Below are 57,671 nucleotides of genomic sequence, written 5' to 3' on the forward strand. Positions count from 1 at the left end.
CTACTCACTAACGCTTTCATTCTCTTTGTCTTAAACTCCTTTCGAAGTCCGTCCCGTTCGGGGTTGCAAAGGTAAAAACCTTTTTCTTATTTCCAAAAAATATTTTCTTTTATTTTTTGGTGGTTTTCAGCAGCGCTTTCTTTTCTCTTTCTCCTTGCTTTCCAGCCGCCTTCCAAACCTTTTTAAGAACATCCGCTTCCTTTTTGAAGCGGCTGCAAAGGTGCGAATTTCTTTTCATTTCCACAAAAGATTCTGAATCTTTTTTCTTCCCGCTTATCGCCCTTTTCTAAACCTTTAATGAACTATCCAGCTTCCTCGTTTCCTCGTTTGCGGGCTGCAAAGGTACACGCTTTTTCCTTCCCTCCAAATTATTCTTAACCTTTTCCCTTAACATCCACTTAACATCCTATTTATCAATAAGAAAAATTTAGCCAGACTTCGTTCAGTCACTCTTTTCCCGCAGTAACTACATGCTTCCCTATCCAAAACAATCATTCAACAGTTATGGATAACCTTTAAGAACGAAGCCATCCGCCATTTGCTACACTATTATTATACAAGCAACCATCACGCATACCGTGCCCCTCCTATTATATATATATTGTAAATTTTTCACCTGCAATGCACACCAAACCAATATATACGTTGGCAACTATACCATTTACATAACTATATATAGCCTTTGAACAGCTGGGATACAGTTATTTAAGGAAAGGACATTACTTATAGATGGCTCCAGCGTTAGGGATAGTAGCGTGAGCCAACAGCGAGGTAGGGATTGCGGGCAGGCAAAGCGAGGACTTGCAGCGGATATGAGTGCAGGCCGAAGGCAACACCCATATTTCTGAACTCGAATTAAAGAATTTATTGAATTTCCTCAGAAGCTGTTTAAATTTGATTTGCCAAAAATGTAATGAATGATTTTAGCAGTTAAATAAGCGAAATTCCGCAGCTTTTGTTGCATAAAAAGCATATTACAGAGCTTAAAATTCCGTCAAATACCATCATAACACTTTCAAATTACCGTTTTTAAACAGCTTCTTAGCATTCTGTTAATTCCTTAATTCTATAAATTCAGGTTCAGACAACCTCTGATCTCTCAAAAGTAACTTTAACAAAATACTGTTTATTACACCTTTAATAATCCTTAACTTTGCCCACCATAAAATACACACTACTATGCAATATGATGTTATAGTTATCGGTTCGGGCCCCGGTGGTTATGTAGCCGCTATCCGCTGCGCCCAGCTGGGTTTAAAAACCGCAATTGTTGAAAAGTATAATACCCTTGGCGGCACCTGCCTCAATGTAGGCTGTATCCCGTCAAAGGCACTGCTTGATTCGTCTGAACATTACCATAATGCTGCCCATGCTTTTAAAACACATGGCATCAACCTTAAAGATCTTTCGATAGATTTTGGGCAGATGATTAAACGCAAGCAGGAAGTTGTTGATGCCAATACCAGCGGCATCAGCTACCTGATGAAGAAAAACAAGATCGATACCCACTTTGGTGTAGGATCATTTAAAGATAAAAACACCATCACCGTTAAAAAGAGCGATGGTACAGTTACTGAGATCACCGGTAAAAACGTGATCATTGCCACCGGTTCAAAACCATCGGCATTGCCGTTTTTGCCTATCGATAAAAAACGCATCATTACTTCAACCGAGGCTTTAACACTGAGCGAAGTGCCTAAACATTTGGTACTGATTGGCGGCGGCGTAATTGGTTTGGAGCTTGGTTCGGTTTATGCCCGTTTAGGCGCCAAAGTATCGGTAATTGAATTTATGGATGGTATTATCCCAACCATGGATAAAGGCTTAGGTCGTGAACTACAAAAAGTATTAACCAAACTGGGTATGGAATTTTACCTGGGCCATAAAGTTACCGGCGCTGCTGTAAAAGGCAACGAAGTAACCGTTAGCTTCGATACTCCTAAAGGTGAAAAGAAAGAGCTTAAAGGCGATTACTGCCTGGTAGCTGTTGGCCGTATAGCTTATACCGATGGCTTAGGTTTGGAAAATATCGGTATCACCGTTGAAGAGCGCGGCCGTAAAATTACAGTTGATGAGCACCTGGAAACTAAAGTAAAAGGTGTTTACGCCATTGGCGATGTGATTAAAGGTGCTATGCTTGCCCACAAAGCCGAAGATGAAGGTACGCTGGTTGCTGAGATTATTGCAGGTCAAAAACCGCATATCGATTATAACCTGATCCCGGGTGTGGTTTATACCTGGCCTGAGGTTGCCGCTGTTGGTCAAACAGAAGAGCAATTGAAAGCAGCCGGTGTTAAATACAAAACAGGTTCGTTCCCATTCAAAGCCAGCGGCCGTGCCCGTGCCAGCGGTGACCTTGATGGTTTTGTAAAAGTACTGGCCGATGCCACTACCGACGAAATTTTAGGTGTACACATGATTGGTCCGCGTGCTGCCGATATGATAGCCGAGGCTGTTGTTGCTATGGAGTACCGCGCAAGCGCCGAAGATATTTCGCGCATGAGCCATGCCCACCCAACTTATACCGAAGCCATGCGTGAAGCATGTTTGGCCGCTACTGAAAACAGGGCAATACATATTTAATTTTGGAATGGGAGTTTCGATTTTGAAATTCTAATTAGAAATATTTAAAAGCGGTTATCATTTGATAGCCGCTTTTTTAATTTTATGTTAGCAGTAAATACTTCTGATATGAAAGTAATGACCTATTCCTTATTCGCATTTTTAATTTTACTTGGCTGTACAGTTCACGCGCAAACCAAAAAAATTACGTCGGTACCTGATATTGACGTTTATGACATCAACGGAAAACATACAACCCTAAAGCAATTGGGCCAAAATAAAGTGTTGTTCATTGATTGCTGGTTTGTGCCTTGCCCTCCCTGTTTTCGTGAAATGGGTATGCTGCATAAGCTTTACGCAAAGTATAAAGACAATAAAAATTTTCGTTTCATAACCATATGCCAAACCGATAGCGGGATAGTTAAGCGTTTTATTGCACAGGATAAATCGATAGCCAATTTTGTTCAGATGTATAAGAATTTTAGCGGTCGACAGGATTTTAAGCTGCCGGTGTATTTTATACCTGGTTGCAATGAAAAGATCTATACCGGCAAAGTATTAGCGAAATACACGCCCGATGATAAAACCAAATGCCCTGATAGGCAGTTTGGTTTTAGGGGATATCCAACGGTTATTATCTTCAATAAGAAGGGAAAGTTGATTTTTAAGAAGACCGGCTATGGTGATCACGAAGATGAAAATAGCCTAAAGATGGAAAACCTGATAGCCCGGAACATAACAGCTAAGTGATATGGAAATATTTGTAGAGGTCGGGATTGTTTTATCTACCATTGCTTTAATGGAACTCATCTCCTGGGCTATGCATAAATATCTTTTCCACGGGCCTTTGTGGTTTATCCATAAAACCCACCACCAGCAGAGGCATGGCTGGTTTGAACTGAACGACCTGTTCAGTATTGGCTTTGCGACTTTTGCTTTATGGCTGATGTGGATTGGACATTTGAGTTTGGACTATCGCTTTTGGATAGGTACAGGTATCAGTATTTACGGTATTATCTATTTTATTTTTCACGATTGGTTTATCCACAACCGCTTTAAAGCTTTTAAGAGTGATAACCGTTACCTGGCCGGGATCCGCAGGGCGCATAAAATTCACCATAAATCAACGGAGAAATATCCATCGGAAGAGTTTGGGTTACTGGTAGCAAGCAGGAAATGGTTTAGGAAATAATTACGGCTTATTCAGCTCGGCTATTTTTTTATCGGCCTGCGCTTTTGCTTCATCGTCGCCATATTGTTTTACCAGCTGATAGTATTTGAGGGCATCAGGTTTGTTCCCTTGTAACTGGTAACAATAGGCAATGTTGTTTAAAACTATGTAGTCATGCGATGCCAGTTTTTCGGCTTTCAACAATGCTTCCAGTGCGTGAGCATAGTCCTTTTTTGCAAGATAACTAATGGATAAATCTGAGAGGCTGACAACATTATCAGGTTTGTATTTTAATATGGCAAGGGAAATATCACGGATATAGTCCATGTTTTGATCTCCTGCATTAAATAATTGCACAACATAAGTTTGGATGTTGCTAAGCATAAAGTCCTCCGGATCTTCAAGTGGTTTACCTTCGCTCCAAATCCATTTGAAACCAATAGTTTGTCCGTAGTTAACGGCCTTGATAATTTCTTCAGTAAACGATTTATAGTTTTCTATTCTGCCCAGCAGGTAAGTTTTGCCGAAACGCATATCCAACCGTGCCGGAAATTTGGCAATACCTGCATCAATATATTTAAAGCCTTTATTCAAATAAGTTAAATTATAGGAAGGTTGACCACCGCCAAGGTAACCGGCAACTTTGCCAGTGCTATCCTTGAGTTGAAGACTTTGACCCTCCGGCTGTTCTTTTTGAAGACTCAGAACTTCCGTTAGCCCCTTTTTTGCATAATAGTTATAGCTGGCTATGTAAAAATCAGGATCGTTTGTACCGGCTTTTTGCCAGCCCTGTAATAGTTTGAATGCCGCGGCTGTATCATTTTTGGCTACAAGGGCCTTAAAATCGGCCATGTAGTTTTGTGCAAAAACTGGCTGAGCAAAGCAGGCAATGGCCATCAGTAAAAAGGTTAACTTAAGTTTCATTGTGACAGGAATGGATTTTAGAGTGAATATACTAATCTCTTAAAACTATTTAATGCATTTTGCCAAACAGTAAAATGAATAGGCGAATTATTGATTTTGCTCCTAAATCTTTTGTATTTAGTATGTTTATTTTCAGTGCCTCCGTATAACAGATATATCTATCAAAGTATTCAATTAATCGGTGCTAAGTTTATCCAGTCGCCGTTATCAAAGCCCACAGATACAAATATTGATTTTTGATGCTTCAGAAAGTAGTTCTTGTTAACTCTTCCCTTAATAATGTCAGTTATGGCTAAAGCGCAATATGCCAAAGGCAATATGTAATCAAGGAAGGCATAGTTTTCCAGGTCGTTCTTGATTATCTCATCGGTTAAATTCAATACGTCAGGAATGATGTATCTGTTTTCGGGATCATAGATCGGATTTACTGCCCAGTCGGCATCTTCAGAATCGTATTTGTCAGATCCGGTGAGGTAAATGGCATAAACTTCTTTATCTATTCCGTTATCATCACAATCTAAGATCTTAACTATCCCTATCCAAATGGCTATTATATCCCTGGGTAAAGGAGATTCGGTTACTAATCGTTCCATCCATGCAGTAAGATCAGCCTGGTCGACACCAACATTAATTTGTTTGAGGGTATTCCAATAATCTGCGGGGAGTAAATCCGAATAGAAATCGATGATTTTACCCCATGATTCCTCAAGGGGTAAGTTCGAGTTTATGACCGATTGTAAATTCCCCAATGCAGTATCATAGCTTATAGACATATTGTTATGATAAGGTTTTAAAATTTTGCTGCACCAATATAAATAATATGGGGCAGTCAGTTTAGAAATTTAAATATAATTCTGTACCGTCTCTAATATTATCTTTGCCCCAACATCTATGAACATCCTCATCGTAAACAATACCCCAATCCCGGCAACTAAATATGGTGGCACCGAGCGCATTATCTGGTGGCTTGGCCGCGAGCTGAACAGGCTTGGTCATCAGGTTACCTATCTGGTAGGAGCGGGTTCCACCTGTCCTTTTGCAAAAGTACTGATCTATGATCCGGCTGTTGATATCAATGCGCAGGTGCCCGATGATATTGATGTGGTGCATTTCCAGTTCCAGGTACAGGGGTTTACAAAAAAGCCTTATATCATTACCGTGCATAATAATCCGGGAGGTGCTCAACTGGATCTTAATTCGGTATTTGTATCGGCCAATCACGCGCAAAGACATGGTTCTTCGGTTTTTGTGCATAATGCAATTGATACAGCCGATTACCAGGTTCCTGATTTGAATAAAAAAGGTACCCACACCCACTTCCTTGCTAAAGCAGCCTGGCGGGTAAAAAATGTAAAAGGAGCTATTGATGTGGCTACCAAGAGTGGTAATAAGTTGGTAGTACTCGGCGGTACACGGCTTAACCTAAAAATGGGTTTGCGTTTTACGCCTAATTTAAACGTACGTTTTAAAGGGATGGTAGGGGATGAAGCAAAATCGGTAGTGATGAATAGCTCAAAGGCCTTGCTTTTCCCTGTATTGTGGCATGAACCTTTCGGGATAGCCATTATTGAAAGCCTTTATTTTGGCTGCCCGGTTTTTGGTACCCCTTACGGCTCGCTGCCCGAACTGGTACCTGCAGAGGTTGGATTGCTCTCGGCAAGTAAAACTGAATTAGCCGCCGGACTTAAAAACGTTGAAAGTTTTAGCAAACAATATTGCCACCAGTACGCAGCCGATAATTTTAATATAGTTAAAATGGCTGCCGGGTACCTGGCATTGTATGAGCGGGTTTTGAATGGGCAAACCCTAAATTCGGCTAAGCCTGAGCTGACCAATCATGATCAGCCCAAATACCTGCCCTGGAATAATTAAAATTCAGCTATTTTTGAGCATAAATATTTTTAGTGGATAGTTCAGCAGCTTCAATTTTTTCATCACAAAAACGGCCTTATTTCATAGTGCTGCTATTGGCTATCGTGCTCAACGTGGCAGGCATCGGCATCAAATTTTTTACCGATGACCCGGCGCTGTACTCGGCCCTGTCCCGGAGTATGGCGCAAAGCAATAATTTTACCGATCTTGTATATCACGGTAACGATTGGCTGGATAAGCCTCATTTCCCTTTTTGGGCCATTGCTATCAGCTTTAAGATTTTTGGTGTAAATACTATTGCCTATAAACTGCCTGCATTGTTGTTCTTTTTTATGGCGGTGATTTACACCTATAAACTGGCCAAAAAGTTTTATGGCGATGAAACAGCCATTATTGCTATCCTGATCCTGCTTACCGCCCAGCACAGCGTAATGTCAAACACCGATGTACGTGCCGAACCTTATATCATGGGCTTGCTCATGGCTGCTGTTTATCATTTTTATAAAGTAAAAGAGCGGTTTAGCATTGCTGATGTCCTGCTGGCCTCCCTGTTTACAGCCTGCGCGGTCATGACCAAAGGCATCTATTTGCTTATCCCGATAGGGGCTGCAATTATTGGCGATTATTTATTTAAAGGAAACATCAAAGGAGTATTCCACTGGAAATGGCTGTTCGCGTTCATATTGGTGGTGGTTTTTACTTTACCCGAGATCTATTCGGTATACACTCAATTTGATCTTCACCCCGAAAAAGTTGTTTTTGGCCGCACCGGAATTTCCGGGATTCATTGGTTTTTGTGGGATAGCCAGTTCGGGCGGTTCAACAATAACGGCTACATTACCAATACCCACGGCGATAAGCTGTTTTTTGTTCACACCCTGCTTTGGGCTTTTGCGCCATGGGCTATCATTTTGTTCTACGCGCTTTATGCCACCATCAGGAAAATGGTTAAACGTATAGCCCAGCCCGAATATCTGTGCATTTCGGGTGGTGTATTGCTGCTGCTGATATTTTCGCTCTCTAAGTTCCAGCTGCCGTTTTATACCAACATCCTGTTCCCGTTTTTTGCTATTATAACTGCTGTTTTCATCCGTTCATTGAAAATTGGTGCGGAATTTAGATTTTTTAAAATCGCACAATACATCATCACATCTCTTTTGCTGCTGGCTGTTATCGCACTTAACTTCATTTTTGCACCTGGGTGCTGGCCGTTGTTTGTTGTGCTTGTTGCGGGATTTACAGGTTTGAGTATCTACATTTATAAAAAGCCGACACAAATTTACCAACCCATATTTTTGTTTACCTGCGCTGTATCGATATTAGTGAATACTTACCTGGTAACGGTAGCTTATCCTACTATTGTTGCTTACCGGGGAGATCTTGCAGCTGCCGAATACCTTAACGATAACTATCCGCAGCAAAAGGTGAGCGCCGCGGTTTTATCAAACACTTTCGATTTTTATTACAAAGGCCAGGTAACCTATACCAATATTGATGCTATCCTGAAAACAGATACGCTGAAGAGCCGGATTATAGTTGCTGATGAAAAAGCAGTAACTGAGTTAAAAGAAAAAAAGATCAGCTATACTACAGTAAAAGCTTTTGAGGATTTCCCTCATGAAAACCTAAGTCTGCCTTTTATTATCAAAAAGAAGAGAGCTGCGACTTTGGATCATTTTTATTTGATCAAATTAGCAAGATGATGAATGCTTAAAGCTTTAACATTGCTAAAATATCGTTGACAAATGCAAACGCAAAAAGTATTACTATAGCTATCCACGAAGCTTTTACTATCAATCTCATTGGGTTTAAAAACTCGTTGGTTAAAGCAGCTTGATCAGTTGGATCGTTAATCTTCTTTATTTGTTTAGATACGTAATAATTATTTGTGAAGAAGAAAGTAAGCAGCGAATAAAATAGAAGCAATGCTATTATAGTTTGGTAGGCATTAAGTGCTACTAAGGATACCGGACCTGATTGAGGCCTCCCCAATTTCGGATAATTAGGTTTGGTAATAGATTGATAAACGCCGCAAATAAACCAGTAGCCCGTATATATAACAGGAATTAAAGCGTTTACCTTGAAGAACGTAAGCTTCTTTACAACTGTGTCATTAAATCGGATTAAAAGATAGCTTTGGAGTCCGATGAGCAATAGAAAATTAAATGCGGACAGATTATCGGATATGTAATAAGTTTTTATAAACGTTTGTAACTCGGAATACTGTATTCGGCCAAGGATGCAGGTAATAATGAACGGAGCAAAAAGAAGCACTGTTCTTAATGGCGTGAGACGAATTGGCATGATGATAAGGTATAGGATTACTAATTATAAAATTCGATAACGATTGATTGTCTGGTTATTATTTCTGCAGTGTTTGATATTTATTACCATTAGCGGGGTCGAGCTGTAAAAACAGGTTCATGGCAGTTAGCCGCTCCTGGTTATCGGCCTTGCTGTAAATGGAAACCAGCTCATCGCTTTTTGCGGTATAAAATATAAGCGGGAGCATAGCACCTACACGTTGGCGGTCAATTTGCTGTAGCAAAGGTAACAGCGCGTCAATAGCTTTACGGCCCTTGCTCACATTATCAGCCATTAAATCGAGTCCGTTACGGTGATAATCATACAAAAAGCTACGCAGTGGATTGTATAGCTTATTATTAAGATTTTCGGATAGCCAATAACGGTTTACATTGCCATCAAAAGCTTTCCAGCCGCTGTATGATGATGTTTGTGCATTGGTTACAATGGTTTGTGCGGCTAAAAAATAGGGTGTACCGCCAAATTTGGAAAAAGTATCATAATCGAGCCCTACAATAATGTTGGCATAAAAAGCCATGATGGAGCTTAGGTTACCCTGGAAATTTTGATCGGTATAATCAATCGTTTGACCTTCAGTGTAGCTAAAGCTGATGTCTTTATCATTAAGGTTTAACAGGGTAGAAGTGTAGGATGTACCAAAAATCGGCCGGGAAGATTGCACCTGCAGCTCACCGGTGAAATTGCTGCTGCCATCCCAGTTGGTAATGTTCAGCACAAAATTGCAATCAATCCTTTCCTGCGGTAAAATTGGATCAGCACTCCACTTGCGGCCGTTCAGAAAATCCTTCATGGCTGTTTCCAGGGTTTGAAAAACGCGTTTATTGCTTACCTGTATCTTGGGTGATACTACCTGTACACGGGCATTCAGGTCCTGGGCTATAGCCCGGCAGCAAAGGAACATCAGCACAGTGTAGAGCAGCAGTTTTTTCATCCGTTTATCAGTTGGGCAACTTTATTACAAATATCGCCGGCCACAGCGTCCTTACTTTTCAGCCCGAAAGTGGTTTTGTTGAGCTCACGATCAATAATGGTTATTTTATTGGTATCGCCCGCAAAACCGGCACCTACGTCATTGAGCGAATTTAGTACAATAAAGTCAAGGTTTTTCTTTTGCAGCTTGGTTATTGCGTTCATTTCCTCATCGTTGGTTTCCAGCGCAAAACCAACCAGTATTTGTCCTTCGCGCTTAGCCTCGCCAAGGGTTTTTAATATATCGGTGGTTTTCTTCAGTTCGATGGTAAGGCCGCCATCCTGTTTCTTGATTTTTTTGGTGGCTACATCAGTCGGGGTGTAATCGGCCACGGCAGCGCTCATAATACTGGCTTTTACATGGGGATAAACAGCCAAACAGGCCTCAAGCATCTGCGCTGCCGAAGTAACATTTACCCTTTTTATATTTTGTTGCTTGCTGATCTGCGCAGTAGGCCCGGTTATTAGTGTAACATCGGCGCCCATCGAAGCCAGCTCATCCGCGATAGCGAAACCCATTTTACCCGACGAATGGTTGCCGATAAACCTTACCGGGTCGATAGCTTCATAGGTTGGGCCGGCGGTAACCAGTATTTTGTGATCAGCTAAAAGGAGTTTTTTTTTTGATTCGGCTTCCAAAAAAGCGACAATCTCTTCGGGTTCAGCCATCCGGCCTTCACCGTGCAGGCCGCTGGCCAGTTCGCCGTTTCCGGGCGGGATCATGGTATTGCCAAACGACTGAAGCCTGCTTACGTTTTGGCGGGTAGCCGGGTGCAGCCACATATCCAAATCCATAGCCGGGGCAAAATAAACAGGGCATTTGGCCGAGAGGTATACGGCGCTAAGCAGGTTATCACAAAGGCCGTTAGCCATTTTTGCAAGAGTGTTGGCGGTTGCAGGGGCAATTACCATCATATCGGCCCAAAGGCCAAGCTCAACGTGGTTGTTCCATTCACCGGTATCAGCTTTGAAATAATTAACCAGTGCCGGGTTTTTTGACAGGGTTGATAAAGTAAGCGGGGTAATAAAGTGGCTTGCATCCGCAGTCATCACCACTTTAACATGTGCCCCGGCTTTCACCAATAGCCTAACCAGCAGTGCCGATTTGTAAGCCGCAATGCTGCCGCACACTCCCAAAACAATGTTTTTATCTTTAAGCATAAGCCCCCTAACCCCCTGAAGGGGGAATGATTATAAAAGTTAAAAATAACAAAAAACTCCCTATAGGGAGTTCTTATACTGTATAAATTCTTTGGCTCCCCCTTCAGGGGGTCGGGGGGCGTTGCTTATACTTCTTTAGCAGGGTTACGGTAGTAAACTTTACCGTCTAAAAATTCCTGAACGGCAACTAATGACGGTTTAGGTAATTTTTCGTAGTATTTTGAAATTTCAATTTGCTCACGGTTTTCAAACACTTCTTCAAGGTTATCGTTTGATGATGCAAATTCAGAAAGTTTCTGGTGAAGCTCTTCTTTAATGTTGTTCGAAATCTGGTTTGCCCTTTTTGACATAATCACAAGCGACTCATAGATGTTCTCTGTTTTGGTATCCAGCTCGCGTAAATCGCGGGTTACAGTGCTGCTTGCTGCTGCTGGTTTATTGCTGTTGTTAGCTGTCATATCTTATTTAACTTGTTAATATATCTTAATTAATATGGTATTTTTTGCGGCTGATTTTTTTCAGACGGCGATGTAGTTGTAACAGTATCTTTAGTTGCCAGTTTTTTAGCAAGCTTTGAATTGCTCATTGCTTCGGCAATAAGGCGCTGGGCTTGTTTAATACCTTGCTGGCTTTCTTTAATATAAGTTTGGGTTTCATGCAGGTATTTGCTGTTCGGATATTTTTCGGCAAACTGGTCGGCGTAAGCTATAGCCTGGTTAAAACGCTCTTCCTGTTTGGTTTCAAAGCTCTTGTAAGCATACTGGTATTGCGCTTTAACAATAAGGTATTCCATTTCCTCGCCGTATTTGGTATCAGGATAATCACGCAGCGCGTTGTTGAACGCTATCACTGCCGATTGATAATCGCTGATAGTTAAATAAAGCTTAGCATTGGCATAAGCTTTAGTTTCCAGTTTATCGCGCAGGTTCTGGATCAGCTTGCTGGCCTCGGCTACACGGTCGCTTTTTGGATAAAGGTTAATAAACAACTGCAAAGCGTCGATAGCTTTTAACGTATTATCCTGGTCAAGCGAAAATATCGGCGAATCAAGGTAGTAGCAATAAGCCGAAAAGAAACGGCACTCCTCAGCCCTTGGGCTTGAAGGATAGGTATCGGCAAAGGTTTTGAAGTGGTACCTGGCCGATGTATAGTCTTTTTGTTTGTAATACGTAAACGCGTAATAGTAAAAAAGATCTTCAGCACCTTCACGTCCACGATAACGTTCCACCAGTACCTCAAATAACCCCAAAGCTTTGTTATAGTCCTTTTTGTTATAGTACTTAATAGCTTCCTGGTATTTTTTAGCGTAATCGTTACTGGCTTTTAACTTTTCGTATTTGCTTTTACAACTGCCAAGCGTAATTATTACGATAGCTAAAACACTGGCTAATAACGTTAGTTGCTTTTTAAACATTCTGCAAAGATAGATTAATAATGTAAATCAGTCAATTATTTATTTAGCTGCTAATATATAACGAGGCATTGGCCCGGCACCTATATATATAGTGTATTTAACATCTTTTAACTATTGGTGGTTTGGGTATGCCGGGCTTGTTAAACTAATAATGTTAAAACGTTTGTTTCTTATATAATGTATGTCGGTTTTTGAGGACTTATTGATTGGAAAGCTATATGATTGAATGGAGTCATCGCAGGCCATTTGTGTTTTGCAGTATATATGTATGTAAGCGCGCTATTTTAAGTACGATTAAGGTAGGCTGATATCGGCATGGATATAGCAACTTCGTCACCTATTAACCTTGCGTTTTAATACGGCGTTGACTGATGGCACATACAATAAGCTCAGGGATTGAGGGGGACTACACACCAGAGGTGCAAAAGGTTTGTAGAAATAAAATAAGTGATTTTTTTGTGTCAGAGGTACACAACTCCGGTGTTCTTTACATCATTTGCCGGGAATCGTAAGTTAATCTTCGCTTTAAATAGGATTAGGGCGTTGCCTGCGGCCGGGCTATCCGATCTGCATGCCCCGTCCCGATACCCATCGGGAAGCCTTAGCCGCTTGGCCGGTATCCGCTACTATCCTTAACAGCGTAACGGCCGTGTTAAAACACCTATTTGTAACAGAATCATTGATAAATCGGTTTATCGTTAACTCTTTATTAAATTTAGCCCAGTTAACTTGACTGATCTCATGAAGAAAATCAACCTATTTTTTGCGCTGGTATTATTATGCACCGGCGTTAATGCTCAAAGCACCTATGTAAAGGAGCATTTTACCAAAAAGGATGTGTACATCACCATGCGCGATGGTGTAAAACTGTTCACCTCCATTTACACCCCAAAGGATGCTTCGCCGCAAAACAAGTATCCGATGATGATGCAGCGTACCTGCTACAGTATTGCCCCATACGGCGAGGATAAATATCCTGCAAGACTTGGCCCATCTGAAATTATGATGAAAGAAGGCTACATTTTTGTTTACCAGGACGTACGCGGCCGCTACAAAAGCGAAGGCACCTGGACCAACATGACCCCGGTAATCGACAACAAGAAAAACAAAAAAGATGTTGACGAAGGTTCTGATACCTATGACACTATCGACTGGCTGGTTAAAAACGTAGCCAACAATAACGGCAAAGTTGGCCAGTACGGTATTTCGTACCCCGGCTTCTATACAGCAGCAGGGATCCTGTCAAACCACCCGGCTTTGAAGGCTTCATCCCCGCAGGCACCAATCTCCGATTTCTTTTTTGACGATTTCCACCACAATGGAGCTTTTATTGAGGGCTACTTTTTCACCTTCCCGGTATTTGGTGTTCAAAAAACCGATACAACCAGCAAAGCCTGGTATACCATGCTTAAACCCGATAGCAAAGATGGGTATCAATACCTGTTAGATCTTGGCCCGCTTAAAAATGCCGATAAGTATTACAAGGATAACTTCTTTTGGCAGGAAACCATCAACCATCCTAACTATGATGAATTTTGGCAAAAACGCGGTCTGCTGAAACATTATGGTAAAGTAAAACCAGCGGTGATGCTGGTAGGCGGCTGGTTTGATGCCGAAGATTTAACCGGTCCGCTGGCTATTTATAAAACCATCAACAAAAGCGATCCGAACGCTTATAATACCATTGTGATGGGGCCATTCGGTCATGGCCGCTGGTCGCGCGAAACCGGGCATACCATGCACAGCAATGTTTACTTTGGAGATAGCATTGCTACCTTCTACCAAAAAAATATTGAAGCTAAATTCTTTAACCACTTTTTGAAAGGCAATGGCGACAAAAATTCCGGCCTGCCGAATGCCTACATGTTTAACACCGGCAAAAAAGAATGGGCAACATTTGATAAATGGCCAGCCCCAAATGCCGTACACCAAAAAATGTTTTTAGGCGCCGATGGCAAGCTATCCACAACGCAAGCTGCATCTGCCGGTTCAGTTTCGTTTGTAAGCGATCCGCTTAAACCGGTTCCTTACACCGAGGATAATACCACTACCATGGGCTTTACCCCGCATAACTACATGAGCGAAGACCAGCGTTTTGCAGGCCGCCGCCCGGATGTTTTGGTTTACCAAAGTGAGGTATTAAATGATGATGTAACCCTTGGCGGCGAGATCATGGCGCACCTTAAAATTGCCACTACAGGCACCGATGCCGACTTCGTTGTAAAACTGATTGACGTTTATCCTCCAGATGAAGCCAACAACCCTTACATGCCAAACAAAAACATCATCCTGAGCAATTACTGGCAAATGGTACGTTCGGAAGTAATGCCTGCACGTTTCCGCAACAGCTTTGAAAAGCCGGAAGCATTGGTAGCTAATCAAAAAACAGATGTGAACTTCCGTCTGCAGGATGTGCTGCATACCTTTAAAAAAGGTCACCGCATCATGATCCAGGTACAAAGCACCTGGTTCCCTATTGTGGCACGCAACCCACAAAAATATGTGGAGAACCCATATAAAGCTGATGAAAGCGATTATATCAAAGCTACCGAAACGGTTTATAACGATAGTTTTATTGATGTGGAGGTTTTGAAATAGATGGTAGTGATTAGAGGTTGGAGATAAGAGATTAGGTTTCTACTTCGTTTGTCCTTAAACAGTTGGCCAGGTTATTAAACACTGGCCAATTGTTTTCGTAACTTGTTAACATATGGACCCAAAATCACTTATTATACTGTTAAGCATCTGTGGTATTAATTTAAGGGCAATTGCACAAACCTGCAGGCATTCAAATTTGTCAAAGACCTATGATTATATGATAGTTTCGAAAAGATATCCATTAAGTGATAGCGTATTTTACGGGGCTAACATGAGTCTTCAAATTTTTCGCAAAAACAAGCCGCATGTCTGGCAAAGCATCAGGTATAAAGCAAGCGTATTATATGAAGATGCATTTAAAAACTGTAACGCAACACGCTCTTATATAACCGGATACAGAAAAAATGCGGAGGTACCTGACTATGATTTTGGCGACCTGGTTATAGCCGACCTTAATTTCGACAAACTTGAAGATATAGCCATCAAATATGATTCAGGTGGTAGTAGCGGCCCGCTTTATTATTTTTACTTTCAGGATAAAAGCGGTCATTTTTATTTAAGCAAATATTTAACTGATACGGTAGGTTCATTTCCGGCATACATCAACCCCAAACAAAAAACCATAGCAACTCAAATACACGCTAATGTGAGGTATGAATCAAGGAAAACCTTTCGGTACAATTCCCAAACCAAAAGATGGAAGTTGATTAAATGGCAGATGATTGAATAAGTATTAAATTAGTAATATGAAAAGATATGTACTCATTGCTTTGTTAATCATCACACAGGCTTCCTTTGCCCAAATCAAGGTTATCAAACTTAACAAAACCGAGATCCCCAAATCCATTACTTACAAAGGACATATTATTGACGCGGTTAAATACACTGATAAAACAGGCGATCATATAGTGATAACCACAGAAACCGGCGAAACTAAAGCCAAAAACAGCGGAAACAGTGACGGCCGTGACGCTGCTTTGTATGCCTATCATTACAATATTACGGGCACCGATCAGTTTAAGCTGAGCTGGCAGACTTATGATTTTCTTGCTGATTGTCCCTTTGATATAACAGCAAATTATGTTCCGGGAACATTTACTGTTACGGACGTAGATAATAATGGCATAGCCGAGGTATGGCTGGTTTATCGTACCGTTTGCCGTAGTGATGTAAGTCCCTGTGATATGAAGATTATTATGCACGAGGGGGATAAAAAATACGCCGCCCGGGGCACTAACAAAGTAAAGCTATCCGAAAAAGAATACATAGGGGGCACTTATACTTTTGATGCAGCTTTTAAAGCCGCCCCGGTTGCTTTCCGGAAATATGCTGCTGATACCTGGAAGAAAAACATCATGGATACCTTTTAACCTGCTACAATTAAGTACATGAAAATAAAACAACTATATCTTGCAGCGCTCGCCTTACTCGGTGCTGCAACAATCATTCAGCCCGCAAGAGCCCAGCTCCTGAAGGAAAAAGAACAATTTACCCATGCCGATTCGCTTCGGGGTATGCTTACTCCTTTGCGCACCTGCTATGATATTAACTATTACCATTTAGATGTTAAGTTTGATATCGATAAAAAATTCATCAGCGGCAGCAACCAGTTTAAATTTACCGCCACGCAGGATTTTACCAAACTCCAGTTTGATCTGTTTGCCAACCTGAAAATTGAAAAGGTAGTTTATAAAGGCAAAGAAGTGCCTTTTACCCGTGATGGCAATGCGGCTTTTGTTACTTTCCCACAAACTATAAGTAAAGGCAGTAAAGATGAATTTACCGTTTATTATTCGGGCAACCCAACAATAGCTGTAAACGCGCCCTGGGATGGTGGAGTGGTATTTAAAAAGGACTCATTGGGTAAACCATTTGTCGCTACGGCCTGCGAAGGTATAGGCGCCAGCATCTGGTGGCCCACTAAAGATCACCTGAGCGACGAGGTGGACAGCATGATGATCAGCATCAGCGTGCCCAAGGGATTAAAAGATGTATCAAACGGTCGCCTGCGTAAAGTAACCCAGCTTAAAGATGGCTATACCAGGTTCGATTGGTTTGTGGCCAATCCGATCAACAATTATGATGTGGTTGCCAACATTGCCGACTATGTACACTTTGAAGATACTTACATGGGCGAAAAAGGCAAACTCAGCCTTGATTACTGGGTACTCCCCACCAGTCTCGAAAAAGCAAAAAAACATTTCGCCGACAATGTAAAACCTATGCTGAAGGCATTTGAACACTGGTTTGGCCCCTACCCTTTTTATGAGGATGGCTACAAACTGGTTGAAACACCTCACTTAGGTATGGAGCACCAAAGCGCCACGGCCTACGGCAACCATTTTTTAAATGGCTACCTGGGTTATGATATGTCCGGCACAGGTTGGGGTACCAAATGGGATTATATTATTGTACATGAGAGCGGACACGAATGGTTTGGCAATAACATTACCGCTAAAGATATAGCCGATATGTGGGTGCATGAAGGTTTTACTTGTTATTCCGAATCTTTATTTATCGAAACTTATTATGGCAAAAAAGCCGGTGAAGAATATAACTTCGGTTTGCGCGGCATAATCAATAATGAAAAACCGGTCATCGGCCCACATGATGTTAACAAAGAGGGATCTGAGGATATGTATTTTAAAGGCGCGGTTATTTTAAATATGATGCGCACCATTATTAATGATGATGCCAAATGGCGGGATATACTGCGCGGCCTTAATAAAAATTTCTATCATCAAACCGTAACCAATGCACAGATAACAGAGTACATCAACAAAGCATCGGGTATAAACTTCAACCCGTTTTTTGACCAATACCTTTATCATAAAACTATTCCGGTGCTGGATATCGCCAGTAACCAGGGCAAAGTTTATTGTCACTGGATAACCGAAGTAAAAGGATTTGAAATGCCAATCCGCATCAGGGTAAAAGATGGAGAATACCGCTACATTAACGCTACCGAAAAGTGGACGGAGATAAAAATTGACGGTGCTACTGTTCAAAATGTAGAAATAGATACACTGAACTATTACGTTGGCGTAATGAAAAACTAATTATTAATACCAATTGAAATGAAAATAAGTTCCTTTTATAAAATAGCCTTAACACTGCTTACCGCCGGTACATTCATGTTACCTGCCCATGCCCAATTAGGTACCAATAAACAAACCTTTACCCGTGCCGATTCGCTCCGTGGTAGCTTAACGCCGCTGCGCACCTGTTATGATATCAATTATTATCACCTTGATGTGAAGTTTGATATCGATAAAAAATTCATCAGCGGCAGTAACCTGTTTAAATTCACTGCTACTCAAAACTTTACCAAACTACAGTTCGATCTGTTTGCCAATTTGAAAATAGAGAAGGTTATTTATGAGGGCGCCGAAATCCCTTTCACCCGCGAGTTTAACGCAGTATTTGTCACCTTCCCAAAAACAATTAAAAAAGGCAATAAGGATGAATTTACCGTTTACTACTCCGGCAACCCAACTATAGCTAAACGAGCCCCCTGGGATGGCGGGATAGTTTATACTACCGATTCGCTTGGGAAACCCTGGATAGCTACAGCCTGCCAGGGCATTGGCGCAAGCATCTGGTGGCCAACTAAAGACCATCAGTATGACGAGGTTGACAGCGCCCTCATCAGCATCAGCGCACCCAACGGCTTAAAAGATGTTTCAAACGGCCGTTTACGTAAAGTAACCGACCTGAACAACGGCTATACCCGGTTCGACTGGTTTGTGGCCAATCCCATCAACAATTACGATATAGAAGCCAACATTGGCGACTATACCCATTTTGAAGGCACTTACCAGGGCGAAAAAGGCCCGTTAACGCTTGATTACTGGCCATTAAGCTACAACGTTGATAAAGCCAAAAAACAATGGGGACTTGATGCCCCGAGGATGCTTAAATCATTCGAATACTGGTTTGGCCCATATCCTTTTTATGAGGATGGTTACAAACTTGTTGAAACCCCACACCTGGGTATGGAACACCAAAGCGGAACCGCTTATGGCAACCACTATAAAAACGGCTACCTCGGCCGCGATCTTTCAGGTACAGGCTGGGGCTTAAAATGGGATTTTATTGTGGTACACGAAAGCGGGCACGAATGGTTTGGCAATAACATCACCTCAAAAGATGTAGCCGATATGTGGATCCACGAAAGTTTCACCAACTATTCCGAATCGCTGTTCATCGAAACCTATTATGGCAAACAAGCCGGGCAGGAGTATGTAAACGGTACCCGCAAAAATATCCGTAATGATAAACCTATTGTTGGCCCATATGGCGTAAATATGGAAGGTTCAGGCGATATGTACTATAAAGGCGGCAACCTTCTAAATATGGTGCGCACCATCATCAATAACGATGATAAATGGCGCAACATCCTCCGCGGACTTAACAAAACGTTCTATCATAAAACGGTTACCTATGATGATATTGTAGGCTACATCTGCAAACAGGCAGGCATGAACCTGGCCCCTGTATTTGACCAGTACCTGCATTATAAAGACATCCCAACCCTGCAGTTTGTTGTTAAAGACGGCAAGCTTTATTCGAAATGGATTGCCAATGCCGATGGCTTTAACATGCCGATAAGGGTACGCGTTAAAGGCGGCGGATATATATTTATTAAACCTACCACTCAGTTTACCCCGGTTAAGATCGACGGTATAACAAAGGACAATGTGGAAGTGGATACCTTTAATTATTATATTAAGGTTGAGTAATGGTTGATTGAGTGAGTGGTTGATTGGGTGAATGGTTTAACCCCAAACAACCACTCACTCAATCAACCGAATCAACTAATCACTTAATCAAACCAACCACTCACTTAATCAACCCAATCAACTACTCACCAAAGCAACCACAAAAAAATCAAATCCGGTGCAACTTTCCTCCCCCTGCCCGCGTCTAATTTGAAAACGAAACTAAAACAACCATCATGAAACCGATCTCAAAAATATTGTTGGCCGCCATATTAGCAGCAGGAACCGCAGGTTACAGCACTGCCAAACCACTAAACCCTATTGTTAAACATGCCGATCAAACTACGCAAGACCGTCATCTATCCGGCTTTAGTGCCATTGACCTGGCTGGCTCATTTGATGTTTACTTTACACAGGGTTCAAACGAATCGGTAAAAGTTGAAGCCCCTTCAGATGTTATTGACAAGATCATTACCGAAGTTCAAGGCGGTGTATTGAAGATCTACAGTAAAAAAGGCACCAGCTGGGATAACTGGAGCTTTGGCCGTAGCCGTAAAATGATAGTTCACGTTGTGGCTAAAGATATGACCAGCATTAACGTTGCCGGCTCGGGCGATGTTTATTTTAAAGAAGGGATCACTACCAATTCTTTAAAACTAAAAGTAGTTGGCTCGGGTGATATGCTGGGCAAAGTGAATGCTAAAAACCTGGACAGCAGCATTTCGGGCTCTGGCGATATGAAACTTTCAGGCCGGGCCGATAATTCGAGAGTTAGTGTTGTAGGTTCAGGCGATTTTACTGCCCGCGACCTGATCACCGTTAATACCGAGGTACACATAGCCGGTTCTGGTGATGCCACCATCAACGCCAGCAATAAAATTGATGCCTCAGTAAGCGGCTCAGGCGATGTGCATTATACCGGCGGAGCTAAAAATATTTCAAGCTCAAAAGCCGGCAGCGGGGATATTGAGAGGATCTAAGAACCTCTGCAAAGGAAAAAAACCTGTTTAAAATATATAGAAGCGTCATTGCGGGGTACCTTGCAATGACGCTTTTTTTATAATCTGACGAAGCTGCTTTTAATCCGCTTCTTAGTATCTTTATTCAAAAGATATCCATCCACCATTCCTATCGCTTAACATGAAAAAGCTATTCTTCCTGCTGATCGCTGCCTGCTTTTGCGCTTGCAGTAATCCATCAAAACCAACTGCGGATACTACAGCTGAACCAACAAATGCACCTTACGAAATAAAAACCGGCGGCAGCAAAATGATCAAAGTTGCCGGGAAGTATAACGTATGGACGAAAAAAGTTGGCGATGGTAAAATAAAAGTATTGCTATTACATGGCGGCCCGGGTTTTTCGCATGATTATATGGAATGCTTTGAAGATTTCCTGCCGAAGGAAGGTATCGAGTTTTACTATTACGATCAGTTAGGCTGTGGCAATTCAGATGCCCCCGCTGATACATCTTTATGGAACATCCCCCGCTATGTTGAGGAAGTTGAAGAAGTGCGCAAAGGCCTGGGATTAGATAATTTTTACATCCTCGGCCATTCATGGGGCGGTATGCTGGCTATGGAATACCTGCATAAATATCAATCGCATGTTAAGGGTGCGGTATTATCAAACATGACAGCCGGGATAAAAGGCTATGTTACTTACGCGGCAGAGCTAAAAAAGAAATTTTTCACCCCGCGTGATATTGCCGTATTTGATTCGCTCGACAGGCTTAAACAATATGACTCGCCTCAATATAACGACTTATTGATGAACAAGCTGTACACCCAGGTAATTTGTCGGCTTCCTGTAGAAAGCTGGCCCGAACCGCTTTGGCGCGCCTTCAAAAAAGCAAACCATACCATCTACATACAAATGCAGGGCGTTGATGAATTTCACGTAACCGGCAATTTTAAAGGATGGGAGTTTTGGGATAAACTGAAGGGTATAAAAACACCGACCCTTGTTTTAGGTGGCATCCATGACGAAATGAACCCCGAAGACATGAAAAAGGAAGGTCATTTATTGCCCAACAGCCGTACTTACCTGTGCCCCAACGGCAGTCACATGAGCATGTATGATGATCAGCAAAATTACTTCACCAACCTCATTGCCTTTTTGAAGGATGTTGACGCGGGTACATTTACTGCAGATAAAAAATAGCACACCAATTATAACACAGCGTTTTATATTCCACCACTATTAAAACCGTAAATCATGAAAAAGTTATTTATCTGTATCATCGCCACGATGGTATTTACTGCGGTAAATACCTATGCGCAGTTAACGCCGCAGCCCAGTTCAACACAAAGTATTGTGCAGGATTTCGGCCTCGGAAAAATCAATCTGACTTACTCCCGTCCGGATGTAAAAGGCCGTAAAATATTTGGAGGCATGGAACCTTACGGAACCGTTTGGCGCACGGGCGCTAACTCTGCCACGGTAATTAAATTTACCGATGAGGTAAGCATGGAAGGCAACAAGGTTCCGGCGGGCGAGTACGGTCTGTTTAGTATTCCCGGCGAAAAAGAGTGGACGATCATCCTCAGTAAACAGCCTAAACAATGGGGAGCGTATATGTATAAGGAAGCCGATGATTTCCTGCGTTTCAAAGTAAAAACAGAACGTGTTGCCGCGCTTACCGAAACAATGACCCTTGCTTTTACCAATGTAACCACAACTACCTGCAATCTGCAGATGATGTGGGAGCATAGCGGTTTCGTAATCCACATGGCCACCGATATTGATGCTAAGGTTATGGCGCGGATCGATTCGGCCATGAAAACCGATAAAAAACCTTACTACGAAGCTTTGATCTACTATTATAACAACAATAAAGATATGGACAAAGCTTTAGCCTGGGCAACTGAGCTGGAAAAAGATAAAAACTTCCCTCCCTTTGTGCCTAAACTGTGGAAGGCACGCATCCTATTGAAAAAAGGTGATAAAGCCGCAGCTACAACCACAGCCCAGGAAGGCGTGAAAATGGCCACTGATATGAAAACGGAGGAATATGTACGTTTAAATAATGAGGTAATTGCGCAGGCGAAGAAGTAATGATTTAACCCCCTACCATCGTTAATAAAAAAACCTTGCCAGTGATATTGGCAAGGTTTTTTTGTGTACACATCTTAAAAAATGTCATTTCGATAGAGCAGGGGCGGGTTGAGTGGTAGAGCGAAAGAGAAACTATCTCTTGAGCGATAGCGAAAAATCTTATACATCAGGCTCTACAATTATACCTTCAAAAACAGGGCGTAGAAGATTTCTCCTCACCTCCAGCACACAAGGCCCACTCTTGGTTTGTCGAAATGACATTTTCTTTTTTTAAAATGTCCGCTCAAGAGGGGATTTATAAAGTTCTAAAACCTTGTATAAAAAGCCACCTGCGCTACATGGTTTATCACATAGGCATCAGCCTGTTTAATGTACTGGTTGAGGTAACCGGCTTCGGCATCAAATGATTTGCTGAAGCGATAGCCAACGGCTACATAAGCACGGTTTTGATCAAAAAAGTGTTTGTTTACTTTATTCTTGTTTTGCACGTTTACAAAAGCCTCGTTTTGCAGGGCGAGGAAAGTACCTTTTGTAAACACATCCGAATCGGGTTTCATCGGGATCACTGCACGGGCAAAATACCTGAAACGCTGGGCAAAATAACGATCATTCTTATTATCGGCAGTATTACCTAAAAAGCGCTGCTCCAATCTTAAGCGATGAGCCAGCTGTATGTGTTTGGTAAGCTTGTGCGTATAAGTGTACTGCTGCCAGATGCGGTGCTCCGGGCGAAAAGTTGTTTCGTTGCCGGCAGTACGGCCATAAGTGGCAATGTAGGCATAACCTAAAGCTCCCACCTTGTTCTTAGCAAAATAATAATTAGCCGAAGGGCGAAGCAGGATATGCTTAAGGTAGCTTACCTCATCATGTGAGCGTAATTGTCCATCAAACGAATAGCCCCAGTGATCGGATAGCTTTTGGCTATGAAATATAGCCGCCCAGCCCGAAAACTGATTGTCCTGTGCAAGCAGCCTTGCAGGTGCCGCAAGCAGTAGTACTGCAAAAATTAATAGTTGTTTTTTTAATTGCATGGATGATATATATGTGTGTTATAAAGGTTAACATTTATTGTGGCGCATTACATGAGCCTCTCATCTCGGCAGAAAGTTGCAGGATCTGCCGTGATAAGATACATTTACTAAGAGCTATTGGGCAACCATTCACCTGATCAAACCAATCAACCACTCACTAATCCTTAAACCTCACCAGCGTTTGGCGGCCCAGGTCAACCGTTACCCTGAAGGCCTCCTGGTTGCTGCTGTAGCCCGGTGTTTGGTGCAGGCTCAATATAAACTGCCCTTTTACACGCTTGTATAAAAACGGCGTATAAATAATATCAAGCCTGTTATAGGTTTTCTTTTCATAAAAAGCATCGCCATAAATAATGTGGCTGCCCTGGCCCTTGTAAAATTCATCAAACAAGGCAAAACGTTTCCAGCTTAAATAAGCATTAGCCACAAAGCCGGCCGGTTTGTGAAAACCGTCAACACCACGTACCCGCTCAAACGACATCATGCCGCCTGCCTCAATAGATAACGAATCTAAAATGGTTTTATGACTGAAGTCTAAACCTAATCTTACCTGTCCGCCGCCGTTATCCTGGATATGATCATCAGGCAACAGCACTTCGGCCCCTGCATCATGCTCCAGCAAAAAGTAATGGCTTACATAAAACGGACCAGTTAAACTTGGCCTGTATTTACCCGAAAAGCCGAACAGAAACTGCTCGCGGTCGGTAACAGTTTGGCGGCTTACCCAGTCAATCCAACCGGTTTCCGTAAAGTGAGCATTATGATATCGCGCCAGCAAACCCTCAACATTAGGGCGATAGTAACGCAAAGTATCGTTCAGCAAGGCCCGTGGATAATCATCCAGCAAACCTTCGCGGGGGAAGGCACCGGCGTTAAACAACCAGCTTTTGCCGGTAAAGCTATAATAAGCAACCGGGTTCACCTTTAAAAAGTAAGGTTTTGCACCAAACTCGTGAATACCGTTAGCACCCACAATAAAGTGGTTAAGGCTATCAATGTTAAGGCCAAGATCAAGTGTGGTACGCACGCCCGAATAGGTACGCGAGCGGGCTACAAAATCCTTGTACTCGCGGTTATCCATAAAACCCAAACCGTTAAAATGGATATCAAGGCTGCCTTGCGCGAGGGCAGCTGTAGTGGTTATGATCGAAAAAAGGACTAAAAGGTATATGCGTTTAAACATAGCTGATTTATTATTTTACTGTAATGTTAATGCTCTTGCTGTTACGGCCGCCAAAAAATGGTTCGGTACGAAGCGAAAAAATGAGTTGATAGCGCCCCGGCTGATCAGGCGCCGTTACGTTAAATTTAAAGTGGGTGCTTTCGCCCGGCTTCAGCACAATGTTATAAAAAGAGTCTTCTGCTTTTTGATTTGTTATCTGATCGGTCTTTTTAAAAAAAGCGGCTTCAAAAAATACGGGATGCTTTTGTCCCTTGTTACTAAAATTAATAGTGAAGGGATATGGATTTTTGACCGTCAGATCGAAATCTGTTTTTTGCCCCGGACTAACAGTTTTTTTATTTGAAGATAATTCAAATTCAACCCGTTGATAGGTACGTGTATCATCAACCCAGCCACCATACCAGTTACCGGCAAAGCCACTAATGGTATCAGTAGTAACATTCGGCACCCATATATCCAGTACATAATATGTCTTTTTATGCTGAAGGCTATCTTCTATCGGCCAGATATCGTACTGGGTACGGCGATAATGCTTTGAATCATAGGCAAGCCCATGGGTGGTGTTATTATAAAAATTGTATTTGGAAGGGTCCTGAAAACCTTCATAAAAGATCACATAATTATTCCCCGCTTTTTTTTGGATTTGATGGGCCCAGTCCTTAAAACCAAAAAAGCTTTTCATGGCATCTATCTTTAACAAAAAGGGCGGCCCCCAGATAATACAGATGCGCACAAGTACAATAAGGCTTACATTTATTATAGCTAAACGATTAAACCATGCAGGTTTGCCTGCAGGTTTGGCAAAACTAATGAGCACCAGCATGCTGAGCGGTACATAAGCAATAAGCGTCCAATGGAGCTGAACCTCGCCTTTAAAAGATGTAAGAAAAAAGAACAGCAAAATGCCCGCGCTGTTAACGAGTAAGGTCCTCGTAAACACATCCTGTATTTTGGTTGTAAACCCTTTGTAAAACAAGAACCAGCCTATCAGCGGTCCGGCCATTAACAATTGGCCCAAAGGGTACAAATAAGTATTATCCAATTGATAGTCATCGGCCGAGCGCTCATTAAGGTGATAACTTATTGAGGGATAATCATGGTTTACCTGCCAAATGATGTGAGGGGCATACAATGCAAGCGCCAGGATTACTATGCCGTAAAACGATCCGCGCTTTAGTAATTTAATGTTAGATGCAAGCGTGAAAACAACCAGCAAAATACCGTGATACTTACTGTACAGCAGGCAGGCAATCACAACACCTAATATAAGGGCAAGCTTTAGGCTATCCTTTTCGATATACTGCTGATAAAAATAAAGGAACAGCACGGTAAAGAACAGCAGCGGCGCATCAGGCGTAGTTGTGAAGCCATAAATGTGGAATACAAAGATGCCTGAAACCACCAGTATAAAATTAATGGCATCAACCTTATACCGTTTCAACATCATCCACATGAGGTATAACGATGCTGTAGTACTGATCACTGTAAAAAGCCTCACGCCAAATTCATTATGCATCAGACTATAGCCGGCTTTAATAAAAACGGCCACCATGGGAGGGTGATCATAATATCCCCAATCTAAAAACCGGGAATAAACCCAATAGTAAGCTTCATCGGCATGAATCTCGAGCGTAAATGCCTGTACCGCATTTAGCAAAGCCCACAACAGTAAAAAATAAATTATTGGCTTGTTATATTTTACCGGTGCGCTATTTAAAGAGATATCCTGCATTAAAATGGATGAGTAAATGAATGGGCAAAGGTATGATAAAAGATATAAGCCATAAAACGTTGACGGCGGCGATGTGATAATTTGACGAAATTATACCACAATCTTCATAATTTAGCATAGCTGTAAAGCCTTAACCCTTCCCATATAAAATGAAACAAGAATTTGAGGTTATCAAAAAACCACGCCTGATGCTGCTTAACGTTGTTAAAGACCTTAACCCCGAACAACTTAACCATATCCCTGCCGGCTTTAACAACAACCTGATCTGGAACCTGGCACACCTTATTTCGGGCCAGCAGGGAATTTGCTATACCCGGGCCGGCGTACCTGTTGTGGTTGATGACAAATACTATACCCCTTACCGCCCTGATACTAAACCACAAGGTTTTATTAATGCGGATGAAATAGCCGAGATTAAAGAGCTGCTTATTTCAACCATTGATAAGCTGGAAGAAGATTATCATGCAGGCATCTTTGCAAATTATCAACCGATGACAACCCGTTACGGCGTTACGCTGAGCAATATTGAAGAGGGCATCCGTTTTCTGCCATTTCATGAGGGTTTGCATGTGGGTTATACCATGGCTTTGAAAAGGGCGGTTTTGGAGGAGATGGGCAAACTTGTTTAGTACACTATTTTACTAAACGGAATCCCTATTGTTAAACCCACAGCGATTTTATTATAAGGCAGATGAGTATCTTTCAAAGAGTTATTCATGTCCTGAAGTAATAACTGTGCTTCAAAATTTATGGCAGGCACTCCTTTTTTATCTATTAAAACAATGGGGATCCCTATAATGGAGTTAAGCGCCCTGTAAGTCCCCCAGTTTTTTTCGATCCGGAAACTCACGCCCACATGCGATGTTGAAGGGATGTACACCAGCTTACCCGCTGCAGCAGGTGTTATAAAGTTTTTATATTGACCAATGTACCTGTCGCCTTTATTTATGGTAACCGTATTTGTTCCGTCCACGCCCTGTTGCCCTGTTACATCAGCGTTGAACAAAGAACCAATTTGTACCGAATTATTCACAAAGCCTTTTCCAGCAAAGGTTAAAAAGAACCTGCCCAATTTGGGGCTCTCCCAGAAGCGGGTATGACTTATAAATAATTCGAGGGGATAATTATAGCGTTTGTTAACCTGTGCATTAACATCAGTGCTCACCATAAATTTTTGCGGTATAACCGGAATGTAAACACCCAGGCTTGTCCAGTTATCAGTAACCAGGTCATAATTACCGGTATTAACCAATAGTGCCGATTGCTGCTCAGAAAACTGCTGCAGGTAATCGGCCCGCAGTGTGGTATAAAAGTTTTTACGGAGCTTGCTTTTTACTTCATCCAGATTTTGTCCGGGTACTTCATCCTGCTTTAAATTATTAAGTGATTGTTCAAATTCTTCAGCTTTTTTGCTGATGCTTTGGGTCATTGTGTTTACCATTACTGCCCGGGCTGCATCCATTTCTTTTTTGAAGTTGCCATTTGCTGCATAATGTATTGAAGGTTTCCCCATCCATGTTTTTTGAATAGTGAAACCAAGCTTATTATCAAAGTATTTGTTTGTAAGCTTAGCAGCATAGGCGTTAGCGATGTTTACCCGTGCACCCACTATTACAAATGATCGTACCCAATCGTCACTATCTATGGGCTGATGAAAATTGTGGTTAATACTGATCATCCCTTCTGCTGCATTGATATTAACATAGTTTTTATACAACGAAAGGTCTTCGTTTCCGGAGAGATAGGAGCTTACTTTATTGGACAGGAAAATATTCATGGCCTTGTTGGAGATCAGCATCCCCTGCCCATTACTGTTGGGCCAGTTGGTTACTTTGTTGTTTACCCCTTTAATTTCGGCAATGATCTGAGTTATGGTTTGGGCTTTTAACTCCACCATTACACAGCACAAAAACAGGCAACAGGTTACAGCCTTCCAACAACTTCGATATGTCAGGCCAGCCCCCATTGTTGTGTAATTTGATTGGTAAAGACTTTCTGGCAATCGGCATTGAGCAGGGTTTTTCGGGCGTTGATCCAACTTGTGGCTGCAGCACCATACATTCGTTGAATGCGCTGAGGGGTAACCTCATTGGCTTTGCCCCAATGAAAAGTAAAGGGGATATTTTCATGCTCCAACATGAGCCATACCTGGGTATAAAAGCTGTATGTATTGTCGGATAGTGGTGCATCCAGCTCCATAACACAGGTATGCTCAAAGCGGGTAAAGCCCAGTGTTGCTTTGGTTTGCTTAACATACCTGAACGAGAATACACCGGTGAAAGGCCCGATATCTTTGTTGATATTAATCATCAGGTCGGCTACTTTCGGCGAAAGTTCCGCAGGGAAGCCGATTGCGGCACTTAGTAATTTGCCCCGCAATGTGGTGTTACTGAAAATTTCGCCAAGGGTGCCAAAATGTGGATCATTGTTAAGTGTCATGCTGGCGTCCAGCACTTTGGTAACCACAAAAGGGATCAAAGCCGGCACGGCATCAGTAATGGTACCAATAAAACTGGCGGCATCATCCCCCGGCCCAATCCCTGCTGCATTATCAACCGGCGGCTGATAATCGGTACGGTAAGGCCGCTTGTAAATGGTAGTTACAAAAGCCCCCTTATCCAGATCATAAGGGTTGAGCAACACCGAAAAATGAAAAGGGCGTTCGTTACCATGAGGAAGGTTAGCGGTACTAAAATCCAATGTTTTCATTATGCTCTGCAGTTGTGCATCATAAGGCAGGCGTTGCACATAAGTTTCTAATAAAAACAACGGTTCGGTTTCCATTAGCACCCCATGTATAATACCAAAGCTGCCGAAACTTACCAGGGCTGCATTAAAGAGTTCATCATCCTGTACCAGTTGGGTTTGCAACAAGTCCATAAACCTTTGCGCTACTACGGGTGCCGATGCCCTTTCCAGCCAGATATGCCTGTCGGGACTTACAACAATATGTAAGCCCAACACAAAATCCTGGACTGCGCCAAAATCAAATGCCGAGCCGTGGGCACCCGTACCAATTGCCCCGGCTATAGTTTGTCCGTTACTCGCCCCCGAAGTTTTGAGCGACATTCCCTTGTTTTTCAGGAATTCGCCAAGCTCCCAGATGCCATTGCCGCTTTGTGCAAAAAGCAGGTGCTCTTTGTCGCCGGTATAGGCTGGGTTTATAGCAGTGTCTGCTATCGTAAACCTGGTATTGAGCGGTTTGGTATCCAGCATTACGCCATCTTTAACGGTGGCTATTTTTGTCCATGACCAGCCTGCCCCTAACGACCGCAATGGCGTATCAGTTTCAATCGCTTCTTTGATGAGATTTTGCAGCCCTTTGGTGGCGTCATTGTAGCTATCAAGCGCATCAAGACTGGCTTCGTTGCCCAACTCATACAGGTCTTTAATTTGCTCTGTAAAAGTTTCGTGTCGGTTTTCCCAGCTGCTAACCCCTGTTTTAATAACTTTCATAGCCGCTTATTTTATTACGCCGTCTTTAGCACAAGGTTTACCGCATTTCCACTCTACCCTTGCTGGGCTCCAGATCCCCAGGGTGATCACGGTAAGGAGCGAATAACCGAAATTATTCTTCACCGTAACTTCGGCCATGCCATTGGAACCAAGGGAATCACATATAGGGGTAACTATTCTCTTAGGACTTTGGATAGCCCCCCAGAAAAAGAAATTGACATTTTGATGCGACACCTCCGAGCCGGCCTGCGCTTTAGTTTCTACCCGGGCCGTGTAGCAGCTGCTTAATATTACCGAAAGCAACAGGATGGGTAACAATTTTCGATAGAAACGGAAAGACCGGTTCAGGTATGATGGCGTCATAATGCAAGTATTTAGGAATTTACGGAAATACAATAAAGTAAATCCAAATACTTGATTTTCAGATAAGTAAAAACCCGTTTATTGAATACGTATTTTTACGCCATTTTTAAAATGAATAGATGAATTGCGATTTTATCGAATCGATTTGTACTCACCTAAATGCTTTGGCTTTGTATAAACTATTTGCCAAAGGTGATTTTTCCGCGATCTGAACGATGCTGCACTTGCGCTGAGGTAATAGCGCCACATACGGTGAAAAGTTTCGTCGTATTGCTCATCGGTACGCTGATCCCAGGTTTGCTCAAAATTTTTGAGCCATTCCATACAGGTACGGTCATATTGCACACCAAAGTTATGCCAGTCTTCCAAAATGAATAATCCCTGCGAAGCCGTAGTAAGCTGAGCCGCCGATGGCAGCATCCCATTCGGAAAAATATATTTATCTATCCAGGGATCAGTGATTTTTGTTGAGTAGTTACCGCCGATAGTATGCAGCAAAAAGATGCCATCGTCCTTCAGGTTACGATTAACAACCTCCATTAAGGTGCGGTAATTGCGATAGCCAATGTGCTCGGTCATGGCCACGCATGCTACCCTGTCAAATTCATCATGCAGTTCACGGTAATCATGCACCCTTATTTCCACAGGCAGGCCTTTACATTTTTCACGGGCATAAGCTGCCTGTTCTTCCGAAATGGTTACCCCCACTACAGATACCCCATATCGCTCAGCCGCAAATTGCGAAAGGCCGCCCCAGCCACAACCCAGGTCAAGCATTTTCATGCCAGGCTCCAATTTTAACTTACGGCATACCATATCAAGCTTTGCTTCCTGTGCTTCATCTAAAGTTTCGGCATTATCCCAATAGGCGCACGAGTATTGCATGTATTTATCAAGCACCAGCTCATAATGGTCGTTACCTATATCATAGTGCCTGCGCACTACCTCCTTTGAACGGGCTTTGGTTTGCTGGTTCAGATATTTGGCTTTTAAATAATATTTTAATGTATTGAAATCGCGGGGCAACATTTTATCAACCCGGTAATACTGTACACGGAAAAAGAACTCGTCCAAGGCCTCACAATCCCACCAGCCTTCCATATATGCTTCGCCAAAACCCAATGATCCACCGCCAAGCAAACGGTCATACAATTTTGGATTATGAACCTGCGGATCCCATGGATTGTTACCATTCATAGTGATGCCACCGGCCTTAAACATATTTTCAACAAGCTGTTTGGACGAACCCATATTTTTTATAGAGATGATTTTGCCGATAAATATACACTACTGCCGCGAGTTTAGCGATATCGGAACAACATCTACCGCGGGTTTAGCGCAGCGTAACCCGTGGGAAGCATAGGTTAAGTTTTTAACTTAACCTCCACAAAAAGCTAATACATCAATTCAATATTTATCAAACCTTCAATACCCGCGTGGTCCCTCGCACTACTATAAAGAAAATCTTCCGGCCTATCCACCCAACCGGCTGTAACCGGATTATTATGCAAATAATCAAGCTTCTGATCTACCATCTTATCACCAAACAATTCGATAGGATGACTCCCTTGTTGCCAAAATTGATAATGTTCATTAGCTGGATTCTTCCGCCCCTCCCGTTCAAAAAACCAAAGCAGCCAGGCACGCCTGCTTTCCTGTCCATTTTCGGCTATAGTTTTTATTATTGTTCTTGATGTATGTTTTTTGAGATCTCTTAAAATGTCCTGCATGGGCTTATCTTTTGTGCCGATGATCAAATGAACGTGATTACTCATGATTACCCAGGCATATAACTTTAGCCCTTTGTTTTTAATGCAGTATTTAAGGCTTTCTATAATGATATCTTTATATTCAACTCTTGTGAAAACATCTATCCAGTTTACAACCGTGAAGGTTACGAAATAGGGAAACCCCTGATTGTGGAATTTGTAGTTGCGGCTCATGCGGTTTAGGTTTGTTTTTGATATTTAAGTTAGAAACTTAAATGATGCTACACCACGGGTTACGCTGCGCTAAACCCGCGGCAGATTACTTTTATATGCAAAAAAGCTTTCCAATTGGAAAGCTCTTTTGCAATGTTTATTTAAATCACTATAAATTTTATCAGTCGGCCGGCCTACACTTCTTCCATGCTTTCGCCGGTTACGGTTTCGCGGATCTTGTTTTCCAGTTCTTCCTGTAGTTCCGGGTTATCAAGGATCAATTGTTTAACAGCATCACGGCCCTGGCCCAAACGGGTTTCGCCATAGCTAAACCATGAACCTGCTTTTTTGATGATGTTATATTCAACACCAAGGTCAATGATTTCACCTGCTTTTGAAATGCCTTCGCCAAACATGATGTCAAACTCAGCTATACGGAACGGAGGGGCAACCTTATTTTTAACAATCTTAACTTTTACACGGTTACCAGAAACTTCGTCGGTGTCTTTAATTTGTGAGATGCGGCGTACATCCAAACGTACCGAAGCGTAGAACTTCAACGCGTTACCACCTGTTGTAGTCTCAGGGTTACCAAACATAACACCGATCTTATCGCGCAACTGATTAATGAAGATACAGCAGCATCCTGTTTTGCTGATGGTACCGGTTAGCTTACGTAATGCCTGCGACATTAAACGTGCATGCAAGCCCATTTTTGAATCGCCCATTTCACCTTCAATCTCAGCTTTTGGCACTAACGCGGCAACAGAGTCAATAACTAAAATATCAATAGCGCCCGAACGGATCAGGTTATCGGCAATTTCCAGTGCCTGCTCACCGTTATCCGGCTGAGAGATCAGCAGGTTTTCAACATCAACACCTAATTTTTTGGCGTAGAAACGGTCGAAAGCGTGCTCAGCATCAATAAAAGCTGCAATGCCCCCTTTCTTTTGCGATTCGGCAATAGCATGGATAGCCAAAGTTGTTTTACCTGACGATTCAGGGCCATAGATCTCAATGATCCTTCCTTTAGGCAAACCGTTAACGCCCAAAGCAATATCCAGGCCCAGTGAGCCGGTTGATATAACTTCAGTTTGTTCAATAACGGAGTCACCCAGTTTCATGATGGTACCTTTACCGTATGATTTTTCCAGCTTATCTAATGTAAGCTGTAATGCCTTCAATTTATCAGCGCTATTTTTATCTATGTTAGCCATCGTATTATTTTCTTCAACAAATATAATTACATTTTTTACAATTACTAATTTTTTTAGTAATTTATTATTTCTCCCCACGTCATTGCGAGGTACGAAGCAATCCCCGACTATACAGAGAAGCCTGCATAGCTACCCTGCTAATTGGGGATTGCTTCGTACCTCGCAATGACGCTTTGAGATTTAATGAGGAAAGTTAACCACCATTAGTTTAGCAATCAAATCTCTTTCTCCACACTCCTCTTCTTCAACTCCTTACTTATTGTGTTAAGCGCCTTTTTCTTTTTTGCCTCTTTAGCTTTCTTAACCCTGGCGGTTTCGGCCCTTTGCAATGCGGCTTCCGTATTGTTGCGCTCATAATACCGGCAAAACCAGGTTAGCGGACAAACATCACACTTAGGGCTTCTCGCCAGGCAAATATACCGGCCATGCAATATAAGCCAATGGTGCGCTACACCTATATATTCTTTAGGGATATTTTGAACCAGTTGTTTTTCAACCGCCAGCGGGGTGCGGGCATTATTGGTTAAACCAATGCGGTTAGCTACCCTGAATACATGCGTATCAACAGCCATCGCCGGTTCTTCAAAAATCACCGAAGCAATTACATTGGCTGTTTTACGGCCAACGCCCGGTAACTTTTGCAGGTTTTCAATCCCGGCAGGCACTTCGCCGTTAAAAACATCGATGAGCATTTTACCCATGCCTACCAAATGTTTGGCTTTATTATTAGGATAACTTACGGAACGGATATAGGAAAAAACCTCGTCGGATGTTGAGTCAGCAAGATCCTGAGCTGTAGGGAAACGTTCAAACAACGCCGGTGTTACCTGGTTAATACGCTTATCTGTACACTGTGCCGAAAGAATGACGGCTACCAATAACTGAAATGGGTTGCTATAATGCAGCTCTGTAACCGGGTTAGGCTGGTTTTTAGAAAAATAATCAACAAAATGGCGGTAGCGTTCGGCTTTCAACATTAGTTCAATGGTTCATTTGTTCATTAGTTTATTGGTACCTGCTGCTTAATGAATAAGACAATGCAGTACATATAAACCAAGCTCCAAAATTATCAAACTTTTCACCAATGAACAAATGAACCATTGAACTACTGAACCACCTAAAAATAGAAAGGTTCATAAATCACTCATTGGGTTTTGGTTTTCCGATTCGCATCGGGAACCTCTTCAACAATCATGATCTATGAACCAGTGGGGAATCAGCAATGCGTACTAACGTAAGCTCTTCGAATAATCCAGGATCTGGTGTATAGTTTGCACTTTGGGTTTCCTGATCAGCAGGTCCAAATCGGCACGAATTGAATTGTAAAAAATCACTTCGTCGGCATCCAGATTTTCTTGTACATCCCTGTTCATTTCAGCTTCGTTAGCTAATGCATTCAACGTTTTTGTAAAGGTTTCATCCATAAGCTTTTTTTACTATAATTTTTATACGATTTATAACGGTGGCTTAAAGATAATATTTTGTTAAATGAAAATTAAATGAAATTTTTTATTTCAGGAATTAAAGCCAAAAAGGCCATAATTACCTTACTACAACAGTAAGCAACTTTATATCAGAGACTAATGAAAGCACATCAAAATTTTATGCAAAAAATAAGGTTAGAATATTATTGTTCAATTTAACCTAAACAATAATATCCTAACCTCTTATCTCCGACCGGCAGCCTCTAATTTTTAAGGCTAAGCTCCTTGCTCTGCATCATTTTGCGGAGGTTATTAAGAGCATAGCGCATACGGCCGAGCGCGGTATTGATACTTACATCGGTAATATCAGCAATCTCTTTAAAGCTCATATCGCCAAAGTGGCGCATAATAAGCACTTCCTTTTGTTCGGACGGAAGCAGCTGGATCAGCGCTTTAAGATCTTTATGGGTTTGATCCCTCACCATTTTATCCTCGGTACTTTCATCGTAATTACCAAGCACTTCAAAAATGTCAAAATCATCGCCATTGCTGATCATTGGCGCTCGTTTTTCACGGCGAAAATGGTCAATCACCAAATTATGTGCAATTCGGGTTACCCAGGGCAAAAATTTTCCTTCTTCGTTGTATTTACCTGCTTTAAGGGTATTGATCACCTTTATAAACGCATCCTGAAAAATATCTTCAGCAAGGTATTCGTCTTTTACCAACAGGTAAATAGAAGTGTATATTTTTGATTGGTAACGCCTTATCAATTCTACTAAACCGGCTTCGTCGCCAGCTACGTATAGATGGATTAGATCCTGATCACTCTTCAATTGAAAATCCATAGAAAGTACTACTTAAACTTAATTTTTAGTTAAAACCTTTTAAAGTAAAGTGTCTTCTATAGCTTGCTCCTTAGGGGTTAAAGATTTGTTTCCCCAAATAAAATAAATTATTGATAAAAAAACAAATAAAATTTTTTTTTTGAAGCCCTACTTTACTATTAATCGGTCAAACCCATTGTAAAACCATCATTTATTTGGCACACCCCCTTTAGACTGACTTTTAATACCGAAGGTTTAATCATTCACCAAAATAAATTTTTTAAAAAGAAGTTGTTAAAACAACATTAAACTTTCAAAAGTCAGCAAACTGTAAACTCCAATAATTCACGTAGTTTAATCCAATAAACAATTAAAACTCATTTGGATTCTGCTAAATATTTTAGGATTTTTGCATTCGCAAAAAGTTAATGGTTAATAGATCATGGTTCATGGTAAACTATTTGCTGTAAAGCCTTACCAAACAAGCTATGATCCATGAACCATCACCTATGAACTAATTCAGAAGAATGAGTAAAGAAGCAGAAAAAGATCCGCAAAAACATATTATCATAAAAGGCGCAAGGGTGCACAACCTCAAAAACCTTGACGTGGCTATCCCCAAAAACAAACTGGTGGTGGTTACAGGCATGTCGGGTTCGGGCAAATCATCGCTCGCTTTCGATACCTTGTATGCCGAAGGTCAGCGCCGTTATGTGGAAAGCCTTTCATCATACGCCCGCCAGTTTTTAGGCCGTATGAACAAGCCTGATGTTGACTATATTAAAGGCATTGCACCCGCTATAGCTATTGAGCAAAAGGTAATTACCTCAAACCCACGTTCAACTGTTGGTACATCAACCGAGATCTATGATTACCTGAAGCTGCTTTTTTCGCGCATTGGCAAAACCATATCACCTGTATCAGGCAACATCGTGAAGAAAGATTCGGTTACCGATGTGGTAAACTTTGTGCTTTCGCTGCCTAATGAAACCCAGATAACCATTCTTGCGCCGCTGCACCCGCATAATAACCGCAGCCTTAAAGAGGAGCTTGCCGTATTGATGCAAAAAGGTTTTGTACGTGTTGAATACAATGGCAAGCTTTCGCGGATAGAATCATTGTTGGAAGACGAAGCGGTAGAGAATGTCACCATGATGGCCGCCGAGCCTGTGGTTGAGATCAAGAAAACGAAAAGTAAAAAGGTAGAAGCAGAGCTTAAAGAGCCGGAAGCCCCAACGGTGATACGTATCGTTGTTGACCGCGTTACCAAAAACGAAGAAGATGAAACCATTAGCCGTTTAGGCGATTCGATCCAGACCGCTTTTTTTGAAGGCAAGGGCGATTGCTTTGTCCGCTTTCAGGAGCCGGACGGCGATACTGAACATGAACGCTTTTTCTGCGATCGTTTTGAGTTAGACGGGCTTAAGTTTGAGGAGCCTACTCCAAATTTCTTTAGCTTTAATAACCCTTATGGCGCCTGCAAAAAGTGCGAGGGTTATGGCAAGGTGATCGGCATTGATGAAGATTTAGTTATCCCCGATAAAAGCAAATCCATTTATGAAGGGGCTATTGCCCCTTGGCGCGGTGAAAAAATGCGCGAATGGAACGATGCGCTGGTAAGGCATGCGTTAAAATTCGACTTCCCCATCCATCGCCAATACAACCAGCTAACCGAAAAAGAGCAGCGCCTGCTCTGGACTGGCAATAAGTTTTTCCGCGGCCTTGATGAGTTTTTCAAGGAAATGGAAGAGCAAACCTATAAGATCCAGTACCGTGTTTTGCTATCGCGGTACAGGGGTAAAACTACTTGTCCTGAGTGTAAAGGCAGCCGTTTACGGATGGATGCTTCCTACGTAAAGATCAGCGAAAAGTCGATCACCGATGTAGTGCTGATGCCACTGGATAAGGCATTTGAATTTTTCAAATCACTCGAACTAAGTGAAACAGATGCAAAAATCGGCAAACGCCTGTTGATGGAAATAACCAACCGCCTCAACTTTTTAAATGATGTTGGCTTAAGCTATTTAACGCTTAATCGTTTATCAAACACATTATCAGGCGGCGAGTCGCAGCGTATCAACCTGGCCACCTCATTGGGCAGCAGTCTTGTGGGTTCGGTTTATGTATTGGACGAGCCGAGTATCGGTTTACATCCGCGTGATACCCAAAGACTGATCAGCGTGTTAAAATCTCTCCGGGATGTGGGCAATACCGTATTGGTTGTTGAGCATGAGGAAGAGATTATGAAAGCGGCCGACTACATTATAGATATCGGCCCGGAAGCCGGCACCCATGGCGGTGAGCTGATCTTCACCGGTACTTATGATGAAATTATAAAAGACGAGAAAAGCCTCACCGGAAAATACCTGAGCGGCCGGGAAGAAATAGTCATCCCTGCAAGCCGTCGCAAATGGCACGATTTTATTGAGATAAAAGGCGCACGCGAAAACAACCTGAAACACGTAAATGCCAAATTCCCTTTAGGAGTACTTACCGTTGTAACCGGCGTATCCGGCTCGGGCAAAACCAGTTTGGTAAAACGCATTCTTGCTCCCGCTGTTCAAAAAGCGTTGGGCAATTATTCGGGTGAGCAAACGGGCTCATATGATGCCATTGATGGTGATTATGGCAAAATTGAACAGGTTGAAATGGTTGACCAAAATCCGATCGGCCGTTCATCACGCTCAAACCCGGTTACTTATGTCAAAGCCTGGGACGAGATAAGAAACCTTTACGCCGCCCAGCCTGCTTCAAAAGCGGCCGGGTTAAAACCTTCTGCGTTTTCATTTAATGTTGAGGGCGGTCGTTGTGATGTTTGCCAGGGTGAAGGTGAAGTTAAGATAGAAATGCAGTTCATGGCTGATATCTTTCTCACCTGCGAAACCTGCGGGGGGCACCGTTTTAAGCAGCACATTCTTGATATCCAGTACAAGGAAAAAAATGTATCAGATATCCTGAATATGACCATTGATGAGGCCGTTGAGTTTTTTGCTAAAGAGCCTAAGATCATCGCCAAAATAAAACCACTGGTTGATGTTGGTTTGGGATATGTGCATTTAGGCCAATCGTCAAATACTTTATCAGGCGGCGAAGCGCAGCGTATCAAACTGGCATCGTTCCTGGTAAAAGGGAACAACACCAGTAAAACCTTATTTATTTTTGACGAACCTACTACAGGCCTCCATTTTGCCGATATTAAAAAGCTGCTGAAATCATTTGATGCCCTGCTTGATCATGGCAATACCATCATTGTTATTGAACACAATATGGATGTGATCAAATGCGCCGACTGGGTTATCGACATAGGCCCTGAAGGCGGCGACCGTGGCGGTAAGGTAGTATTTGAAGGTGTACCCGAAGACCTTTTAAAACAAAAAGACAGCTATACCGGCCAGTTTTTAAAAGACAGATTTTAATTAAAGTGCCCGCTTTATGGCGGGCACTTTAAAATTTACGTCATAAACGTATCTCTTCTTAGACTTCCAGAGCGAAGGCCTGGAACAAATCCGCAATTTCCTGCGCAACTCTTTGAATATCAACATTTGATATTCCCGAGCCGAATATTTATCTTTATCCCCGCTCTTCTACACCTTTTAATCTGAAACGTTCGTTTACAGCAATTAATTTTATTACTAAAACCTAAATTTTACGTCTATGCCAGGTACAAAAGAATTTTATGACACCATTCGTGGCTCTGTATTTAAAGGCCACATTTTACAAAGCCAGATTGATGGTATTGAAATCATCTTAAAAGCCGCAGCTGATGCCGGCATTACCGACCAGCGCAAGGTAGCCTACATGCTGGGTACCGTTTACCATGAATGCGCAGGCACCATGCAGCCGGTAAATGAATTCGGCAAGGGCAAAGGCCATCCCTACGGTGAAAAATTTAAAATGGGCGCCGGCCCTGGCCACCGGGTACCTTATACCACGCCCGATCAATTGTATTATGGCCGGGGCTTTGTGCAATTAACATGGTACGAAAACTATGAAGCTATTGGCAAGCATTTAAATGTCGACCTGCTCAATCATCCTGAGCTGGCCTTACAACCCGATATAGCAGCAAAAATAATGATTGATGGCATGACCAAAGGGATGTTCACCGGCGTTGGTTTGGGCAAATATTTTGATGACAAGCATGCTGACTGGCTCAATGCCCGCCGTATCATTAACGGAAATGATCAGGATGCTTTAATAGCTGGATACGCCAAGCATTTTTATAAGGGATTGACGGGTATTGATGCATAGTAAAACAATGTTCATACCCAACCGCTATTCGAGGTCGCTGGCCTCGAATAGCTTAGCAATAGCGTTTACATGTAAAAACTTATAAGTATTTTCGCATTGAAGGAACAATGGAAATACTTAACCTGATAGAAAAATACAATGATCTTGGTATAGCCGATGTGACTGATCATGATCGGTTTAACCTGATTTCTATTGACCATCACTCCACCCGCATCGAAGGTTCTACATTAACAGAGGTGGAAGCTCAGGTGTTAATTAATGAAGGCCGTACCCCCAACGGCAAACCATTGGAAGAAAGCCTGATGGTAACAGATCATCATGCAGCCCTTCTTTTTACTATCGAACGTGCAAAGGCAAAAAAAGCATTGTCAGCATCTCTTTTGCAGGAGATTAATGCCCTAATTATGAAAAATACCGGCAAGGTGTACAATACCATGCTTGGCACTGTAGATTCCCGAACCGGAGCCTTTAGAAAAGGCAACGTCACTGCAGGAATTTCATATTTTCCCAATTTTGATAAAGTTGAACACTTAACCAATGAGCTGGTAAAAAAGCTTAATGAGGCTATCAGTTCCCCTTTAGCCGTAGCTGATCAACTCAATCTTTCCTTTGATGCCCATTTCAATCTTGTCAGCATACATCCGTATTATGATGGCAACGGCCGGACTTCCCGGTTGTTAATGAATTATATCCAGGCTTATTATAATCTTCCTTTAGCAATTGTGCGTAGTGAAAATAAAGCTGCTTATATCCAGGCCTTAATCGACACCCGTCAACAGGAAAATATTGAAATATTTCGTGAGTTTATGATTAATGAATACCGCGATCTTCTTCAAAAAGAAATTGAAAAATTTGAGGAGATGAAAAAGCCATCAAAAGGGCACGGTTTCACTTTTCTTTTTTAATTAACTGTCGCCAGTAATCCATCATACCTAAGTAATAATCACCTATTCATTCATTCTACTAACGCGATATTTAATATATTAGCCTAAATGAATAAGCTGATCACTTACCTTTTTTTACTATTCTCCATTCAGCTTTGTGCCTGCCATACCGATACTTCTTCCAACCAGCATAAATCCGTCTTTAATATCAATCTTGAGGAAGGCCTTACTTCGCTCGACCCTGCTTTTTGCCGTAACCACTATACCATTTGGATGGACAACCAGCTTTACAATGGCCTGGTGCAGATCAATGATAGCTTAAAAACTATTCCCTGCATCGCCAAAAGCTGGGAAACATCAGCAGATGGATTGCTTTATACTTTCCATCTGCGCAATGATGTTTACTTTCATGATGATCCTCATTTTGCAAATGGCAAAGGCCGTAAAGCTGTTGCATCTGATTTCGCTTATAGTTTCGGTCGGCTGATCGACCCTAAGGTAGCTTCATCCGGCTCATGGATCTTTAGCGATAAAGTAAAAGATAAAAGCGCTTTCATCGCGCCCAATGACAGTACATTCCAGATCAAACTTAAACAGCCTTTTGCGCCTTTTTTAAGTTTACTAACAGCACAGTATTGCTCCGTTGTCCCCAAAGAAGTAGTTGAATTTTATGGCAAGGATTTTCGGAGCCACCCGGTAGGTACCGGCCCTTTCCGCTTTAAATACTGGAAAGAGGGCGAAGTGCTGGTATTTTTAAAAAATGAGCACTATTGGGAAAAAGATGAAAAAGGCAAGCGTCTCCCCTATCTTGATGCTATCCGCTCCACCTTTATTGCCGATAAGCAAACCTCCTTTTTGGAGTTTGTAAAAAAGAATATTGATTTTTTGAACGATATCGACGGTAGCTATCGCGATGATATCCTCACCAAAGCTGGCAAGGTAACGCAAAAATATAAAGGCAAGTTCATTCTCAATACTGCACCCTACTTAAACACTATTTACCTGGGCATGCTGGTTGATACCACTTTACCCATCGTAAAAAAATCGCCATTAAAACTATTAAAGATCAGGCAGGCCATCAATTACGCTATCGACCGCGAAAAAATGATCAAATACCTGCGCAACAGCATGGGCACACCAGGCTATGAAGGTTTTGTACCCGAGGGAATGCCCGGCTTTAGCGGCACCGGTGTAAAAGGCTACATTTATGACCCGGAAAAAGCCCGCTGCCTGCTTCGCGATGCCGGTTACCCCAACGGCAAAAACATGCCCGAAATTACACTGGCTACAACTATTGGCTACCGCAGCCTGATTGAATACGTGCAGGGACAACTGGAACGCATCGGCATTAAAACCAATGTGGAGATAACACAGGGAGCCAGCCTGCGTGAGCTGATCTCCAAAAACGGCATCAACTTTTTTTACGGCACATGGATAGCCGATTATCCCGATGCCGAAAATTATCTTTCGGTATTTTACTCAAAAAACAAGATCCCCTTTGGGCCAAACTATACCGGTTTCAACAATAAAAAGTTCGATGCGCTTTTTGAGCAGACCTACCAGGTAAAAAACGATGAAGCCCGTTACGCTATCTATCGCCAAATGGATAACCTGATGATGGGGCAGTCGCCGGTTGTGGTGTTATACTATGATAAACTGGTGAACCTGTATCAAAACAATATCAGCGGCTACAGCCTCAACGGGCAGAATTTACTGGTGTTGAAGAGGGTGGTGAAGTTATAGAGATTAGAGGTTAGTGATTGGAGGTTAAGTTACCTCTCTTATACCAACCACCTCAACCGCCACTCGGCTGGAGCCGGGCGGCGGCGGTACACTTTTTTAAAGTCTCCCTTTTAGGGGAGATTTAGAGGGGCTGACTATAAAAGATCAAACCCAATATCTTTCCTGAAATACATACCATCATAATAAATCCGGCTGGCATCGGCAGTAGCTTGTTGTAAAGCGCTGAACATATCATCCTGTACGGTAGTAATAGCCAGCACGCGGCCGCCGGTAGTTATTATATCGTCGCCATCCATTGAAGTACCAGCGTGGAAAACTATCGAATCGCGAACATTTTCGGTACCGGTGATCACTTTATTTTTCAGGTACTCACCGGGATAACCGCCTGCCACCATCACTACGGTAGCAGCTGTTTTAGGGCTGATGATGATTTCTTTTTCGTTCAGGTTTCCTTCGGCAACGCCTAACAACAGGTCAACAAAGTCCGAATCTATGCGGCGCATTACACTTTCTGTTTCCGGATCGCCCATGCGGCAGTTGTATTCAATAACCCATGGTTCGCCGTTACTGTTCATCAGGCCAATAAAAATAAAGCCTTTATAAGGGATGCCATCTTTTTTCAAACCTTCAACAGTAGGGATGATCACGCGCTCCTCTACCTTTTTCATATAAGCAACATCAGCAAACGGAACGGGGGAGATAGAACCCATGCCACCTGTATTCAACCCTGTATCGCCTTCGCCTATGCGTTTATAGTCTTTAGCTTCTGGTAAGATCTTATAACTGTTACCATCGGTCATCACAAATACCGATAGTTCAATACCTGTTAAAAACTGCTCAACAACCACACGTGAGCTTGCTTCACCAAATTTGGCATCGGCCAGCATGGCGGTAAGTTCGGTCTGTGCTTCCTCTAAAGTAAGGCAAATCAGTACGCCTTTGCCGGCTGCAAGTCCGTCGGCTTTAAGCACTACCGGTAAACCGGCAGTAGCTAAATAAGTCAGGCCATCCTGTAAAGTATCTTTAGTAAAAGTTTTGTAGGCAGCGGTGGGGATATTATGTTTCTCCATAAATTGCTTGGAGAAATCTTTACTGCCTTCCAGCTGTGCGCCTTCCTGCTGCGGACCAACAACCGGGATATTTTTCAATTGTTCATCGGCCAGGAAAAAGTCGTGAACACCTTTTACCAGCGGCTCTTCGGGGCCAACCAGTACCAGGTTAATACCTTCACTTAAAACAAGCGCTTTGATCCCCTCAAAATCGGTAACCTTAATATTTACGTTAGTACCATACTGTTTGGTGCCGGCATTTCCGGGAGCAATAAAAAGTTTTTCGCATTTAGGGCTTTGAGCTACTTTCCAGGCGAAGGCACTTTCCCTTCCGCCCGAACCAAGGATCAGGATATTCATGCGGCAAAGATAGTTTTTTTAATAAGCCTTTAATACTATATATGAGGCTACTTGTGTTATAAGTAGTAAATTTACCACATGGCCCGTAGACTCGAAAAGTTTGAAAAGCTCCCGGTATATCAAAAATCGCAGGAACTGTTTGACCTGGCAGATGTAATTGCCGAATCATTAAAGGAAGACACCATGAAGGAGCATCTTGCTGTGCAAATGTGCAGTAATGCCGCCCTCATCCAGGCAAAAATTGCCGGTGCTGAAGGTGGCAGCCTTTATTCCTTAAGGATGCAAAATGCTGTACTCATTAAAATGGCCGTGCAGGACATGTTCAATGCAGTATCCTTTGCCTCAATGGTAAAAATTAACCAGGAAGACTATGTAAACCTGATGCGCGACAAGATAGAAGAGTTTCGCCTGGTTTTTGTGGAGTGGATCAGGGGCTTTGATAAAACATATGACATCCCCGATAACTGGGCCATCCGCTTTGATACAAGTACGCCCGAGCAGGAAAAACTGGAAGAGCTGATGTTTGATGAAGACCGCTTTTTCGGCGAATTTAATGAAGATGACGAGGACATGGGCAACTTTGATGATTTTGACGATGAAGACGATGAAAAAGGTGATGAACCTAAAAACTAACGAACGCCATCAACCATGTCATTGCAAGCACAGCGTGGCAACCGCCCGTAAGCATAGCCGCCCTGTATAGCATGCGATTGCTTCGTCGTTCCCCCTCTCAATGACATTCAACTACATACCCAACTCAATAAACACAACAACAAATACAAACACCACAATGTCAATCTTACACCCCGCACAACGCTTTAAGCCTTTGTCCTTTCGCCATTCGGCGCAAAACCTTACATTTGCCTGTCAATTTGGCTCTATCGGTCGCTATGGCGCAATTGTTGAACCGGGTTGTATCATAATAAAATAATATGTTAGATTTTATCAGTAAGCTTTTCGGAAGCAAATCAGAACGGGATGTAAAAAGTATACAGCCTATAGTTGAGAAAATTAAGGCTGAATATGCAAAGCTTGGCTCCCTGAGTAATGATGAGCTTAGGGCTAAGACCATATATTTTAAAGAAACCATTGCCGAAGGCCTTTCAGGCATCGACACAGAGATACAAGCCATTAAAGATCGTACAGAAAACGAGCTTGATATGGATGTAGCTGAAAAAGTTGAGCTTTATACTCAGCTTGATAAGCTTGAAAAAGACCGCAACAAAGAGCTTGAAGATATATTGATGAATATATTGCCGGAGGCATTTGCTGTAGTTAAAGAAACCGCAAGCCGCCTGTCTGCCAATAAATCAATAGAAGTTACTGCTACTGAGTTTGACCGTGAGCTTGCAGCCCGCAAACCAAACGTTACTATTAAAGGCGATAAAGCTTTTCATAGCAGCACATGGATTGCCGCCGGTAATGAAGTTACCTGGAATATGGTTCACTATGATGTACAGCTGATTGGCGGTACAGTACTGCACCAGGGCAAAATATCAGAAATGGCAACGGGTGAAGGTAAAACACTGGTAGCCACGCTGCCTGCGTACCTTAACGCATTAGCCGGACAAGGTGTTCATATTGTTACCGTGAATGATTACCTGGCCCGCAGGGATAGCGAGTGGATGGGTCCGTTGTATGAGTTTCATGGTTTATCGGTTGATTGTATCGACAAACATGAACCAAATTCAGAACAGCGCCGTGCCGCTTATTTAGCCGATATTACTTTTGGTACCAATAACGAATTCGGTTTTGATTACCTGCGTGACAATATGACACGTAGCCCCGAAGAGTTGGTACAACGCAAATTACATTATGCCATGGTGGATGAGGTTGACTCCGTTTTAATTGACGATGCCCGTACACCTTTAATTATATCAGGCCCTATCCCACGCGGCGATGAGCATGAGTTTTATGAGCTGAAGCCACGCATTGAGCGTTTGGTTAACGCGCAAAAAAACTATGTTAACGGTGTATTGAACGAAGCCAAAAAAGCGATCAACGATGGTAATACCGATGTTGACGGTGGTGGCCTGGCTTTATTACGTGCTTTCCGTGGTTTGCCAAAAAGCAAAGCACTCATCAAGTTCCTGAGCGAAGGCGGTAACCGTACCGTATTGCAAAAAGTAGAAAACCACTACATGCAGGACCAGGGCAAGGAAATGCCAAAGGTTGATTCTGAATTATTCTTCGTTATCGACGAAAAGAATAACCAGGTGGAGCTTTCTGAAAAAGGTATTGAGTTGATCACCGCTTCGGGCGAAGACCCTCATTTCTTTGTGATGCCTGATGTAGGTACCGAAATTGCTGAAATTGAAAAGTCAAGCTTGGGCACCGAAGAAAAGATTGCCCGCAAGGATGAGCTGATGCGCGATTTCTCGATCAAGTCTGAGCGCATCCACTCAGTTAACCAGTTGTTGAAAGCTTATACCCTGTTTGAAAAAGATACCGAATACATTCTTGACGAAGGCAAGGTAAAGATAGTTGACGAGCAAACCGGTCGTGTATTAGACGGTCGCCGTTATTCTGATGGTTTACACCAGGCTATTGAGGCTAAAGAAAACGTAAAGGTTGAGGACGCTACCCAAACCTTTGCTACCATTACCCTGCAAAACTATTTCAGGATGTACCACAAGCTTTGCGGCATGACCGGTACTGCTGTCACTGAAGCAGGCGAGTTCTGGGAAATATACAAGCTGGATGTGGTTGAAATCCCGACCAATACCCCGGCAAGCCGTTCAGATATGCAGGATCTGGTTTACCGTACCGTACGCGAAAAATACAATGCCGTTGCCGACGAAATTGTAAAACTAACGCAAGCAGGCAGGCCTGTACTGGTAGGTACAACATCGGTTGAGATCTCTGAGTTACTGAGCCGTATGCTTAAGCTGCGCGGCATCAAACATAACGTACTGAACGCTAAGATGCACCAGAAAGAGGCCGATATTGTGGCCGAAGCAGGTAAGGCAGGCACAGTGACCATTGCTACCAACATGGCTGGTCGTGGTACGGATATTAAATTAGGCCCTGGCGTTAAAGAAGCCGGTGGTTTAGCCATTGTAGGTACCGAGCGCCATGAGTCGCGCCGTGTTGACAGGCAGTTACGCGGTCGTTCTGGTCGTCAGGGTGACCCGGGTTCTTCACAGTTCTTTGTATCGTTAGAGGATAACCTGATGCGTTTATTCGGATCAGAGCGGATCTCAAGCCTGATGGTACGTATGGGTATTGAAGAAGGCGAAGTGATCCAGCACTCTATGATCTCTAAATCAATAGAGCGTGCGCAGAAAAAAGTTGAAGAAAACAACTTCGGTATTCGTAAACGCTTATTGGAATATGACGACGTGATGAACTCACAGCGTACGGTGATCTACACCAAACGTAAAAACGCCCTGTTTGGCGAACGTTTGGATGTTGACCTGAGCAACACCATTTTTGATGTGGTTGAGGATATCGTTTCCGAATATAAAGAAAGTGCTAACTATGAAGGTTTCACCTTAGAGGTGATCCGTTTGTTCTCGGTTGATATCGAACTTAGCGCCGATGAATTTACCGCGAAATCAATTCCGGCATTAACTGATCTGACCTTCCAAACTGTAATGGATTTTTATAAACGTAAACAGGAAGCGGTTGCGCAACAGGCTTACCCGGTTATTAAAGATGTTTATGAAACCCGCGGTCAGTATGTTGAAAACATTGTTGTTCCTTTCAGCGATGGTATCCATGGCATCCAGGTAGCCGTTCCGCTTAAAAAAGCGGTTGAAAACCATGGCCATGAGGTATTTAAATCGTTTGAGAAAAACGTTACCCTGTACCTGATCGATGATGCATGGAAAGAGCACCTGCGCGAAATGGACGAGTTAAAACAATCGGTACAAAATGCGGTTTACGAACAAAAGGACCCGTTATTGGTTTACAAGTTTGAGGCCTTTGAATTGTTTAGGGGTATGCTTGCCAATGTAAACAAGGAAATTGTAAGCTTCCTGTTCCGTGGTGGAATCCCGGTTCAGCAACAGGCCGAAGAGGTAAAGGAAGCAAGGCCTGAACCAAAGCTCGACCTGCGCAAAATGAAAACCACCAAAGCCGAAGTAGTAAGCGAAAGCAACGGCATGCCTATGGATGATTTCCAGGAAGCCCCAAAAGCTACCCCGATAAGGGTTGATCCTAAAATAGGCCGTAACGACCCCTGCCCTTGCGGTAGCGGTAAAAAATACAAAAACTGCCACGGCGTAGGGCAGAATTAATATAAGGCCCGCCTTGGCGGGCCATTAAAAACCACGTCATTGCGAGGTACGAAGCAATCCCCGATTGGTAGATCGACCTGCCGGTTTCAGGAGATTGCTTCGTTTTGCTAACGACAATTAAAAAGTTTGTCATGCTGAGGGACGAAGCATCTTCTTCGCCCTGTACAGCGCCTCGGCTCATCGAAGAAGATCCTTCGCTATCGCCCAGGATGACAAAGGCTAATTTTTTTACGATGTTAGTTTGTTCCGTTCGGCATGACAGTTTAAAGAGAATTTACCAAATGAAAAAAGCAGTATTTGATCATCAAGCTAAACCGGCCGTAATCAGATACTGCTTTTTTGTTTTATTGATACTGGCATCAACCCAAACCTTTGCCCAAACCCGGGGCAAGGTTGAAGTGGTTAAAGACCCGCTGGTTGATAGCCTGATAGCCAAACGGTTCTCATTAAACGGTGTTGCTACTACCGATGCAGCCGGTTATTCATCGTATGGTTACCGGGTACAGTTCTTCAGCGGCTCAAACCGGAAGGATGCCTACAACGCGCAAAACCGTTTGCAACAGCAATACCCGGAGCTACGCACGTATATCAGTTACCGCGAACCTAACTTTAAAGTAAAAGCAGGTGATTTCCGTACCCGGCTCGAAGCCGAAAAACTGGTGCAGGAGCTGCGGTCTTCGTTCTCGAGCATATTCATCATTTCCGAAAAAATAAATCTCCCTAAAACGGATCCAAATAATGATTAAAGAGCAAATACAGGAATTATCCGCAAAAATATTCAGCGAAGTAGTGGCCAACCGCCGTCACCTGCATGCCAATCCCGAGCTTTCATTTCATGAACTGCAAACCTCAGTGTTTGTAGCCAACAAGCTTGAAGAATTGGGTTTGGAATACCACAAAATGGCCGATACCGGTTTGGTAGCCCTTATCAAAGGCGAAAAGCCATCGGATGCAGGCAATGTGGTTGCCCTGCGTGCCGATATGGATGCCCTGCCGATACTGGAAGCTAATGATGTTCCGTATAAATCGCAAAACCCGGGCGTAATGCATGCCTGCGGCCATGATGCGCACACTTCATCATTATTGGGTACAGCCAAAATCTTAACCGAACTAAAAAGCCAGTTTGCAGGTACTGTAAAACTGATCTTTCAACCGGCAGAGGAAAAACTACCCGGTGGGGCAAGCCTCATGATCAAGGAAGGTGTTTTGGAAAACCCCAAACCTGCGGCCGTATTAGGCCAGCATGTAATGCCCTTGATAGATGCAGGTAAGGTAGGTTTCCGCGCAGGTAAATACATGGCCTCGACAGATGAGCTTTACGTTACCGTTAAAGGTAAAGGCGGCCACGGTGCGCAGCCACAGCAAAATATCGATCCGGTAATTATTACCGCCCACATACTGACCGCCCTGCAGCAGGTGGTGAGCCGTTTTGCCGATCCTAAAAGCCCGTCAGTACTATCATTCGGTAAAGTAATAGCCAACGGTGCTACCAATGTGATCCCTAACGAGGTTTACCTGGAAGGTACATTCCGTACCATGGATGAGAATTGGCGCGGGGAAGCCCATAAACGTATGAAAAAAATGGCCGAAGGCATTGCCGAAAGTATGGGCGGAAGTTGTGATTTTAACATTATGCGTGGTTATCCATTCCTAATTAACGAAGAAAAACTAACCCACGCCACTCGTGGCCACGCCGAAGATTATTTAGGTAAAGAGAACGTACTTGACTTGGATATCTGGATGGCAGCCGAAGATTTTGCATACTATTCGCAAGTTGCCAGCAGTTGTTTCTATCGCCTCGGCACCCGTAACGAAGCCCGCGGTATTACCTCATCGGTACATACACCAACTTTTGATGTAGAGGAAGATGCATTTAAAGTAAGTACCGGTTTGATGGCTTATTTGGCGGTGAAGCAATTAGGAAACTAAAAAAACCATGTCATTGCGAAAAATGAAGCAATCTCGAACTTTGCAGAGCCACTCTGTATAGCATGCGATTGCCACGCTACGCTCGCAATGACATAAAATATAAATCATGTCATTGCGAGGAGGAATGACGAAGCAATCTCGTAGCTATACAGGTCAAAGAAGTATTGACCACGAGATTGCCGCGCTATCGCTCGCAATGACATGCTGTAAAAGCAATCAATGAAAAAAATACTCCTGATCCTTATCCTTACTACCACAGGCCTGCTTGCGAAAGCCCAGCAGATCAACCGCTTCAACCCGGATACTATCCGTACTATTGTAATTGATTCACTTGTTGATATCCGCTCACACAAACTCAACGCGCAGGATTTTATTGATGCTGTACTGGCTGATACAGGCTTTTACCAGGCGTTTCAAAACATGAAAAGGTTCGGCTTTACAGCCGAAAACAGGATTTTCACATACGATAAAAAGAACCGTGTAGATGGACGTATTTATCGCAAAATACTACATAGCAATCTTGCCGGTAAACACAAAATTGAATACGTTGCTAAACGCGATAGTGGCGATGTGTATAAAAAGAACGGCAAATACCAATTGTATACCGTTGAGATGTTCGACTTTATTTTCATGAACGCCTACAATTCTGATTTTACAAAAAGCGATGCCTTACCGGGGTCGGGAGGTAAAAATGAATCATACAAAAGCAAACTCAAAACCCTGATCTTCACACCCGGCCGCAAAGTGAGCGGGATCCCCTTCATCAGCAGCAAAACAGAGATCTTCTCGGGCGATATGCGCCAGTATTACTATTACGAATTTGCCCGCGGTAAATACCTTGATACCATCCCGGTTTATCGCTTTAAGGTTAAATGTAAACCCAGCACATCCGATGGTGACACCATGATCAAGGAAATGACCACCATTTTTGATGAGCGCACTTTCCAGATCCTGGGTCGATATATTGATATGAAATTCAGCAATATGTTCTTTGATTTCAACGTGCAAATGAACATCGAGCTCAACAATTTCCAGGGCGAACCACTCCCTACCAAGATCACTTATCAGGGTAACTGGAATATCCCTTTTCATAAGGAAGAACGCGCAAGCTTTTTAATTGTGCATAAGGATTATAAGAAAGAGTAAGCCGCACGCTGCCGCGGGTTTTCAACCCGTGGTAACAATGGTTTCAGCTTTCAGCTGAAACACAGTTTAGGTTAAGTTGAAAACTTAACCTATGGCAACCACGGGTTACGCTATCCTAAACCCGCGGTAATGTTTGTTATCCCAACCCTATCTTCCCATTCACCAATTCAATAACCTCCGCTTCCAGCGCGATGGCTTTCCGTTCAATTTCATTACCGCGGTAAATAATATCAATCACGTAATCCTTATCCTTATACCCCGAAGCATTGATCTTCACATTCATGAATGCGCCTAATACGGCCGTACGGGCACAAAGGGCAGCTACACCGGCATCAGTTATGGAGTTGGGGTTACCTGTTAACACCATGGCTTTAATTACCTCCATGCTGTTTAAAGCCGCCTCCATTACTTTAAAAGGAATTTCGATAGCGTAACGGGTAGCGTCCTGTATGGCTTTATCGCGGGTTGCTTTTTCTTCATCATTTGATTTTGGAAGTGAAAAAGCCTGCATGATCTGGTTGAAGGCCGTGGTATCCTGATCAACCAATACCAGCAGTTCATTTTTAAATCGCTGGCCTTTTTGTGCCCAGTCGCTAAATTCCTGCCAGCGGTTATCCCAGCCTTTTTTATGCGAACTGAGGTTGGCCACCATGGTAGCCAGTGATGCTCCTAAAGCACCAACAGCCGCCGAAATAGAACCACCGCCCGGTGCCGGGCTTTCGCTGGCTGTTTCATCGGCCAGATCGGCAAGGCTCATGCTGATGAGCTTGCTATTAGCTTTATCTTTCAGCAAATATTCAATGATTCGTTCCTCTGGCCTAAAGGGTGAAAGCTCATCCAGTCCCATTGATTTAATGGCGATTTTGATCAGCTCTTTTTCGCTTACGCCGGATGAGCGTTGTTGCTTTTCTAAAAAGTACCTGCCCGCATCAAGCATGGCTTTTAGTGGGATCAGCCCTACCAGTTCGCTACCGGTTACCCGGATACCGCGTGCTGCGGCTTTATCGCACACTTCATCAAAAGCTTTATGAACCGGTGTAATGTTGATATTGGTAAGGTTCATCGAAATCTGGGCAATGCCGTATTCCTCAATATACCAGCCAATGGCTTTTACCGCCTTTAATGAACCCGGAATGTTTTTGGCTTTACCATTTTCGTCATATATTATTTTTCCGTTGATAGGGTCGCCTTCACGCAGGGTGCGGCCAGCCTCGCGCACATCAAAAGCAATGGAATTTGCACGACGGACAGAAGTAGTATTCAGGTTAACATTATAAGCCACCAAAAAATCCCTTGCACCAATCACGGTAGCCCCGCGTTTAACATCATTCTCCGCCGGACCAAAATCGGGCGCCCATTCCGGCTGTTTAATCTTCTTAAAAAAGCCTTCATATTCACCCGCACGGATCACCGAAAGGTTACTCCGGCTTTTATCAGGCTGCGCGGCCTCGTACAAATAAACCGGGATCTGCAGTTCCTCTCCTACCCGTTTTGCTAACTGGCGGGCATAATCAGCAGTTTCCTCCATGCTGATGTTACTGATCGGGATCAGCGGACAAACATCTGTTGCCCCCATCCTCGGATGTTCGCCTTTTTGCCGGCTCATATCAATCAGCTCCCCTGCTTTTTTAATAGCCTGGAACGCTGCTTCAATCACCTTTTCGGGCTCGCCAACAAAAGTTACCACAGTGCGGTTAGTAGCCTTGCCAGGGTCAACATTCAGCAGCCTAACTCCTTCAACAGTTTCCACAGCATCGGTGATCTGTTTAATGATATCAAGGTTTACACCTTCGCTAAAATTCGGTACGCATTCTATTAGTTTGGTCATTGGTTCATTAGTCAATGGTTCATTGGTAGCTAAGCAAATTATAAAATCCGCTTAATCGTTATTTTCAGATGTCCAAACGCGGACAGGTTTTAATTTTCCTTGTTGATATAGAATCTCCCGGTAATCATTACAAGGGTAAGCCTGCATATCGGCAAGCTTGCCTTTGGTTAATGTACCGCGGTCATTCAGCTTCAATGCCTGTGCTGCGCGATAAGTTAAGCCTGCAAAAACCTCGGCTGAGCTTAGCTTTTCGGCAGCTGCCATTACTGAAGACTGCATCAGCAGATCGCCCATTGGGGCCGAGCCGGGGTTCCAGTCGCTGGCAATGGCGAGGCAGGCCCCGGCATCAAGGAGCTTCCGGGCAGGTGCATATCCAATCCCCAAACCCAGCGAAGCACCCGGTAAAGTTACAGCAACGGTATCTGAATTGGCCAATAATTTTATCTCATAATCGCCGCTGGCTTCCAGGTGATCGGCTGATGCTGCCCTTGCTTTAACAGCAACCTCGCTGCCTCCGGTAGTAAACTGATCGGCATGAACGGTGGCCTCAAAACCCATTTGCTTAGCCCTGCTCAAATAAAACAAGGCATCGCTGGCGTTAAAGGCACTTCGCTCAATAAAAATATCAACCCGGTTTGCCAGCCCTTGTTGTTTTATTTTAGGTAACAGCTCACTCAGTAAATATTTGAGGTATTCGCTTTCGGCACCATCAAAATCTTTTGGTTTGATGTGCGCAGCAAGGCAGGTTGATATAATATGCGCATGGGTTTTATTGGCAGCCTGATGAATGGCCCTAAGCTGTTTCAACTCTTCGGCCACTGATAAACCGTAGCCGCTTTTAACTTCAACAGTAGTTACCCCTTCTGCCAAATGACGGTTGATCCGCTGCACCAGCAAATGGCTTAACTCCGCTTCAGTAGCTGCCCGCGTTTGGGTAACCGAATCCCAGATGCCGCCGCCGGATGCCGCAATTTCAAGATAGCTTTTACCCGCGTTGCGCATGGCATAATCCTTAGCCCTGCTCCCGGCAAAACAGATATGCGTATGGCAGTCTACAAAGCCGGGCAACAATACATGATCACCAGTAATTTCTTCTATTTGTGCCGATGGATAGTTTTTGCGCAGTTTTTCAAAATCATCAACAGCAAGGATTATCCCATCTTCGGTTAATACCCCGCCATTGGCAACAACTTGCAATTGCTCATCCTTCAACGCCCCCTTAAGCGGCAAACCGGCTAAAGGCAGTATTTGTGTAAACGGACCAATTAGTTTCTTCATGAGCTACTTTTCATCCCGTCATTGTGAGGTACGAAGCAATCCCAAACTGTACAGGGAGAGCCTTTATAGCCGATCTGCTAATCGGGGATTGCTTCGTACCTCGCAATGACGCTTTATTTTATATTTTACCAAACCTTTAGGTTGAACTTATCCGCCCATTCAGCAGCCTTATCGTAACCTGCATCGGTATGCCTGAAGATGCCCATAGCAGGATCATTGTATAATACCCGCTTCAGGCAGGTGGCTGCACGTTCTGTGCCATCGGCTAATACTACCATGCCGGCGTGTTGTGAATAGCCCATACCTACCCCACCACCATGATGAAACGAAATCCAGGTTGCACCACCCGAGGCATTGGCCATCAGATTGAGCAACGGCCAATCGGATACGGCGTCCGAACCATCCAGCATAGCTTCTGTTTCGCGGTTGGGTGATGCTACCGAGCCGCAATCCAAATGATCGCGACCAATTACTATGGGGCCCTTTACCTTGCCGGATGCTACCAGCTCGTTAAATATCAAGCCGGCTTTTTCACGTTCGCCCATACCCAACCAGCAAATGCGGGCAGGCAGGCCCTGAAACGCTATTTTCTCCCGTGCTTTTTTAAGCCAGGTAATTAACGGTTTATTTTCGGGGAAGGCTTCGATCAGCGCCTGATCGGTAGTATAAATATCTTCCGGATCACCGGATAAAGCTACCCACCTAAACGGCCCTTTCCCCTCACAAAACAGCGGACGGATATAAGCCGGTGTAAAACCAGGAAAATTAAAAGCGTTAGCCTCACCACCCTGCCGGGCAAATTCGCGCAGGTTGTTGCCATAATCAAAGGTGATTGCCCCTTTGCTTTGCAGCTCCAGCATCAAACCCACATGCCTCGCCATACTTTTCAGCGACCGGCGTTTATACTCTACCGCATCAGTTTTTCTTAAATCGGCGGCTTCGTTTAATGACAAATCATTAGGGATATAGCCATTTAAAGGATCATGCGCCGAAGTTTGGTCGGTAAGCATATCAGGGATGATATTATCCTTCAACAGTTTCTCGAGCAAATCGCCAGCATCGCTTACCAGGCCTACCGAAAGCGTTTCTTTTTTTCCGATGGCTTCTTTTACCCATGCGATAGCTTCCTCATATGAATCCGTCATCTGGTCGATATATTTGGTATCAACCCGTTTTTGAATCCGCGATGCATCTACATCGGCACCTAAAAACACAGCGCCCGCCATGGTTGCGGCTAATGGCTGAGCGCCACCCATACCGCCTAAACCGGCACTTACAATAAGCTTACCGGCTAAAACGCCATTAAAATGCTGGTTGCCGCATTCCACAAAAGTTTCGTAAGTGCCCTGCAAAATACCCTGCGTACCTATATAGATCCAGCTACCGGCCGTCATTTGCCCGTACATCATCAGGCCTTTTTCGCGCAGCTCATTAAAATGCTCCCAGTTGGCCCATGCGGGTACCAGGTTACTGTTGGCTATCAAAACCCGCGGCGCCTCAGGATGGCTGCGGATAATCCCTACCGGTTTGCCCGACTGGATCAGCAGCGAATGATGCTCGTCAAGCTCCAGCAGCATCTCAATAATTTTACGGAGCGCCTCCGGGTTACGGGCAGCCTGGCCAATACCGCCGTAAACCACCAGCTCATCGGGGTTTTCGGCTACTTGGCCATCAAGGTTATTAAGCAGCATCCTGAGCGGAGCTTCGGTTTGCCAACTTTTGGCATGAAGCTGCATACCACGCGGCGCTTTGTACACCGGGTGGTTTGCGTAGGTTTTAATAAATTCCGAACTCGTCATGGCTTAAATCTATTTGGTGAGCAATGGTGGCTTTGCCTGCGGTTTGCAGCAGTAAGCCATCTGTAATCAGTTTATGAAGACTGTTAATATCATCGGCAAAAACCCGGTCGTCCTGTATAAAAGCTACATGTTGCCTTACCAGTTCATGGCAGGCCTCAATAACCGGGGTTGATCTTAACGGTCGGCGGAAATCCATGGCCTGGGCCGCATAAAGCAATTCTATCGCCTGGATGTATTCAATATTATCTATCACCTGGTGCAGCTTGCGCCCGCTGATAGAACCCATGGAAACATGGTCTTCCTGCCCGAGGGAGGTAGGCACACTATCGGCGCTGGCCGGGAAACACAGGGTTTTATTTTCGGTAACAAGGGCGGCAGTAGTATATTGCGGGATCATTAAACCGGAATTAAGACCGGCATCATGTGTAAGCAGTTTGGGTAGGCCGTACCGGCCTTCGCTCATTAAATAACAGCGCCTGTCGGCAATATTACCTATTTCGGCAGCGGCAACAGTGGCGTAATCAAGCGGTAAAGCCAGCGGTTGCCCGTGGAAATTGCCACCGCTAATGGTATCATCGGCATTAAAAATAACCGGGTTATCGGTAACGGAATTGAGCTCAATTTCGGTAAGCTCTTTGAGGTGCAGCCATGCATTGCGGGATGCACCATGCACCTGCGGCATGCAACGTAACGAGTATGGATCCTGCACCCTATCGCAATTGATATGTGACGAATTAATTTCTGATCCATCCAGTAAAGTAAACAAGCGGTGGGCAACCATCCTTGTACCCTTAAAAGGGCGAATATTATGCAGCCGCTCATCAAAAGGGCGAATAGAGCCCATCAACCCTTCTAATGACATGGCGCCGATCAGGTCGGCACGGTTCAGGGCGTCATCCAGGCGCTGTACTGCTTTTATCGCAAATGAGAGGATGAACTGCGTACCATTAATGAGTGCAAGGCCTTCTTTAGGCCCAAGCGACAGCGGCTGCAGACCATATCTATTTAATACATCTCCGGCACGTACCCTTTCATCATTTTCAAATACTTCGCCTAAACCAATCAGCGGTAAAAACAGGTGCGATAAGGGAGCCAGATCGCCGGAGGCACCTACCGAACCTTTTTCGGGCACGAGCGGGATAATATCATTGTCAATATGCCAGATAATGCGCTCGAGCGTGCTCAATGCAATGCCCGAATAACCTTGTGCCAAAGCATGCACTTTGGTGATCATCAT

The 57,671-nt window shown here is 43.3% G+C and carries 48 protein-coding genes (1 of these 48 running past the window's edge); 23 read left to right on the forward strand and 25 right to left on the reverse strand.

The features are described 5' to 3' along the window. Positions 1 to 109: 109 nt before the first annotated feature. Positions 110 to 238: a hypothetical protein gene (locus ACFFGT_RS20775; RefSeq protein ID WP_377024430.1), complete on the reverse strand. Its 129-nt coding sequence runs from the start codon at positions 236 to 238 to the stop codon at positions 110 to 112. A gap of 941 nt (positions 239 to 1,179) precedes the next feature. On the opposite strand from ACFFGT_RS20775, the gene lpdA reads away from it, so the two are divergent. The 3 genes from lpdA to ACFFGT_RS20790 all read left to right on the forward strand — a co-directional run bounded on the left by lpdA (position 1,180) and on the right by ACFFGT_RS20790 (position 3,754). Beyond that, on the forward strand, positions 1,180 to 2,583 hold the full coding sequence (gene lpdA, locus ACFFGT_RS20780) for a dihydrolipoyl dehydrogenase (RefSeq protein ID WP_377024431.1): 1,404 nt from the start codon (positions 1,180 to 1,182) through the stop codon (positions 2,581 to 2,583). An 84-nt stretch (positions 2,584 to 2,667) separates the two neighbouring features. Further along, entirely contained in the window at positions 2,668 to 3,312 is a 645-nt protein-coding gene (locus ACFFGT_RS20785; protein WP_377024432.1) for a TlpA family protein disulfide reductase, read from the forward strand. A 1-nt stretch (position 3,313) separates the two neighbouring features. After that, positions 3,314 to 3,754, forward strand: coding sequence for a sterol desaturase family protein (locus ACFFGT_RS20790; RefSeq protein WP_377024433.1), 441 nt, complete (start codon positions 3,314 to 3,316; stop codon positions 3,752 to 3,754). Here the strand turns inward: ACFFGT_RS20790 and ACFFGT_RS20795 are convergent, their stop codons facing one another. Then, positions 3,755 to 4,657: a tetratricopeptide repeat protein gene (locus ACFFGT_RS20795; RefSeq protein WP_377024434.1), complete on the reverse strand. Its 903-nt coding sequence runs from the start codon at positions 4,655 to 4,657 to the stop codon at positions 3,755 to 3,757. It abuts the gene before it with no gap. 170 nt (positions 4,658 to 4,827) lie between these two features. Further along, positions 4,828 to 5,430, reverse strand: a complete 603-nt coding sequence (locus ACFFGT_RS20800) for a hypothetical protein (RefSeq protein ID WP_377024435.1) — start codon at positions 5,428 to 5,430, stop codon at positions 4,828 to 4,830. Positions 5,431 to 5,548: 118 nt separating this feature from the next. On the opposite strand from ACFFGT_RS20800, the gene ACFFGT_RS20805 reads away from it, so the two are divergent. Next, positions 5,549 to 6,529 (forward strand): glycosyltransferase, encoded by a 981-nt coding sequence (locus ACFFGT_RS20805; protein ID WP_377024436.1) that lies wholly within the window; start codon positions 5,549 to 5,551, stop codon positions 6,527 to 6,529. A 32-nt stretch (positions 6,530 to 6,561) separates the two neighbouring features. Beyond that, positions 6,562 to 8,232, forward strand: a complete 1,671-nt coding sequence (locus ACFFGT_RS20810; protein ID WP_377024437.1) for an ArnT family glycosyltransferase — start codon at positions 6,562 to 6,564, stop codon at positions 8,230 to 8,232. A 7-nt stretch (positions 8,233 to 8,239) separates the two neighbouring features. Here ACFFGT_RS20810 and ACFFGT_RS20815 read toward each other — a convergent pair whose 3' ends face one another. The 5 genes from ACFFGT_RS20815 to ACFFGT_RS20835 form a co-directional block, all read right to left on the reverse strand. Next, positions 8,240 to 8,833: a hypothetical protein gene (locus ACFFGT_RS20815; RefSeq protein ID WP_377024438.1), complete on the reverse strand. Its 594-nt coding sequence runs from the start codon at positions 8,831 to 8,833 to the stop codon at positions 8,240 to 8,242. Positions 8,834 to 8,891: 58 nt separating this feature from the next. Then, positions 8,892 to 9,785, reverse strand: coding sequence for a type IX secretion system protein PorD (gene porD / locus ACFFGT_RS20820; protein ID WP_377024439.1), 894 nt, complete (start codon positions 9,783 to 9,785; stop codon positions 8,892 to 8,894). Continuing rightward, on the reverse strand, positions 9,782 to 10,984 hold the full coding sequence (coaBC, locus tag ACFFGT_RS20825; RefSeq protein ID WP_377024440.1) for a bifunctional phosphopantothenoylcysteine decarboxylase/phosphopantothenate--cysteine ligase CoaBC: 1,203 nt from the start codon (positions 10,982 to 10,984) through the stop codon (positions 9,782 to 9,784). Before coaBC ends, porD begins: the two co-directional genes overlap by 4 nt. A 125-nt stretch (positions 10,985 to 11,109) precedes the next feature. Next, the gene (locus ACFFGT_RS20830) at positions 11,110 to 11,442 is read right to left on the reverse strand and encodes a DNA-directed RNA polymerase subunit omega (RefSeq protein WP_377024441.1); all 333 of its coding nucleotides are present in this window, start codon (positions 11,440 to 11,442) and stop codon (positions 11,110 to 11,112) included. A 29-nt stretch (positions 11,443 to 11,471) separates the two neighbouring features. After that, positions 11,472 to 12,398 carry an outer membrane protein assembly factor BamD gene (locus ACFFGT_RS20835; protein ID WP_377024442.1) on the reverse strand — a complete coding sequence of 309 codons (927 nt, stop codon included), beginning with the start codon at positions 12,396 to 12,398 and terminating at the stop codon, positions 11,472 to 11,474. A gap of 741 nt (positions 12,399 to 13,139) precedes the next feature. On the opposite strand from ACFFGT_RS20835, the gene ACFFGT_RS20840 reads away from it, so the two are divergent. The 8 genes from ACFFGT_RS20840 to ACFFGT_RS20875 all read left to right on the forward strand — a co-directional run bounded on the left by ACFFGT_RS20840 (position 13,140) and on the right by ACFFGT_RS20875 (position 22,774). Beyond that, positions 13,140 to 14,996 carry a CocE/NonD family hydrolase gene (locus ACFFGT_RS20840; protein WP_377024443.1) on the forward strand — a complete coding sequence of 619 codons (1,857 nt, stop codon included), beginning with the start codon at positions 13,140 to 13,142 and terminating at the stop codon, positions 14,994 to 14,996. A 271-nt stretch (positions 14,997 to 15,267) separates the two neighbouring features. Next, a complete protein-coding gene (locus ACFFGT_RS20845; protein ID WP_377024444.1) occupies positions 15,268 to 15,726 on the forward strand; it encodes an XAC2610-related protein in 459 nt (152 codons plus the stop codon). A 16-nt stretch (positions 15,727 to 15,742) separates the two neighbouring features. After that, positions 15,743 to 16,366 (forward strand): M949_RS01915 family surface polysaccharide biosynthesis protein, encoded by a 624-nt coding sequence (locus ACFFGT_RS20850; protein ID WP_377024445.1) that lies wholly within the window; start codon positions 15,743 to 15,745, stop codon positions 16,364 to 16,366. Between the two features lie 18 nt (positions 16,367 to 16,384). Further along, positions 16,385 to 18,055, forward strand: coding sequence for a M1 family metallopeptidase (locus tag ACFFGT_RS20855; RefSeq protein WP_377024446.1), 1,671 nt, complete (start codon positions 16,385 to 16,387; stop codon positions 18,053 to 18,055). A gap of 18 nt (positions 18,056 to 18,073) precedes the next feature. Continuing rightward, on the forward strand, positions 18,074 to 19,738 hold the full coding sequence (locus tag ACFFGT_RS20860) for a M1 family metallopeptidase (protein WP_377024447.1): 1,665 nt from the start codon (positions 18,074 to 18,076) through the stop codon (positions 19,736 to 19,738). A gap of 215 nt (positions 19,739 to 19,953) precedes the next feature. Continuing rightward, a complete protein-coding gene (locus ACFFGT_RS20865) occupies positions 19,954 to 20,697 on the forward strand; it encodes a head GIN domain-containing protein (protein WP_377024448.1) in 744 nt (247 codons plus the stop codon). A 160-nt stretch (positions 20,698 to 20,857) separates the two neighbouring features. Further along, the gene (locus ACFFGT_RS20870; RefSeq protein WP_377024449.1) at positions 20,858 to 21,880 is read left to right on the forward strand and encodes a proline iminopeptidase-family hydrolase; all 1,023 of its coding nucleotides are present in this window, start codon (positions 20,858 to 20,860) and stop codon (positions 21,878 to 21,880) included. A 54-nt stretch (positions 21,881 to 21,934) separates the two neighbouring features. Continuing rightward, positions 21,935 to 22,774, forward strand: a complete 840-nt coding sequence (locus ACFFGT_RS20875) for a DUF2911 domain-containing protein (protein WP_377024450.1) — start codon at positions 21,935 to 21,937, stop codon at positions 22,772 to 22,774. 305 nt (positions 22,775 to 23,079) lie between these two features. On the opposite strand, the gene ACFFGT_RS20880 is transcribed toward ACFFGT_RS20875, so the two are convergent. The 3 genes from ACFFGT_RS20880 to ACFFGT_RS20890 all read right to left on the reverse strand — a co-directional run bounded on the left by ACFFGT_RS20880 (position 23,080) and on the right by ACFFGT_RS20890 (position 26,720). Then, positions 23,080 to 23,805: a DUF2490 domain-containing protein gene (locus tag ACFFGT_RS20880; protein ID WP_377024451.1), complete on the reverse strand. Its 726-nt coding sequence runs from the start codon at positions 23,803 to 23,805 to the stop codon at positions 23,080 to 23,082. A 157-nt stretch (positions 23,806 to 23,962) separates the two neighbouring features. Next, positions 23,963 to 24,988 (reverse strand): lipid A deacylase, encoded by a 1,026-nt coding sequence (locus tag ACFFGT_RS20885; RefSeq protein ID WP_377024452.1) that lies wholly within the window; start codon positions 24,986 to 24,988, stop codon positions 23,963 to 23,965. Positions 24,989 to 24,998: 10 nt separating this feature from the next. After that, a complete protein-coding gene (locus ACFFGT_RS20890; RefSeq protein WP_377024453.1) occupies positions 24,999 to 26,720 on the reverse strand; it encodes a glycosyltransferase family 39 protein in 1,722 nt (573 codons plus the stop codon). A gap of 149 nt (positions 26,721 to 26,869) precedes the next feature. Here ACFFGT_RS20890 and ACFFGT_RS20895 point away from each other — a divergent pair, with 149 nt between their 5' ends. Next, positions 26,870 to 27,349, forward strand: a complete 480-nt coding sequence (locus tag ACFFGT_RS20895) for a DinB family protein (RefSeq protein WP_377024454.1) — start codon at positions 26,870 to 26,872, stop codon at positions 27,347 to 27,349. Here the strand turns inward: ACFFGT_RS20895 and ACFFGT_RS20900 are convergent. From ACFFGT_RS20900 to ACFFGT_RS20940, 9 genes are all read right to left on the reverse strand, one after another. Further along, entirely contained in the window at positions 27,346 to 28,617 is a 1,272-nt protein-coding gene (locus tag ACFFGT_RS20900; RefSeq protein WP_377024455.1) for a hypothetical protein, read from the reverse strand. The two genes, ACFFGT_RS20895 and ACFFGT_RS20900, sit on opposite strands and share 4 nt — an antisense overlap. Positions 28,618 to 28,670: 53 nt before the next feature. After that, positions 28,671 to 30,176: an FAD-binding protein gene (locus tag ACFFGT_RS20905; protein WP_377024456.1), complete on the reverse strand. Its 1,506-nt coding sequence runs from the start codon at positions 30,174 to 30,176 to the stop codon at positions 28,671 to 28,673. A gap of 6 nt (positions 30,177 to 30,182) precedes the next feature. Next, on the reverse strand, positions 30,183 to 30,539 hold the full coding sequence (locus ACFFGT_RS20910) for a Bor/Iss family lipoprotein (RefSeq protein ID WP_377024457.1): 357 nt from the start codon (positions 30,537 to 30,539) through the stop codon (positions 30,183 to 30,185). Between the two features lie 132 nt (positions 30,540 to 30,671). Then, positions 30,672 to 31,790: a cyclopropane fatty acyl phospholipid synthase gene (cfa, locus tag ACFFGT_RS20915; RefSeq protein WP_377024458.1), complete on the reverse strand. Its 1,119-nt coding sequence runs from the start codon at positions 31,788 to 31,790 to the stop codon at positions 30,672 to 30,674. Between the two features lie 143 nt (positions 31,791 to 31,933). Next, complete coding sequence (locus ACFFGT_RS20920) at positions 31,934 to 32,482, reverse strand: REP-associated tyrosine transposase (RefSeq protein ID WP_377024459.1); 549 nt, start codon at positions 32,480 to 32,482, stop codon at positions 31,934 to 31,936. Between the two features lie 173 nt (positions 32,483 to 32,655). Beyond that, positions 32,656 to 33,678, reverse strand: coding sequence for a recombinase RecA (gene recA / locus ACFFGT_RS20925; protein ID WP_377024460.1), 1,023 nt, complete (start codon positions 33,676 to 33,678; stop codon positions 32,656 to 32,658). A 215-nt stretch (positions 33,679 to 33,893) separates the two neighbouring features. After that, on the reverse strand, positions 33,894 to 34,655 hold the full coding sequence (nth, locus tag ACFFGT_RS20930; RefSeq protein ID WP_377024461.1) for an endonuclease III: 762 nt from the start codon (positions 34,653 to 34,655) through the stop codon (positions 33,894 to 33,896). Between the two features lie 252 nt (positions 34,656 to 34,907). Next, entirely contained in the window at positions 34,908 to 35,102 is a 195-nt protein-coding gene (locus ACFFGT_RS20935) for a hypothetical protein (protein ID WP_377024462.1), read from the reverse strand. A 263-nt stretch (positions 35,103 to 35,365) separates the two neighbouring features. Then, the gene (locus ACFFGT_RS20940; protein ID WP_090534404.1) at positions 35,366 to 35,950 is read right to left on the reverse strand and encodes an RNA polymerase sigma factor; all 585 of its coding nucleotides are present in this window, start codon (positions 35,948 to 35,950) and stop codon (positions 35,366 to 35,368) included. A 506-nt stretch (positions 35,951 to 36,456) separates the two neighbouring features. On the opposite strand from ACFFGT_RS20940, the gene uvrA reads away from it, so the two are divergent. From uvrA to ACFFGT_RS20960, 4 genes are all read left to right on the forward strand, one after another. Then, the gene (uvrA, locus tag ACFFGT_RS20945) at positions 36,457 to 39,345 is read left to right on the forward strand and encodes an excinuclease ABC subunit UvrA (RefSeq protein ID WP_377024463.1); all 2,889 of its coding nucleotides are present in this window, start codon (positions 36,457 to 36,459) and stop codon (positions 39,343 to 39,345) included. Positions 39,346 to 39,583: 238 nt separating this feature from the next. Further along, the gene (locus tag ACFFGT_RS20950; RefSeq protein ID WP_377024464.1) at positions 39,584 to 40,177 is read left to right on the forward strand and encodes a glycoside hydrolase family 19 protein; all 594 of its coding nucleotides are present in this window, start codon (positions 39,584 to 39,586) and stop codon (positions 40,175 to 40,177) included. A 158-nt stretch (positions 40,178 to 40,335) separates the two neighbouring features. Further along, positions 40,336 to 41,082 carry a Fic family protein gene (locus tag ACFFGT_RS20955; protein WP_377024465.1) on the forward strand — a complete coding sequence of 249 codons (747 nt, stop codon included), beginning with the start codon at positions 40,336 to 40,338 and terminating at the stop codon, positions 41,080 to 41,082. A gap of 87 nt (positions 41,083 to 41,169) precedes the next feature. Then, positions 41,170 to 42,804, forward strand: coding sequence for an ABC transporter substrate-binding protein (locus ACFFGT_RS20960; RefSeq protein ID WP_377024466.1), 1,635 nt, complete (start codon positions 41,170 to 41,172; stop codon positions 42,802 to 42,804). Between the two features lie 134 nt (positions 42,805 to 42,938). On the opposite strand, the gene purD is transcribed toward ACFFGT_RS20960, so the two are convergent. Then, positions 42,939 to 44,213 carry a phosphoribosylamine--glycine ligase gene (gene purD, locus ACFFGT_RS20965; RefSeq protein ID WP_377024467.1) on the reverse strand — a complete coding sequence of 425 codons (1,275 nt, stop codon included), beginning with the start codon at positions 44,211 to 44,213 and terminating at the stop codon, positions 42,939 to 42,941. A gap of 78 nt (positions 44,214 to 44,291) precedes the next feature. On the opposite strand from purD, the gene ACFFGT_RS20970 reads away from it, so the two are divergent. The 5 genes from ACFFGT_RS20970 to ACFFGT_RS20990 all read left to right on the forward strand — a co-directional run bounded on the left by ACFFGT_RS20970 (position 44,292) and on the right by ACFFGT_RS20990 (position 51,529). After that, on the forward strand, positions 44,292 to 44,846 hold the full coding sequence (locus ACFFGT_RS20970) for a hypothetical protein (RefSeq protein WP_377024468.1): 555 nt from the start codon (positions 44,292 to 44,294) through the stop codon (positions 44,844 to 44,846). Between the two features lie 299 nt (positions 44,847 to 45,145). Then, positions 45,146 to 48,454: a preprotein translocase subunit SecA gene (secA, locus tag ACFFGT_RS20975; RefSeq protein ID WP_377024469.1), complete on the forward strand. Its 3,309-nt coding sequence runs from the start codon at positions 45,146 to 45,148 to the stop codon at positions 48,452 to 48,454. 281 nt (positions 48,455 to 48,735) lie between these two features. Further along, positions 48,736 to 49,200 carry an SPOR domain-containing protein gene (locus tag ACFFGT_RS20980; protein WP_377024470.1) on the forward strand — a complete coding sequence of 155 codons (465 nt, stop codon included), beginning with the start codon at positions 48,736 to 48,738 and terminating at the stop codon, positions 49,198 to 49,200. Further along, a complete protein-coding gene (locus ACFFGT_RS20985; protein ID WP_377024471.1) occupies positions 49,193 to 50,383 on the forward strand; it encodes a M20 metallopeptidase family protein in 1,191 nt (396 codons plus the stop codon). The genes ACFFGT_RS20980 and ACFFGT_RS20985 overlap by 8 nt, the downstream gene beginning before the upstream one ends. Positions 50,384 to 50,602: 219 nt before the next feature. Continuing rightward, positions 50,603 to 51,529, forward strand: a complete 927-nt coding sequence (locus ACFFGT_RS20990) for a hypothetical protein (protein WP_377024472.1) — start codon at positions 50,603 to 50,605, stop codon at positions 51,527 to 51,529. A 136-nt stretch (positions 51,530 to 51,665) separates the two neighbouring features. On the opposite strand, the gene ftcD is transcribed toward ACFFGT_RS20990, so the two are convergent. From ftcD to hutH, 4 genes are all read right to left on the reverse strand, one after another. Beyond that, positions 51,666 to 53,357, reverse strand: a complete 1,692-nt coding sequence (gene ftcD, locus ACFFGT_RS20995) for a glutamate formimidoyltransferase (protein ID WP_377024473.1) — start codon at positions 53,355 to 53,357, stop codon at positions 51,666 to 51,668. Positions 53,358 to 53,408: 51 nt separating this feature from the next. After that, the gene (hutI, locus tag ACFFGT_RS21000) at positions 53,409 to 54,635 is read right to left on the reverse strand and encodes an imidazolonepropionase (RefSeq protein WP_377024474.1); all 1,227 of its coding nucleotides are present in this window, start codon (positions 54,633 to 54,635) and stop codon (positions 53,409 to 53,411) included. Positions 54,636 to 54,760: 125 nt separating this feature from the next. Next, complete coding sequence (gene hutU / locus ACFFGT_RS21005) at positions 54,761 to 56,434, reverse strand: urocanate hydratase (RefSeq protein WP_377024475.1); 1,674 nt, start codon at positions 56,432 to 56,434, stop codon at positions 54,761 to 54,763. Continuing rightward, a protein-coding gene (gene hutH / locus ACFFGT_RS21010) for a histidine ammonia-lyase (RefSeq protein WP_377024476.1) crosses the window boundary here: on the reverse strand, positions 56,412 to 57,671 show its 3' portion. The gene runs 300 nt beyond the window's last position; the window shows 1,260 of its 1,560 coding nt (coding positions 301-1,560); the start codon falls outside the window, past its right edge — the gene reads right to left on this strand; it ends in the stop codon at positions 56,412 to 56,414. The genes hutU and hutH overlap by 23 nt, the downstream gene beginning before the upstream one ends.

Origin of the sequence: Mucilaginibacter angelicae, from assembly GCF_042434235.1 — a bacterium.
In the GTDB taxonomy this organism is placed as follows: domain Bacteria; phylum Bacteroidota; class Bacteroidia; order Sphingobacteriales; family Sphingobacteriaceae; genus Mucilaginibacter; species Mucilaginibacter angelicae.

What these genes read in the sequence shown, in the direction of transcription:
- ACFFGT_RS20870 (WP_377024449.1), top strand. Translation starts at nt 20,858, where the DNA reads ATGAAAAAGCTATTCTTCCTGCTGATCGCTGCCTGCTTTTGCGCTTGC.
- nth (WP_377024461.1), bottom strand. Translation starts at nt 34,655, where the DNA reads ATGTTGAAAGCCGAACGCTACCGCCATTTTGTTGATTATTTTTCTAAA.
- ACFFGT_RS20800 (WP_377024435.1), bottom strand. Translation starts at nt 5,430, where the DNA reads ATGTCTATAAGCTATGATACTGCATTGGGGAATTTACAATCGGTCATA.
- ACFFGT_RS20860 (WP_377024447.1), top strand. Translation starts at nt 18,074, where the DNA reads ATGAAAATAAGTTCCTTTTATAAAATAGCCTTAACACTGCTTACCGCC.
- ACFFGT_RS20845 (WP_377024444.1), top strand. Translation starts at nt 15,268, where the DNA reads ATGAGTCTTCAAATTTTTCGCAAAAACAAGCCGCATGTCTGGCAAAGC.
- porD (WP_377024439.1), bottom strand. Translation starts at nt 9,785, where the DNA reads ATGAAAAAACTGCTGCTCTACACTGTGCTGATGTTCCTTTGCTGCCGG.
- ACFFGT_RS20950 (WP_377024464.1), top strand. Translation starts at nt 39,584, where the DNA reads ATGCCAGGTACAAAAGAATTTTATGACACCATTCGTGGCTCTGTATTT.
- ACFFGT_RS20890 (WP_377024453.1), bottom strand. Translation starts at nt 26,720, where the DNA reads ATGCAGGATATCTCTTTAAATAGCGCACCGGTAAAATATAACAAGCCA.
- ACFFGT_RS20900 (WP_377024455.1), bottom strand. Translation starts at nt 28,617, where the DNA reads ATGGTGGAGTTAAAAGCCCAAACCATAACTCAGATCATTGCCGAAATT.
- ACFFGT_RS20960 (WP_377024466.1), top strand. Translation starts at nt 41,170, where the DNA reads ATGAATAAGCTGATCACTTACCTTTTTTTACTATTCTCCATTCAGCTT.
- ACFFGT_RS20940 (WP_090534404.1), bottom strand. Translation starts at nt 35,950, where the DNA reads ATGGATTTTCAATTGAAGAGTGATCAGGATCTAATCCATCTATACGTA.
- purD (WP_377024467.1), bottom strand. Translation starts at nt 44,213, where the DNA reads ATGAATATCCTGATCCTTGGTTCGGGCGGAAGGGAAAGTGCCTTCGCC.
- ACFFGT_RS20895 (WP_377024454.1), top strand. Translation starts at nt 26,870, where the DNA reads ATGAAACAAGAATTTGAGGTTATCAAAAAACCACGCCTGATGCTGCTT.
- ACFFGT_RS20850 (WP_377024445.1), top strand. Translation starts at nt 15,743, where the DNA reads ATGAAAAGATATGTACTCATTGCTTTGTTAATCATCACACAGGCTTCC.
- ACFFGT_RS20885 (WP_377024452.1), bottom strand. Translation starts at nt 24,988, where the DNA reads ATGTTTAAACGCATATACCTTTTAGTCCTTTTTTCGATCATAACCACT.
- ACFFGT_RS20980 (WP_377024470.1), top strand. Translation starts at nt 48,736, where the DNA reads ATGAAAAAAGCAGTATTTGATCATCAAGCTAAACCGGCCGTAATCAGA.
- ACFFGT_RS20790 (WP_377024433.1), top strand. Translation starts at nt 3,314, where the DNA reads ATGGAAATATTTGTAGAGGTCGGGATTGTTTTATCTACCATTGCTTTA.
- ACFFGT_RS20775 (WP_377024430.1), bottom strand. Translation starts at nt 238, where the DNA reads ATGAAAAGAAATTCGCACCTTTGCAGCCGCTTCAAAAAGGAAGCGGAT.
- ACFFGT_RS20875 (WP_377024450.1), top strand. Translation starts at nt 21,935, where the DNA reads ATGAAAAAGTTATTTATCTGTATCATCGCCACGATGGTATTTACTGCG.
- hutI (WP_377024474.1), bottom strand. Translation starts at nt 54,635, where the DNA reads ATGAAGAAACTAATTGGTCCGTTTACACAAATACTGCCTTTAGCCGGT.
- ACFFGT_RS20840 (WP_377024443.1), top strand. Translation starts at nt 13,140, where the DNA reads ATGAAGAAAATCAACCTATTTTTTGCGCTGGTATTATTATGCACCGGC.
- ACFFGT_RS20795 (WP_377024434.1), bottom strand. Translation starts at nt 4,657, where the DNA reads ATGAAACTTAAGTTAACCTTTTTACTGATGGCCATTGCCTGCTTTGCT.
- ACFFGT_RS20935 (WP_377024462.1), bottom strand. Translation starts at nt 35,102, where the DNA reads ATGGATGAAACCTTTACAAAAACGTTGAATGCATTAGCTAACGAAGCT.
- ACFFGT_RS20835 (WP_377024442.1), bottom strand. Translation starts at nt 12,398, where the DNA reads ATGTTTAAAAAGCAACTAACGTTATTAGCCAGTGTTTTAGCTATCGTA.
- ACFFGT_RS20865 (WP_377024448.1), top strand. Translation starts at nt 19,954, where the DNA reads ATGAAACCGATCTCAAAAATATTGTTGGCCGCCATATTAGCAGCAGGA.
- ftcD (WP_377024473.1), bottom strand. Translation starts at nt 53,357, where the DNA reads ATGACCAAACTAATAGAATGCGTACCGAATTTTAGCGAAGGTGTAAAC.
- ACFFGT_RS20805 (WP_377024436.1), top strand. Translation starts at nt 5,549, where the DNA reads ATGAACATCCTCATCGTAAACAATACCCCAATCCCGGCAACTAAATAT.
- ACFFGT_RS20855 (WP_377024446.1), top strand. Translation starts at nt 16,385, where the DNA reads ATGAAAATAAAACAACTATATCTTGCAGCGCTCGCCTTACTCGGTGCT.
- recA (WP_377024460.1), bottom strand. Translation starts at nt 33,678, where the DNA reads ATGGCTAACATAGATAAAAATAGCGCTGATAAATTGAAGGCATTACAG.
- ACFFGT_RS20920 (WP_377024459.1), bottom strand. Translation starts at nt 32,482, where the DNA reads ATGAGCCGCAACTACAAATTCCACAATCAGGGGTTTCCCTATTTCGTA.
- ACFFGT_RS20990 (WP_377024472.1), top strand. Translation starts at nt 50,603, where the DNA reads ATGAAAAAAATACTCCTGATCCTTATCCTTACTACCACAGGCCTGCTT.
- ACFFGT_RS20970 (WP_377024468.1), top strand. Translation starts at nt 44,292, where the DNA reads ATGGCCCGTAGACTCGAAAAGTTTGAAAAGCTCCCGGTATATCAAAAA.
- secA (WP_377024469.1), top strand. Translation starts at nt 45,146, where the DNA reads ATGTTAGATTTTATCAGTAAGCTTTTCGGAAGCAAATCAGAACGGGAT.
- cfa (WP_377024458.1), bottom strand. Translation starts at nt 31,790, where the DNA reads ATGGGTTCGTCCAAACAGCTTGTTGAAAATATGTTTAAGGCCGGTGGC.
- ACFFGT_RS20830 (WP_377024441.1), bottom strand. Translation starts at nt 11,442, where the DNA reads ATGACAGCTAACAACAGCAATAAACCAGCAGCAGCAAGCAGCACTGTA.
- ACFFGT_RS20910 (WP_377024457.1), bottom strand. Translation starts at nt 30,539, where the DNA reads ATGACGCCATCATACCTGAACCGGTCTTTCCGTTTCTATCGAAAATTG.
- lpdA (WP_377024431.1), top strand. Translation starts at nt 1,180, where the DNA reads ATGCAATATGATGTTATAGTTATCGGTTCGGGCCCCGGTGGTTATGTA.
- hutU (WP_377024475.1), bottom strand. Translation starts at nt 56,434, where the DNA reads ATGACGAGTTCGGAATTTATTAAAACCTACGCAAACCACCCGGTGTAC.
- ACFFGT_RS20985 (WP_377024471.1), top strand. Translation starts at nt 49,193, where the DNA reads ATGATTAAAGAGCAAATACAGGAATTATCCGCAAAAATATTCAGCGAA.
- coaBC (WP_377024440.1), bottom strand. Translation starts at nt 10,984, where the DNA reads ATGCTTAAAGATAAAAACATTGTTTTGGGAGTGTGCGGCAGCATTGCG.
- uvrA (WP_377024463.1), top strand. Translation starts at nt 36,457, where the DNA reads ATGAGTAAAGAAGCAGAAAAAGATCCGCAAAAACATATTATCATAAAA.
- ACFFGT_RS20880 (WP_377024451.1), bottom strand. Translation starts at nt 23,805, where the DNA reads ATGCAATTAAAAAAACAACTATTAATTTTTGCAGTACTACTGCTTGCG.
- ACFFGT_RS20785 (WP_377024432.1), top strand. Translation starts at nt 2,668, where the DNA reads ATGTTAGCAGTAAATACTTCTGATATGAAAGTAATGACCTATTCCTTA.
- ACFFGT_RS20905 (WP_377024456.1), bottom strand. Translation starts at nt 30,176, where the DNA reads ATGAAAGTTATTAAAACAGGGGTTAGCAGCTGGGAAAACCGACACGAA.
- ACFFGT_RS20815 (WP_377024438.1), bottom strand. Translation starts at nt 8,833, where the DNA reads ATGCCAATTCGTCTCACGCCATTAAGAACAGTGCTTCTTTTTGCTCCG.